Genomic DNA, 57,671 nt, shown 5'->3' with positions numbered 1-57,671 from the left:
GAGCTACATAATGTATATCATCGTAGCGGGACTTCTCCTGATAGTCAGCGTATGCCTCATACTTGTATCATTTGTAGTGCTGAGATTCACTATCAGCTTTACCGTCAACGAGGAATTCCGCGAGATAGGCGTTATGAAGGCTCTGGGACTGAAAAACAGCTCCGTCCGCGGTCTGTATCTGGTGAAGTACTTCGGTATCGCGGTAATCGGCGCATTTGCAGGACTTCTTCTCAGCATACCATTTGGTAACGCCCTTATCAGGTCCGTAAGCGACTATATGGTGCTTGGAAACGACCATACCGTACTGATAAGCATAGCTTGCAGTATCTTTGTAGTTCTCATCATCATGCTTTTCTGCTGGAGATGTACCCGCAGGATAAAGAAGCTCTCACCTATAGACGCTGTAAGAAGCGGTCAGACAGGCGAACGCTTCAAGAAAAAGGGACTCATGCACCTTGGAAAGAGCAAGCTGGGCGCTACAGGCTTCCTTGCATTCAATGACATATTCAGCAGTCCGAAGCAGTTCTGCGTGATGACAGCTATCTTCACGGTATGCCTGCTCCTGATAATGAGCCTTGCCAATACCGCCAATACCCTTTCCAGCGGAAAGCTCCTGCCCCTTATGTGTACACAGGAAAGCGACGCCTATATCACCGATACCGACCTGATAGCAAAGATAATGACAGGCGAAAAGACCTACAAGGGAATATGCGAGGATATAGAAAAGAAGCTTGCAGACAACGGTATATCAGGCAAGGTATCATCTGAAGCCATGCTGTTCCCGACTCTTGAAGCAAACGGAATAAAGGCTTCGCCCATATTCATGTACAATTCCGAGACAAAGGCTTCGGATTACACCTATTCGGAGGGCTACGCTCCCAAATATGCAAACGAGATAGCTCTCACAAAGCAAGTCGCCGAAAAGCTTGACGTAGGCGTAGGCGACAAGGTAAAGCTCACCTTCAACGGCAAGACCGATGACTACATCGTCTCAGCCCTTTTCCAGAGCATGGTGCAGATGGGCGAAACAGGACGTTTTCACGAAAGCTTTGAAGTTCCCGACGAATTTATCACTCAGGTAATGGGCTTTCAGATAGACTTTGACGATTCACCCGACAAAAAAACAATAGAAAGCCGCATAGAAAAGATGAAGGACATCTTCGGCACCAAATACATCGACGACACAGACGGCTTCGTAATGACCGTCATAGGCAAGAACGTAAAGGATACCATTAACGGCGTAAAGCTCATGGTGATAATCATCACAGCCATAATCATTATACTGATATCCGTGCTTATGGAGCGTTCCTTTATCTCAAAGGAAAAGCCCGAGATAGCACTTATGAAGGCTATGGGCTTCAAGTCGCGGTCTGTAGTGGCACAGCACACTCTGCGCTTTGCAATAGTTGCGGCAGTGGCTTCTGTGATATCAATCGCACTGTGCTCACCTGTCACAAAGCTCTGCATAAACCCCATATTCGGCATTATGGGAGCTATAAACGGCGTAGACTATAACATAAGACCTGTTGAGGTATGCATTATCTACCCTGCAATAATCATTGCAGTGGCAGTTGCAGGCGCTTACTTCACAGCGCTCTACATGAGATCAATAAAGGCTTCGGATACAGCCGATATATAAAAGGAGATATGAGTTATGAATAATACAGCTATACTTGAGGTTAAGGACCTCTGCAAAACATACATCATAAACAAGCGCCAGAACAACGTTCTCCGCAACGTGAATTTCAAGATCAACGAGGGCGAAATGGTAGCAGTCATGGGACCTTCGGGCTCAGGCAAGTCAACTCTGCTGTACACCGTTTCGGGCATGGACAAGATGACCGCAGGCGATGTGAAATTCTGCGGCAGGGAGCTCTCAAAACTCAAGGAGAACGACCTTGCGAAAATGCGCCTTGACGATATGGGCTTCATCTTCCAGCAGATGTACATGATGAAGAATCTGTCCGTACTGGACAATATCATACTCCCTGCGGTAAAGTCCGACAAGATAAAGGAGTCACGCAGTGAGACCATGAAGCGCGGACAGGACCTCATGCGCAAGCTTGGCATCATCGACATTTCCGACAACGACATCAACGAGGTATCGGGCGGACAGCTCCAGCGTGCCTGCATTTGCAGAAGCATGATAAACAAGCCCCGTATGATATTTGCCGACGAGCCCACAGGAGCTCTCAACCGCAACTCCTCGGACGAGGTAATGGAGGAGCTCACAAAGCTCAACAACGAGGGCACAACAGTCATGCTGGTAACTCACGACGCAAAGGTAGCCGCAAAATGCTCCCGTGTACTCTTTATAGTTGACGGAAACATAAATGGAGAGTATAATATTAACAGAAAGATTCCCCTCCGTGACCGTGAGCGCGGACTGAATAACTGGCTTCTGGAAATGGGTTGGTAATATGACTGATATACTTATCGTTGAGGATAACGCGGAGCTCTGCGGACTGCTCTGCGATTTCCTCCGAGCCGAGAATTATACGGTAAGCACTGCCGAAACTGCGGAAAAAGCCTTGTCCCTGTATGAAAAATACGGGGCAAGGCTTGTCCTGCTTGATATAAACTTACCGGGACTTGACGGCTTTGCGGTGTGCAAAAAGATACGCGAGCGGGATAATATCCCTATCATTATCCTCACTGCAAGAGTTGACAAGGAGGACAAGCTCAACGGCATACTCCTCGGCGCTGACGACTACATCGAAAAGCCCTATGACATTGATATCCTTATTGCCAAAATAAAGGGCATATTCAGGCGAAGGCTGGCTCTTGACGTTATAACAGAAGGCGATATCACGCTGAATATAGCTGACGGTACTGTTTTCAAAAGCGGCGAGCCTTTGGCTATGACAGCCAAGGAGTTCGAGCTGCTCCGCCTGCTCATCGAAAACAAGGGACAGACGCTGGGCAAGGACTTCATTTTCAACAGGATATGGGGCTCTGACAGTGAATCCGAGCAGCAGACTCTCACCGTGCATATCAAATGGCTGAGACAAAAAATAGAGGACGATCCCAAGGCTCCCGTAAGAATACTGACCGTATGGGGCAAGGGCTACCGCTGGGAGAGCTGATATGCAGAGATTCGACAAGCTCATCGCAGCAGCAATACTGGTCATGGCAGCTGTTATCACCGCTGTAAACTTCATAATGCTGAAAGCTCCGAAGCATACCCAGCCCCTTTATAAGGTCGAGCTGAACCGCATAGAGCAGGAACTCAAAAACGGTAAGACCGTCACTGCCGACAGCTACCCCAATATCATCGGTATCTACGAATACGACGGCAGCGGGGACTTCTACAGCAGCGATAACGAATACGTTATACGCAGCATCAACGGCAATACATACCGTATAGAATACACGGACAAGGCTGTAGTGAAGAACTCCACTCTTCCCATTGCAGTAAATTCCTGCATGGGCGGAATGTTTCTTTTTATGCTGGCAGTTCTGTTCCATATCCGCAGGAATATCGTCAAGCCCTTCGGCAAGGTCAGCGACCTGCCATACGAGCTTGCAAAGGGAACGCTTACGACTCCCGTAAAGGAGAACAAGGGCAAATATTTCGGAAAGCTCACATGGGGACTTGATATGCTTCGTCAGGAGCTTGAGCAGTCCAGACAGCGTGACCTTGACCGCGCAAAAAAGGAGAAAACTCTCCTGCTGTCCCTATCCCATGATATAAAAACTCCCCTGTCTGCTGTAAAGCTCTACTCAAAGGCACTGTCAAAGGGGCTGTATCCCGACGCCGAAAAGCAGCGTGAAGCCGCAGATAATATAAACTCCAAGGCTGACGAGATAGAGGGCTATGTGGCAGAGATGATAGAAGAGCTCAACACCGATGTTCTCACCTTTGACTTCAACAACACCGAGTTCTACCTTGCAGATGTTATCGGCAGAATAAACGACTACTACAGGGACAAGCTTTCGGTGCTGAAGATAGATTTCACTGTTGCAGAGTTCGGGAACTGCCTTATTTCGGGAGATCCCGACCGTCTTGAGGAAGTGCTCCAGAACATCATCGAGAATGCCATAAAGTACGGCGACGGCAGAAATATCTCCATTGACTTCTCCGACGAGGAAAACTGCCGCCTTATCACTGTTTCCAACAGCGGCTGCACCCTTGCGGATACTGAGCTGAACCACATCTTTGACAGCTTCTGGCGCGGCTCAAATACGGGCTCTCAGCCGGGCAGCGGTCTGGGACTTTACATATGCCGACAGCTTATGAACGGCATGGGCGGCGATATCTTCGCGCAAATCGACGGCGGTCTTATGAAGGTAACTGTTGTGTGCTCAAAGCCGCAATGACAGCCGTTTGTATATAAAAAAGGAACGCCGAAAACGGCGTTCCCTGCTTAGGTCTTAGTTCTTAGTTCTGAAAGCTGATTAGCTGCGGCTTGCGCGTTCACGCTGCATCATGCGTCTCTGGCGCTCCTGCTCGGCAAGCTGTGCCTGTCTCTCCTCTGAGCGTCTTATCTGCTCGCTGTAATAAACGTCGTCGGACTCTTTCTTCTTCTTAGTGATAACAAAAACAAGTGCTGTGATAACAATACAAACTGCGATGAGAGCGACTATGAACGTAGCTGACATAGGTATCCCTCCTTTACTGAAAATATTTTTCAAAATTAACGCTAATTTAATTTTATCACAAGTAAGCTCACGGTTCAAGCCGTAAATATACTGAATTTCGACATATTCTCTTGGCTGTTTTGCACAAAGAAAAGTTAAGATATATGCCGCTTAGACAAGGGCGGATAATATCCGCCACTACAGAAACAAAAAAGGCGCGATCTCTCGCGCCTTTTTATTATTTTCGTTTTCTCTCGGGATACAATGCGTAATAGCGTTCCTTGTCCTTGTACATCCGCTCGTCGGCAGTTCTCATTGCCTTGCGTATATCGCCCTCTCCGCCGTCGAAATAGTATCCCAGCGCAAAGCTGATATTCTTAGGATCCTCTGAATCCCTGCGGAGCTTTTCAACTCGCTTTACAAGCTCGGCTTCATCTATCTCACAGTCGATTATCATGAACTCGTCGCCGCCTGCACGGTATATCTCGCCGTCGTAGAACACATCGTTAAGTATCTCCGCGGCGCCTTTAAGAAGCCTGTCCCCTGCGCCGTGACCTTCCTTGTCGTTTTTCTGCTTCAAGCCGTTGAGGTCAGCGAAGATAACTCCGAAGGTATCGGGCTTTTTTTCATTGCTCCTGATGAACCAGTCAACACGGTTGTTCATGGCGTTACGGTTGTAAACTCCTGTGAGCATATCCACTGTGCCCATTATCCTCAGCTGATTCATGAGCTGATAGTTGGCTATCTCAGAGGCTATGAGATGTGTGGTGAGCTCCAGTACCTCCTTTATTCTCATGGCGTTATCCGTATCAAAATTGACCGCCCAGATATACCCGAGTATCTCGTCGTTATACTCCAGCGGGAACAGAACAAGACTGTCGACATCAGCCTTCATGAGAGAAGCGTGCCACAGCGGATTACGTGCTTTGAGGACCTCCATGTCGCTTTCATTCTTTATGATAAGGCAGGTGCTTCCTGCTATGGTATCAGGCCATGTTTCAACGATATCAAAGAAATCAACTGCATTCTCCCTCATGTGGACTTCCATAGGCTTGATGTCTAATCCCGGAGCTATGACCTGTGTCAGTACAGAACACTTTCTTTCCTTGAAATCCGTTAGGAAAACGCAGCATCTGTCGGCATTGCATATCTCACGTATATCGGCAAGCACCTCGTCCATAGACTTCTTGAAGTCCTTTGTGCCCTTGAGCTTAAAGCTGGTTTTAAGCACCGCTGCCGAGATATCCGCCGAAAGATTGGACATTCTTTCGCTGTTCTTTTCCATTGTGAACTCCTGAGTATAGGTGCAGTAGCCCTTATTTGGCTCAGATGAAGCAAGAGGCATCATGTACATATCTATCCAGAAGCTGTATCTCTCGGGGTGGATATAGGTATGGAAGGGCTTCTTCATTATGGCGCACTGATAACAGGCAGCCTCAAAATTCAAATCCTTCGGGATATAATTCTCATAGGGCGAATCAGGAATGAACTTATTTTTGAGCATCTGATTTGAAGAAATATTCTCAGGATTTTCTATAGAATCCACATACGCCTTATTTCCTGCAACAAGGCGGATATTGCCATAGCTGCCGTCAGAGAATTTTTCCACGGATATAACACACGTCATCGGTTCGATGTTATTAACAAATTCCTGAAAATCCATAATTTCTCCTTTCAGCCTGAAAAGGCGGTTTTATCTTCAATTAATATTATATCACATATTTTTTTATATGTCCAGTTAAATTTATGTGAATAACGTCAAGAGCTCCGACTGTGCGGAGCTCTTTTGTATATTATTTTCTCTTGCGTTCGGGGAATTTCCTGTAATATCTGTCCTTGTCGGCGTACATTCTCTCGTCGGCAGTTCGCATTGCATAGCGGATATCTCCGCCATTTGCCTCGTAATAGCCGCCTACGGCAAAGCTGATATTATTTGTATCCTCAGAGTCTTTGCGGAGCTTTTCCATGCGCTTTTCAAGCTCCTCCTCGGGAACGTTAACCGCGATTATCATGTACTCGTCGCCGCCTGCGCGGTAGATATCGCTGTCGTAGAACAGAGTCCGCAGTATCTCGGCGGCGCCCTTAAGCAGCTTATCGCCTGCGATGTGTCCGCTGCTGTCGTTTACCTGTTTAAGTCCGTTAAGGTCGGCAAAAACTATGCCGTAGTTCTCAGGGGTAGGCTCTGCTCCCGAAATATAGCGGTCAATGCGGTTATTCATGGCATTGCGGTTATATATACCCGTAAGCAGGTCTACGGAGCTCATTACCTCAAGGCGGTTAAGAAGCTGATAATTTGACAGCTCAGAGGCTATGAAATAGGTGGTAAGGGAAAGAGTCTCCTTGATACGGAGAGTGTTATCGGTATTGAAGTTCACAGCCCAGATATAGCCCAAGGTCTCGTTGTTATAATTCAGCGGAAACATCACAAGGCTCTGTATATTTGCTGCCTTCAGGGAGTCATACCACCGCGGATTGCGCTCTCTGAGCACCTCCATATCCTTTTCATTCTCCAGTATAAGGCAGTTGCTGCCTGCAATAGTCTCGTTCCATGTGCTTACAAGACCGAAATCAGGCTTAGTCTCCTCAGAAACTACAGCGATATCCTTTGATTCGTCAATTACCACCTCGGCAAGCAATGAACAGCTCTTGGCCTTGAAATCCGTTTGCAGCAGGCTGCACCTGTTTGCGCCGCAGAGCTCGCAGATATCTCCGATTATCTCATGGAGAGTCTTTTTGAAATCCGTGCTGCCGCGGAGCTTTATGCAGGTCTCAAGAACTGCCGACGAAACAGAAGCCGAAACATTGGACATCATCTCGGAATTTGCCTCCATGGTAATCTGCATGGAGTATGAGCAGTAGCCCTTATTGGGATCGTCGGACTCAATAGGCAGGATATACTGATTCAGCCAGCAGAAGAACCTCTCAGGCTTTAAATAGGTGTGTATAGGAGTCTTTAAAATAGCGCTCTTGTACACCGCCTGCTCGAAATTAAGATCCTTTGGGATATATTTTTCATAGGGTGAATCAGGTATGAATTTATTGTTGAGCATATGAGCCGAAGCTCCGTTTGCAGGGTTTTCGATAGAGTCTATGTAAGGCTTGTTTCCTGCAACTATGCGTATATTTCCGTAGCCGCCGTCAGGCAGCTTTTCAATGGACAATATACAGGTAGTAAGTACAAAACCATCAACTATTTCCTGATAATTCATATGAGCGCCTCCAATGCTGAGGATAGTATTTCTCTTATATTTCATATTATATCACATATTTTATCAAATGTCCAGTGAATAATATGTTAATAATGTAGAATCTTATCTGTCCAGCACTCCCCTGCCGATATTCTTGAAAAGCTTCATCATCTCATTGGTGAGACTATGGTCATAGGGCTGGAGAACTATCTCTTCCCTGCCCAGCCATTCCGCGTATTTCAGCTCGTTTTCGTCCATATGTATGGCGCTCTCGCCCTCTGCCTCGCAGAAAAAGCCTGCAAGGATATTTGCCGCTATGCCCCACGGCTGAGACTTGTAATAGCGGATATTCTTCACCTTTATGCCTGTCTCCTCCATTACCTCACGGGAAACAGTAGCTTCAAGGGACTCACCTATCTCCGTAAAGCCTGCCACAAGGGCATTGTGGGCAAATCCCGTCCTGTAGCTGGTTATGAGGAGCTTATCACCGCTGACCACGCCAACTATCACCGCTGGATCTATCCTCGGGTAGACCTTTTTGCCGCATTTCGGGCACAGCATGGCTCTCTCGTTTTCGTCCCGAACATTCTCACCGCCGCAGCGTCCGCAGAATCGGCTGCTCAGATACCACTCGGCAAGGTGATGAGCCGTGAAGCCTGCGAAAAGATACTTCTGCGGCACAGGATCGGTGCTGCGTATCTTTCTTATACTGCCGAAGCTGTACTTTTCGGGGAGCTCAGGGACAGTTTCCTCGCCTGTAAGCAGCAGAAAGAAGCCCTCTCCCTCCACTTCAAACAGGTATATGAGCTTGTCTGAGTATTTCTCGGGCAGCTCACAGACCTGCGGAAATGCAATGGTATTATTTTCAACTGCACAAGCCATTTCGCCTGATCTGTAGACTATAACACGGTCAGAAGCCGCAGGAGCTCTGTGCAGGGCAAATTCGTTTCTGAATATGTTTTCTCCGATATCCTGTATCATATTGTACCTCTTTTCCTGTTGTATTTTAATATTTTATCATATAACACATCAGAAATCAATGTATAAATATATAATTTTTAATATTTAGTTTCCTCAAACCGCACTTCTCGTTAAATATATGCCTCAATATATAAAGAATTTTCATTTTTTCTGTGCAAAACTTCAAAATCTTCTTGAAGTATGTAAAAAATTATGTTATAATGTATTTAATAATAGGGGTATCCATATCGTAAATGGAGAGATAGTTATGACTAATGAGAGAACTTTTGAATTCTATAAATTGTTTGAAGAGCTTATACGCTCTATGACTCGGGGAAGCACCTACGACGAGGACGAAATACTTGCAAACGTCGAAAAGCTTGCAGTTTTTTTCAGGCTCACAAAGGCTACCTCTGAGTTTTATCGCACTGTCGCTGACGAAAAAGCAGGAAAGGGCGATATAAAGGTCGGCTATGACAACGGAAAGCACGGCGAGCTGTTCATGAGCATGCGCGTTGTCACAAAGTCAATGGCTGTGGTAAAATGCAATGCCTACAGGGCTCCCGACGAGGTGCCTATGGACGATGTAGAAAAGGACAAGCTCAAAATCGCCATGGACTCTGTTCTCAGCTTTATAAGCCGTCACAGACTCGAAGGCGTAGTCGAGAAATTCGTTTTCTTCGACGATACGGGCTATCCGAATGTCCGCTCGTTCCTGCGCTATCTGGAAATACTCAAAAAGAAAAACGCTCTTGCAGGCTGTACTGCGGTATATTTCAATCTGCGCCACCTCACCCTTATCAACCGTGATATCGGCAGAGGCGCAGCAGATATCGCTATACACAACTATTTCAATATGATCAAGGATATTATCGGCGAAAAGGGTATAATTTGCAGAGTAGGCGGAGACAATTTCGTGGGAGTTTTCGACGATTCCCTCCTCAATGATGTTCTCGGCATACTCAGCGGAACTCCTGTTATCTATGAGCCCAACAGCGGCAAGCGCATAATGCTTTCAGCAAATACAGGCGTTTTCCGTATGACTCAGGACTTTACCTTTGACGCTCCAGGCGACGTTATGGACAGAATTCTTCCCGCATTGCAGGCTGCAAAAATGGGCGGCAAGGACAGCGTTGTGTTCTACGACGACTCCATGGAGGTCAGCAGAGAAAAGCGCATGGAGATACAGAAGCTGTTCCCGAAGGCGCTGGAAAACAAGGAGTTCAAGGTATTCTATCAGCCGAAAATCGACATCGCAACAGGCAAGCTTGTGGGTGCAGAGGCACTCTGCCGCTGGATAAGAGACGGCAGGATAGTTCCGCCTATGGAGTTCATACCTGTTCTGGAGCAGAATACGGACATATGTCAGCTTGACTTCTATATGCTGGACAGCGTATGCGCTGATATCCGCCGCTGGCTTGACGAGGGCGGCAATGTAGTCCGCATATCGGTAAATCTCTCCCGTAAGCACATGATGGACGTTGACCTGTTGGATCACATAATGAATATCGTGGACAAGCACAATGTCCCTCATGAATACATCGAGATAGAGCTTACCGAGACTACCACCGACGTTGAGTTCCGCGACCTCAAGCGCGTCGTAAGCGGACTTCAGCAGCAGGGTATCTATACCTCGGTCGATGACTTCGGTATGGGCTATTCGTCACTTAATCTTCTCCGCGAGATACCGTGGAACGTGCTTAAAGTGGACAGGTGCTTCCTGCCCGTAGACAGCGACGACAGCACCAGCAGCAGAACTGTCATGTTCAAGTATGTTGTGGCTATGGCAAAGGAGCTCGGTCTTGAATGTATCGCAGAGGGCGTTGAAACACAGAATCAGGTCAAGATACTCAGGGACAATAACTGTCTGTATGCTCAGGGATTCCTGTTCGACAAGCCCCTGCCACTTGCAGACTTTGAAGAGCGTCTTAAAAGCGGTAACTACGATGTAGAGGCTTGAATATAAAAAAGCGGAGCTTACTGCTCCGCTTTTATTACGCCTGCATATGCAGGCTTTTTGCTTTTTATCACGAGATACACTATGCAGACTATCATCATTACAAAGCAAAGTATCTGGTTAAGCGACACTATCTTGCCGATGTGGTCCTCTCTTGTAAAATCAAGAAGCCCCTTTGCTGCCGCAGAAGCTATGAAAACTGCATACACTGCCGACTTGCTGCCCTTTGCGAACATTATAACGCCTGCCGCAAATATCAGGAAGAATACCACTGTTTCTGAAAGCTGAACGGGAAAAACTCCCCCTGCTTCCGTTACCTTGCCTGTGTACTCAATTGAAAAAGGTCCGCTGTAAGGTCTGCCGTGACAGCAGCCTGCAAAGAGACAGCCTAACTTCGATACACTGTACATCAGAGGAAGCGCAAGAGTGCAGTTTTCAAACATTACCCTTGACTTTTCTTTGTCACCGACTATAAGCGCAAGCGTAAGCACACTGCCGTACATACCGACAAGTCCGCCGATAGAGGATAAGCCGAAGGACTTTCCGCCCGATGAGACATAAGTCAGCAAAAGTCCGAAGAAAAAGCTCATAAACGGCGATAAAAGCGCCACAAAGCCTGCTATTTTCTTATCTATGCCGCGCTTTCTGTTCATGATGTACTGCATTGCTATACCGACAGCGCAGGCAATAACTATCATCACCACATAAGGCGGTATCAGCTTATAGCTCGTATCAATGTGTATTATCATGACTTTTCAGCTCCTTATATCAGCCCGGAATATTGTGACAGCAGGATTCGCAGTCCTGTATGAACTGATTGCAGACTATGGCGATTATTATCATCGCCGCTATGGTAAGGATAATAGCTATCGCCGCAAGGACAATATAAACTATGCAGAGTACCTTGCCGAACTGATTCTGGGGATATTTTACCCTGACGATTATCATAAGCACCAGTGCGGCTATGAAGAACAGGCCGCCTACCAGTATCGTTCCCAAAATGGACATAGGGAATCCCAGTGCCATGAGTCCCACAGAGACATAACACAGGATATTGGCTGTATTGTCGTTCTGCTGACGCTGAACATATGGCATTGGCATATTGAAATTGTTGATATTCTGCGAAGCAGCGTCGTTTATATCCACATCTCCATACTGTGCCCAGTATACTATGTAGCTGTATTCCTTCATATTTACAGGACGGTACCAGCGTTCCTCCTTGCTTCTTCTGAAGCCGCGCTTCATAAGGGTATCATCGTCGATGTCATAAGGCGCAAAGAGCACGGGTTCACCTTTATAGCTTTCAAATGTACAGTTTCTCACCTCAAAAAAATGTACCAGCATTTATATCACTCTCCTGAAGGTTTATTTCCATGATATTATTATATGACATTTTCCGGCTAATTTCAAGATGACATTTATCACTTTCTCAGTGACATTTGTCACTGAAATGAAAAACAGACAGCCATAGAGCTGTCTGTCCTTCAAGGGATCTTTTATGATAAATTAGGAAAGCTTGCTGATAATGTGGAGCAGATATCTCTGTATCTCAAGAGCGTCTGCTGTTGTCATGCCGTTGCCTCTTTCGCTTACGTCTGCGTTTACAGCGCCCTGCTCGGTAAGGTGGTGCTCGTCAGAGCCGTTGATATCGAACTTGTTGGGATTTGCAAGAGCCTGCATGATGAGAACTACGTCAGACATATCAACTGCGCCGTCGCAGTTTGCGTCGCCCTCAAGAGTTACCTTTGTATCAGGCTTGACTGTTGAAGTCGTTGTGGTCTCGGCAGTAGTTGATGTTGTGGAAGAAGTTGAAGTTGTTGTTGTCTCTGAAGTAGTTGTTGTACTTGTTGTGGTGGTAGTAGTTGAAGTAGTTGTGGTCGTGGAGGTTGTTGTAGTTGTTGTAGTTGTTACATCGGGCTGTGTGCTCTCTGTCTTGTCTGTGAGAGAAAGCAGATATGTAAGAGGTGAATTCCAATAGATAGTTATCTCGTTTGTGGAATAGCTCTCGGAGTTGTCAACGTAACGCTTTGCGTTAGGCTGGTCCTGACAGTAAGCCTTAGCAGCGCTGTCCTCTAAGCTCTGGTCAACACCGCCGACCAGCATACCCTTCATAGCCTTGCCTGCCGCCATTGAGGGACGGTGGTGAGGATGTTCGGGAGATACTGTGCCGTAGCCTGTGAAGAAGCAGGTAGCAACAGGGTTTGTACCGAGGAGGTAGTCCAGCTGTGCGTTTGCAGCGTCAGTGTAGCTCTTTTCGCCTGTGAGCTGGCTTGCAAGTGCAAGGATAATACCCTTGTTAGCGATAGTCATATTGCTGCCCCAGTCGTACTTTGTAATAGCCACGCCGTATGGTGAGGACTTGGATGTGCTGAGAAGCGACTTAGCCTGTGATGTTACAGCGTCAGCAGCCTTCTGATATGCAGAGGAGCTCTTGTCTGCGTTCTTCATGGTGAGAAGAGCGATATTGCCGTAGTCGCCTACAACAGACCAGTCAAGACCTGTCTGTACAGAGCCCATAGCGCTGAGGTACTTCTCATTGCCTGTAGTGCGGTACATCTGAGCAGCAGCCCAGTAGCGCTCGTCCTTGTCGTTCTTTGTAAAGTCAGCGTAATCGCCTGTAACGATGTCCTCGGGATTTACCAGAACATAGCCCTGATTCTTTTCGAGCCATGCCCATGACTTCTCGGCAGCGTCCATGCACTTCTTTGCGAAGTCCTTGTCGAACTTCTCATAGAACTCGGCTGCAAGAGCCATTGAAGCACAGAAATCAGCTGTAGCTGTTGAGCTTACGGGAGTTACGAATAACTCGCCTGTCTCCTTTGTAGGAGCTACATATCCGGGGAATGTCTTACAGGATACCTTGTGGTATGCACCGCCGTCGGGAGCCTGCATCTTCATCATCCACTCAAGCTCGAAGCGAGCCTCGTCGAGGATATCGGGAGTTCCGTTGCCGCTCTCGGGGATACCGATGTTGTCGCCGTAGAGCTCGGGAGCTGTATCATATGCGTAGATAAGGTCTGCAACAGCCTTTGCAGCAGGAACTACATATCTGCCGTAGTCGCCTGCGTCGTGCCAGCCGCCGCTTACGTCTATCTTATTGCTTGTGCCGTAAACTGTAGCCATAGATGTATGACATGGCTCGTGACCGAAGTCCTTGTCCTCTACCTTAACGCCGCAGCGCTGTAAATAGAGCATTCTTACGCTGTCGTCTATAAGATTTGAGTAGACCTTGCCGCCTATCTCGAATGTGTATGAATTGTCAAGTCCCTCACAGGTGATATAGTACTTGCCTGCTTCCTTTACGGAGCTGAAATCGCCTGTCCAGTTTGTCTCGTCTGCGCTGGAGTTTGCAGTCTTGTTTTCAAGCTTGCCTGTGAAAACAGCTTCCTTAGTGTCGGCGTTAACTACCTTGAATTCGGTCTGGTTAGTAACGTCACGGAATACTGCGACCTTGCGGCTGTCAGGTCTGTAGCCTACCTGATTGAGGTTGATGGACGGAGCATAGGGACGGCTTGAAGCGTAGTCCACATGACTGTCATCAACAAGCTCTAAAGAAACATTGTCGATGTAGATAGTATGCTCGGGGAGCTCGCCCTCGTGCTTCTTCTGGATACCGCAGTTGAATACCAGCTTAGCCATGATATCTGTTTCGTCTTCCATGGTGAACTCGTAATCAATGGTCTGGGGCTTGGAGGTGAGCTGAAGTCCCTTCCATGTGTAGGATCTGTAGTCGCCGCCGTTCATCTGGATCATTCCCTCTACATAGCGGTCAACAGAGCTTGAGATATCGTACTTCAGACGGTAAACGCCGTTCTTGTACAGGGGTACGATGTCGTAGAACACCTGTACAGCGTAGTTTACCTCGCCCACATTTGATACTGTAAGAGCAAGCTGTCCGTCCTTTGTGCCGAGAGAGCACTTTCCGCCGCTCTCCTTGTAGGTTCCCCAGCCTGAAACGCCCGACTCAAATGTGGAATTGCTGATAAGATTCTTCGCAGCCATTACAGGTGCGCTGACAGCAGGTGCTGATGCTGCCATTAGGGTGCAGGCTGCAAGTACAGCTGCACAGCGCTTGATAGAATTTTTCTTCATGATATGATTCCCTCTCATTTTGTGTTGGTGCCGAATAACATAATGTGCTCAGAATAAATACCCTCACAGTGCAGATACGGCATTGACTTGCCGTGTTAAGATATTTATATAGCCCTATATTATGCTTTTCCGACATTACGGTTTGTTTTTTACAACTATATTTTAGCAGAACATATCAAAGTATGCAATAACATTTTGCGCTTGTTATATAACATTTCATGCAAATATGGGCGGCAGTCCCGGGGGGCTGTATCTCATATTATGCAAAAAGCCGAAAGCGGACTGCTCCGCTTTCGGCTGATGTAACATTTTATCTGTATTTTAGCTCGGGATTCGTATCATAATACTGCTTCTTATTGCTGTACATTTCCTCGTCGGCAAGCCTCATGGCTTTCAGTATATCCTCGCCTGTACTGCCGAAGCTGACGCCTATGGCAAAGTGCAGGTCACGCACCGACGCCGACTGCTGACGTAGCTTTTCGATACGGCTGTTTATCTCCTCCTCGGTGGTACCCGATACTATCACCATGAACTCGTCGCCGCCTGCGCGGTAGACTTCGCTGTCGAAGAAAACTCCCTGTAACATGGCTGCCGCCGCTCTCAGGAGATTATCTCCCTCGCTGTGTCCCTGTTCGTCGTTCACGCGCTTCAGACCGTTAAGGTCGGCAAATACCACGGCAAAGGGAGCTTTCAGCGTTTCCTTGCCTGCGACTATACGGTCAATACGGTTATTCATGGTATTGCGGTTCTTTATGCCCGTGAGCATATCTATGGAGCTGAGGACTTCAAGCTTATTGACAAGCTGGAAGTTGGATATCTCAGCCGCTACAAAAAACGTGGTAAGCTCAAGAGTTTCCTTTATCTTGACGGTGTCCTCAACGTTGAAGTTTATCGCCCACATATAGCCCAGCAGCTCACCGCCGTGACTCAACGGGAACAGCACGACGCTTTTGGCGCCTGCTCCTTTGAGGGAATCATGCCAGACGGGGTTCACTCCTTTAAGCCATTCCATGTCGTGCTCGTCCTTTATGATAATGCAGGTGCTTCCGCTGAGAGTTTTCTGCCATGTTTCGGTTATGTCATAAAAGCTGTTGTCAAGATAGTGCTCCATTGGCAGCAGTCCGCTGCCCTCTCTTATATTCTCGCAGAGTACGGAACAGCTTCGCTTTTTGCTGTCAGTCAGCAGGATACAGCAATGGTCAGAGCCGCATATCTCGCCGATATCCTTGATGACGTCCTTAAATGTATCCTTTATATTCGCGGAGCTTCTGAGCTTTACGCAGGTCTTAAGCACGTTTGCGGCGTTTTCTGCCGAAACATCTGACATTTTGTCTGCGTTTACAATAGGAGCGGCTTCGTATGTGTATATGCAGTAGCCCACGTTCTCCTTGTCGGAGCTTAGCGGCAGAAGAAACATATTAAGCCACAAGCCCATCTGATAAAGGCTTACATAAGTGTGCAGCGGCTCGCCCTTGACAGCGCATCTGTAGCAGAAATCCTCGAAGTTCATATCCTTCGGGAACCACATCTCATAGGGAGTATCAGGCACAAATTCATGATGAGTTATAAGCCTTACCTCGTCACAGTGCGCCTTGTTTCCTGCCGCTATGCGGATATTGCCATAGGTCGAATCCGATAGCTTTTCAACAGAAATAATACAGCTCTTAGCCTTATAGTCCTTCAATAATGCTTCAAAATCCAAAACAATATCCCCCTTCGCCAAATCTTCTGTTATATTATAACATATTTATCAAGTTTCTGTCAACATAATTTATACATTATACACTCTTGAGTATTCTCTGAAAAATCGGTAAATTTTTCGGTCAAATCAGCTATATCGGCACATTTATCAGCTTTACAGGCTATTATATTAACAGAATTTTTACATTTACGGTCAGAACTGTCAGCTACGCAGTCAAAACAGCTTCTCAATAAATTATGGGATAATGTCGAAAAATTAATATATATTGACGATTGACGGACATATTATAATTTGATATAATGATATTTGAAATTTCGGATGTTCTATCCGTGTTATGGAGGTATGAGAAATGAAGACAAATTTTCTGAAAGCACTGACTGTTCTTCCCCTTGCCGCTGTTCTTGTAAGCTGCGGAAGAGCCGCTATCGATCCTAACGACTATCTCGAAGTCAAGTACGACGGTCTTGACACAGTCGCAAGAGCAAACGCAACTGTTGACTATAAGCAGATGGTCATGGACAATCTCAAGGCATTCGGCATCAAGGACGAGGACGACGACCACGATATCGACAGGGCTGTTACAAAGCTCAAAAAGTATCTCGGCGGCGAGCTCGACAAGACCTCTCAGCTCTCAAACGGCGATACTATCACCTTTGAATGGAACGATGACAAGGTGGAGAAGCTTGAAAAGAAGTACAAGATAAAGCTCAAGGTCGAAGACAAGGAAATAAAGGTGACCGACCTTGAAGAAGCCAAGGAATTCAACCCGTTCGACTACATAACCCTTGAATATAACGGTGTCGGTCCCGACGCATACGCTAAGGTAAAGGTTGACAGCAGCCTGCCTGTAAGCTATGATTACTTCAAGGTAACTCCTTCATCAGGTCTCAGCAACGGCGATAAGGTAACTGTTACCTTCGGAAGCAGCAAGAGCGACGAGGAATACATCAAGGAGGACTGCTTCAGACAGGGCTATCTGCCGACTTTATTTGAAAAGGAATTCAAGGTAGAGGGAGTTCAGTCCTATATCAAGAAGATAGACGATGTCGAAAAAGCTTCTTACGACAGAATGGATAAGTACGCACGCAAGGAGTTCGACAAGCTTGCTGATTCATGGGAGAAGAAGGAACTCAAGGATATCGAGCTTATCGGCGTTAACCTCTACACTCCAAAGGACGAAACCGCTTACTGGGGCAAGAATGCTCTGTGCTTCGTATATAAGGTAACTACCAACAAGCCCGAGGGCTTCAAGGACGACAAGGAAGGGGAAAAGGCAACTGAAGCTCCTACCGAGGCAGCAACCGAGGCTAAGACCGAGGCTGAAACAACTACTGCAAAGGCTGAGGACGAAAAGACAACAACTACTACCGCAAAGGACGACAAAAAGTCCGAAACTACTACAACTACAGCCAAGGCTGACGATAAAAAGGACGATAAGAAGGCTGACAAGGACAGCTACACATATTACTACTTCACATCGTTTGTAAACGTTCTCACTCCTGACAACAACAAGGATAAGGAGTACCCTGCAAGCAACGTTCAGAAGCCCGAATACATAAACTTCTTCGGCGTTTCAGGCGACGCATTCGTAAAGGGCAACGTTCTCTTCGAGGGATTCGAGACTCTCGACGACCTCAACAAGGCTATGGAGACAAAGTACCCCAAGAGCAAGTGCGAGACAAACATCAAAAAATAACCTTTAAAAGCTCTATTTAGACATAATGTCTATATAAGAATTTTACACCTATTACCGAAAGAGCCCTTTTGAAAAAGGGCTCTTCTCGTGTCTTTTTCAAGACCGTTATTTTATTTTTTCTATAATAGAGCCCATATAAAAACTCGCCCCTCTGTAGTTCTTACAGAGGGGCTCTGTTATAGAAAAAATCAGCTAAAAGTCTTTGGAAAGGGGTTCGGGGAAGAACCTTTCCTCAGAAAGGTTTTCCCCGATAAGGAGTTATAAACTTCTATACGGGCATTGTGACTATACGGAGCTTTTTTTGTTCAAAACGCAGAACTTAGCTTTTTCGCGGCATTATTATTGACAGTCCATTCAAGGATATGATAAAATTAATTTGGATAAACTAACATCATGGATAAAGGTGAGATAATGTCAACGTTAAAAGATGCTAAGATAGGTCAGACCGTCAAGGTCGTAAAGCTGGGAGGCGACGGCGCTCTCCGTCAGCACTTTCTGGATATGGGTATTATCCCCGAAACAGAGATAACCCTTGTGAAATACGCTCCTATGGGCGATCCTGTGGAGCTGAGATTACACGGCTACGAGCTTACCCTGCGCCTTGCCGACGCAGAGCAGATAGAGGTAACTCCCGTGGACAACAAAAACGACGTCAGCTCCAAGAAAAGCGAAAAAAAGAAGATAGCCCACCCAGGACTGGGTGAGGGCGGAAAGTTCCATGCCAAGGGCGACGGTGATCCCCTGCCCGAGGGCACGAAGCTGAAATTCGCTCTGGTAGGCAATCAGAACTGCGGAAAGACCACCCTGTTCAACAGGCTCACAGGCTCAAAACAGCACGTCGGAAACTTCCCCGGCGTTACCGTGGACAGAAAGGACGGTGCCATAAAGGAACACCCCGACACCGTAATAACCGACCTGCCTGGTATCTACTCCATGTCGCCCTACACCAGCGAGGAGATAGTTTCGAGAAATTTCGTCCTCGAAGAAAAGCCTCACGCCATAATCAATATAGTTGACGTTACAAATATCGAGCGAAACCTCTACCTCACCATGCAGCTCATAGAAATGAATATCCCTATGGTAGTTGCACTTAACATGATGGACGAGCTCTCCTCAAACGGCGGAGGTATCGACGTAAACCGCATGGAGCACCTCCTCGGTGTGCCTGTTGTTCCTATATCAGCCGCTAAAAACGAGGGTATCGAGGAGCTTGTGGAACACGCTGTTCATGTTGCAAAATATCAGGAGCGCCCCGTGGAGACTGACTTCTGCGGAAAAAGCAAAAGCGGCGGCGCAGTTCACCGCTGTATCCACGGCATATGTCACCTTATTGAGGACCACGTTGAGACCGCAGGACTGCCTATACGCTTTGCAGCCTGCAAGGTCATCGAGAATGACAATCTTATCATTTCTCAGCTCGCTCTGGACAAAAACGAGGAGGAAATGATAGATCACATCGTTATGCAGCTCGAAAAGGAGCGCGGACTGGACAGAAGCGCGGCTATTGCCGATATGAGGTTCTCGTTCATACAGAAGCTTGTTGAAGAAGCCGTCACAAAGCCTACGGAGAGCAAAGAGCATATCCGCAGCCGGAGGATAGACAGCGTTCTCACGGGAAAATACACGGCTATACCTGCTTTTGTAGGTATCATGGCTCTGGTTTTCTGGCTGACCTTCAACGTCATCGGAGCATGGATGCAGGGGCTCATGGAAACGGGCATAGACAAGCTCACCGAGATAACGGACAAGGCTCTGATACACGCTCATGTAAACGACACTATCCACAGCCTTATCATAGACGGCATATTCGCAGGCGTGGGAAGCGTTCTCAGCTTCCTGCCCATAATCGTTACCCTGTTCTTCTTCCTGTCAATGCTGGAGGACAGCGGCTACATCGCAAGAGTGGCGTTCTTCATGGACAAGCTCCTGCGTAAGATTGGTCTTTCGGGACGAAGCATAGTGCCTATGCTAATAGGCTTCGGCTGTTCTGTTCCTGCGGTAATGGCTACAAGAACTCTCCCCAGTGAGAGAGACAGAAAGATGACCATACTTCTCACCCCGTTCATGAGCTGTACTGCAAAGCTGCCTATATATGCATTCTTCGTAAACGCATTCTTCCCGAAAAAAGGCGGTCTCATCATGGTTGGACTGTACCTCCTCGGTATAATCATCGGCATACTTGCCGCATATTTCTACAAGACGTTCCTCTTCCGCGGCGAGGCTGTGCCATTTGTTATGGAGCTCCCCAATTACCGTCTCCCGGGAGCAAGAAACGTAGCACAGCTCCTGTGGGAAAAGGCTAAGGACTTCTTGCAGAGAGCCTTTACAGTGATACTTATCGCAACTATCTGCGTATGGTTCCTGCAAAACTTCGACCTGAAGCTGAACATCGTCAGCGACGCCGAGAACAGCATACTCGCTAAGATAGCAAGCCTGTTTGCTCCTGTTATGAAGCCTGTAGGTCTTGGCGACTGGCGCGTGATAGTTTCGCTGGTAAGCGGCTTCATGGCTAAGGAAAGCGTTGTGTCAACACTTGAGATACTCTACAGCAACGGCGTTGCAGCTTCAATGTCGTCACTGTCGGCGGCTTCACTGCTGGTATTCTCGCTGCTGTATACTCCCTGTGTTGCGACAATTGCAGCAGTCAAGAGAGAGCTCGGCAAGAAATGGGCAGTAACAGTAGTTGTATGGCAGTGCGTTGTGGCATGGGCTGCCGCACTGATAGTCAGACTTATCTGCATGGCGTTAGGAGTGGTTTGATGAATACTATCGATATTATCCTTATTGCAGCTATAGCAGCCGCTTTTATCGCTGCTGTGGCTGTGTGCATACGAAACAAGAAGCAGGGCAAGGGCTGCGGAGGCTGCTGCGGTGACTGCTCTGCCTGCTTTAAGAACAGCAAATGAAAACAGGCATATTATTTACGGCAGCGCTTCTTGCGGCTGTAATTTCGGGCTGCTCGGACAATAACAGCTCCGAGGTCATACCTGCCGAGACGACAACAATTGTGACAACTGTTGTTACAACAACTGCCGAAACCACAGCAGCTCCCACAACAGAAGCGGTCACAGAGCCTACTACCGTATCTAAGTCTCTGCTGAAAGCTCCCGAGGATATAGCTCTCCGCGATATTGACGGCAATGGACAGAATTATGAGTTCACCTATGACGGCAGGAGCTTCTCGGCGCTCTATGAGCCTGATAACTGGCATATCACAGATTCGTACCTTATTGATGACGAAGCCGACCTTGTCATCATATGTCAGGCACTTATCGCAGTGAACCCCGTTCACAGCGCAGATATGACAGGCTGGCGGACTGCCGAGGATATGGCGTATGAGTGGAAAAATCACAATCAGGCATATTACCTGCTGCCTGACAGCTCCGACTGGAAAAGCAGTGCCAAGGACGTTGACCTTGACTCAAAGGACGAGGGCAAAAGCGCATACGACCTGTTTATGGACAAGATAAGAGAATAAGCTGCGCAATAACGCAATTTGAGAGCTGGGAATTGAGAGTTAAGAGTTATAATGCTTCCTGTAGCGGCATTATTTTGAAATCATGAGCGAAGCGAACATATAAACTCTCCACTCTAAACTCTAAACTAAAAAAGGAATACAGAAGCAAAGCTTCTGTATTCCTTTTTTTCATCTCTGTTCCATGAGCTGTTCAAAGGTAATGCCGTATTTATAGGCTATCTCATGAGCATAGCTCTTGCCGTCGGGAGCCTTATAGCTTATCTTGTAGGAACGCTTGCCGCCCTCGTTTTCCATGACTACGCTGACCGCCTTGCACATCGCGCCATCAGCCTTGTTGAATTTATCCGTATCCTCAGCAAGCTCATGCATATGGGTGTTGAAAAATGTCCTCGCTCCTATGCAGCAAAGATACCGCAGAACGTCCTCGGCGATATACACCGACTCGGTATGACTGGTAGTGGCAAAGGACTCGTTGAACAGCAGCAGGCTGCTGCCTGTTGCCTTTTTGCATATCTCGTTGAAACGCTCCGCCTCCTCGCCGAGACGACCAAGAGACACAGTGCGCTCCTCCTCAACGGGGAAATGAGTGTATATGCCGTCGCAGAGCCGAACCCGCGCAGAAGAAGCAGGCACGAAAACTCCGCTCTGATACAGCAGGAACGCCAGTCCAACACCCTGAGTGAATATGGTCTTTCCGCCGCGGTTTGGACCTGTAAGTATATTCACCGTCTTTTCACGGGTAAATTCAAGGTCGTTGCAGACTATCTCCTCTTCAACAGTTCCCTTTCCGCGGCATATAGCCAGCTTTACGTTGTAAAAATCCCTGAACACCGTGTCCCCGTCGGAGGGTTCGCCAATACAGCAGGGCACTCCAGAGGCTGTAAGCTGCTTTTCAAGCTCGATAAAGCGGAGATAGAACAACAGCTCGTCCGCAAGGTCTGCAAGGACGTATCCGCTTACGTCCACATACTTGTGAAGAACACGCCTTAGCTTTGCGGTAGTCGAGGGCAGCATACGCTCGATGATACTGTTCAGGTTGTTCATGAGAGGATTGGCGGAGGGCTGCCTTGCGGCGCCGCGGTATTTTCTCTCATACTTATTGAGACTTTCAGCCATGTTGTCATCGGGAATTTCCATTGAAAAAGCCATAAGGTCCTCGTCACTGAGCTGGTCTTTCCTGTGATACTTCAAAAAACGCTTCAGCATACTCTGCTCCTCGAACCAGAATCTGTTAAGAGCGATAATGCCTGTCTCCATAGGGTAGAAGTTCTCATCGAGATTTACGCCGATAGTTATGCTCCTGACGTGCCGAATGTCCTCGCTGACTAGTTCTATATCCTTTAAAAGCTCTCCGAAGCCGCTGTTGCCGTAGATATCCCTTATCAGTGCCGCAAACTGCTTCATGCCCTCCGATGTGAATTCCAGTCCGTCTATAGCCTTGTTGAGCTCGATAACGGAGCTTATGTAGTTTTCGAGATATTTCAGCTTTGAGAGCAGCTCCCAGATAGTAGCTCCTTTTTCTAAGTGCTTCTGACCGTCCTTGGTGAAGAAACGCATACCCTCAAATATATCGTAGAGCTTCTCGCAGAGCTCGGGAGACTGCCGCAGTTCCGTGTAAACTGCTCTGCGGTAACTGATTATCCTCTCGTCTGCGGGCATTTTCAGCAGTATATCCTTTATTACCTTCCGCTCGTTTGAATTGCGTGAAATGCTCTCAACAAGGAAATCCACGGACAGGTCATTTTCCGTATCACTGCTGAGCAGTGAATAGCTGCCGCCTTTATCGGGAGCAAGCAGACTGAACGCTCTCAGCTCGTTTGTATTATGCTCGGACATTGGTCTCTCCTTTCTTTTTTTGCACACAGCATGATATCATTAACATTGATTATAGCACAGTTTTCAGAAAATAGCAATAAGCACAGGAAAACTCGCCGTCTTATGTTTATATCCGTTTTTAATAAAAAAGCCCTTGAAAATACGATATTAATTTGATATAATTATATAAAGCATATGATTCTTTCACAAGTAATTTAAATTTATTACACAGTACTGCCTTCTGCGGCGAAAATTTCAAATCACACACCGAAAAGAGGTGGTCAGCACTATGACTATTTCAGGTTATTTGTCAGAACACTGGGGACTTATAATTATTCTCATCGGAATTGCCATAGCTATCCATTCGGACGTTCATCTGGAGCGCAGGATAATCTACAAAATAGCCTTTACCAATGTTCTGCTTTTCCTGTATTCGGTTGCCTGCTATGTGGAAACATACCTTGGAAATCAAACCGAATATTCCATATTAAGACCGATACTGTGCGCTGTAAATTACAGTCTTATCGTATTTATACTTGTAAGCGCCATAATGATAATGTATCCCACGCAGAAGAGGTATCTCCTTTTTCCTGCGCTGCTGAACGCCGTGCTGTGCTTCATATCTGTCCCTACGGGTATAGTTTTCACCATATCAGAGGATAACCACTTCGGGCGCGGAACTCTGGGATATCTTACGTATTTCATAGCGGCTCTGTATATGCTGTACCTGATATACAGCCTTTTCAGAAGCACAAGAGCAGAAAAAGAGGATTACAACCTGATGATATTCCTCTCGGTAACGTCGTTGCTGTGTCTGGTAATGCCGTTATTCATTGAGAATTCCAGTCACTGGTTCAACATCACCATTGCGACTGATATCCTTATATATTATATTTTCCTGCTTCAGCAGTTCACAAAGCGCGATCCGCTGACAAAGCTGCTGAACCGACAGAGCTATTATTCGGATATCGAAAAGTATATGCACGAAATATCCGCAATTGTGGCTATGGATATGGACGGTCTAAAAGAGGTCAACGACACCCACGGTCACGTTGCAGGCGATACAGCTCTGAAAACTCTTGCGGACTGTTTCCACAAAGCCTCAAAGCAGGAACAGCGCGTTTACCGTATCGGCGGCGACGAGTACGTTATCCTCTGCATGAGCACTCCCGAAAAAGAGGTAAATGAGCTTATCACACGCATGAGGGAAAATGTGGCAAAAACCGAGTACTCCTGCTCCATAGGCTACGCAATGAAAACTGATAAATGCTCCATAGACGAGCTCTATCAGAAAGCCGACAAAATGCTCTATGTTGAAAAGGAGCAGTACTACATAAGGTCAGGCAAAAAAAGATGAATCAAGGCGTGACAGTTCCTGACTGTCACGCCATTTTTCATAAAAAATACACATATTTCAGCAATTATATACTTGTGACGGCTCTATATTTATGATATAATTATAACGACATCAAATCGTTTCTTAATAATTCTATTAACTAATTATCTATCAGGGAGGTAAACAATGGACAACTTTAACTTTTACAGTCCTACCGAGTTCGTTTTCGGCAAGGACAGAGAATCAGAATGCGGTGAATACGTTAAGAAATACGGCGGAAGCAAGGTGCTTATCCACTACGGCGGCGGTTCTGCCGAAAGGTCGGGACTTCTCGGCAGAGTAAGAGAGTCACTTAACAAAAGCGGCATCAGCTTCGTTGAACTGGGCGGTGTTAAGCCTAATCCAAGGGATACTCTGGTATATAAGGGCATTGACCTCTGCCGCAGCGAGGGCGTGGACTTCATACTTGCTGTAGGCGGCGGCTCATCTATCGACTCCGCAAAGGCTATCGCCGCAGGCGTCCCCTACGACGGTGATTTCTGGGACTTCTACAGCGGCAAAAGCATAGAAAAGGCTCTGCCTATCGGCGTTGTTCTCACTATCGCAGCCGCAGGCAGCGAGGGCTCGGGCGACTCCGTTATCACAAAGGAGGACGGTATGCTGAAAAGAGGGGCAGGCTCCGACGTGCTCAGGTCAAAATTCTCTATACTGAACCCTGCTCTCACACAGACTCTGCCTGCATATCAGACAGCCTGCGGAGCTACCGATATCATGGCTCACGTTTTTGAAAGATACTTCACAAATACTACAGAGGTCGAGATAACAGACCGTCTCTGCGAGGCTGTACTCATTACAATGGTCAAGGAAACTCCCCGTGTTATCGCAGATCCTGACAATTACGACGCAAGAGCCAATATCATGTGGGCAGGAATGGTGGCTCACAACGGCTTGGTAGGCGTGGGACGCTCTCAGGACTGGAACAGCCACGGCATAGAGCATGAGCTTTCGGCGCTCTACGACTGCGCTCACGGTGCTGGACTTGCAGTTATCATGCCCTCATGGATGGAATTCGTTTACAAGCACAACGTTATGCGCTTCTGTCAGATGGCAACAAGAGTTTTCGGCTGTCAGATGAATTTCGAGAACCCCGAGGCAACTGCTTTAGAGGGTATCCGCCGTTTCAGGAGCTTCCTCCACAGTATAGGTATGCCTATAAACTTCGCAGAGCTGGGCGCTAAGGAAGAGGATATCCCTGCACTCGTTGAGAAGTTCGGTATCGGCAGCGGCAGAACAGGCGGATTTGTAGCACTTTCCGCCGAGGACATCACCGAGATATACAAGATAGCCGCAAAGGCAAGTCTCTGAGGTGAATACTATGAAGATACTGTTCATAGGCGGCACAGGCACTATCAGCATGGCGATAACAAGGCTTCTCGCAAAACAGGGGCATGAACTGTATCTGCTTAACCGCGGAAACAGGAACGAACACCTGCCCGAGAATGTAAGAACTATCATAGCGGATATCTCCGACGAAGAGGAGACCGCAAAAAAGCTAAAAGGTATGTCATTCGACTGCGTTGGCGAGTTCATCGGCTTCGTGCCCTCACAGCTGGAGGGCGACTATCGGCTTTTCAAGGATAAGACAAAGCAGTTCATATATATCAGCTCCGCTTCTGCCTATCAGAAGCCGCCGACAAGCTATGTTATCACCGAGGAAACTCCCCTTGAGAATCCCTACTGGGAATACTCACGGAACAAAAAAGCCTGCGAGGAATACCTCATGGAGCGATATCGCAAGGACGGTTTCCCTGTGACTATCGTCCGTCCAAGCCATACCTACGACGAGCGCAGTGTGCCTCTGGGAGTTCACGGCAATGGCGGAAGCTGGCAAGTGGTAAAACGCATCAAGGAGGGAAAGCCCGTCATTATCCACGGCGACGGAAGCTCCCTGTGGACTATCACCCACAACAGCGACTTCGCAAAGGCTTACGTGGGACTTATCGGCAATCCCAAGGCTATCGGCGAGGCTTTCCACATAACCTCCGACGAAAGCGTCAGCTGGAACGAGATATACAAGGCTATCGCAAACGCTCTCGGCGTTGAGCTGAAGCCGTATTATGTTTCGTCACAGACTCTTGCGGATATGAGCGATTACGACTTCCTCGGAAGTCTCATAGGCGACAAGGCTAATTCTGTGGTCTTCGACAACTCCAAGGTCAAGGCTCTTGTGCCTGATTTCAAGGCGGAGGTCTCCGCAAAAGAGGGCATACGCCGCACGGTGGAGCATATTCTCGCCCACCCCGAATACCAGAATGACGACGAGGAGTTCGACCAGTGGTGCGACAAGGTCATAGCCGCTGTGGAAAAGATGAAAAAGCTCTGAGTTTAATCATGATACTTGTACAGATGTTTTATGCTTATTATTGAGAGAACCCCTTTTGAAAAAGGGACCCTCTGACGGAGGACGTCCCCTCTGTCACTGCGTGACATCTCCCCGCACTGCGGGGAGTCACTCTCAAACTCTCTCCCTAAAACTTTCGTTTTGTTTTTTCTCAGATAGGGCGCTCCTGTATTTTGCAGGATTTTTTTTATTTATAAAGCGCCCTATCTGTGAAAAAACCAGATAAAAGTCTTTGGAAAGGGGTATGGGGGAAACGCTTTCCTCAGAAAGGTTTCCCCCATAATTAACTATAAGCTTCTATACAAGTGTTTTGGTTAAAACTCAGAGCTTTTTCATTCCCAATCCTCATTTTTATGCTTTGGCTTGCGCTTATAGCGCTTCTTATCGCTTTCCGCCACCTTTGTGGCAGGATCGACGCCGTTCCAGCTGCCGCGCTTTGCGTAGTCTATCTTCTTCTGCTCCTTTTTGCTCATTTTATCATAAGGCACGAATTTATCCATAATATCCCTCCGTTCATACCGATATCACGAACAGCTGCTCACTGCCGCCGTATACGGACTCAAAATCGCCCATGCAGACAAAGCCGTACTTCTCGTACAGTCCCCTTTCGCCGCTCATGATATATACCTTGTCATATCCGATACTTTTTGCGTATTCAAGGGCTTTTCCTATCATTTTCTCCGAAATTCTCTTTCCTCTGTGAGCTTCGTCCACAAAAACAAAGCCTATCAGCGGAGTATAAGGATATTTCTGGTGCAGCCCGTCCTTTTCCGTAAGTGTGCAGAAGCCCACAGGCTCGCCGCCCTCAAAGGCTGCGAAAACACGCTCCCAGTCCCTGAACTCGTTTTCACCCATGAGCCTTGCAAGCTCCTTTCCTGCTCTCCATGAGCAGTTTTCGGCAAATGCCGCAACTGTATCCCATTTTTCGTATGTACTTGTAAGTGTTATTATTTCCATTTTTCTCCTTTTGGAACGCCGTTCCATGTACGTTTTACAGTCCGAATGCCGTTTTTACCCATTGGTAAAGCTCCTCTACCATTTTTGTTCCGTCGTTTACCATACAGGGTATACCCATTTTTTCACATTCGGCTTTGACCTGCTGCGCAAAGAGTATATCCCTTTGCATCCAGTTATCAAAGGCTTTCTCCTTGGCGGAGCATTCCGCCAGCACATATTTTACCCATTCCCTCTGCCTGTAATGTGATATCTGAAACTCAGGCGAAGGTACAATGGCGATATAGTTTTCTGCTCCGTATGCTTTCATGACCTGCGGAGTATATGCAGCTCCCTCAGTAATGATAAGCTCTGCGGATATCTGATCTATTTTGTCAAAGACAAAGGGCGCTGTCTCGCCGTATATCCTGAACTCCTCCTCGCACTGGATATGGGGCTCTCTCAGCCAGTTGCCGTCTGCCGATAAGCCGCTGATACCTGCACAGGCAGCCTTTCCCTGCGCTGCCGCCGCTGCGATAAGCTCCCCAAGATGATCGTCGACCTTGAAGTAATATGCGCCGTATTCTTTTGAGATAAGCTCCGCAGCAGTACTCTTTCCGCTGCACGGTGAACCGCCTATAAATAAGATTTTTTTGCTCATGTTATCCCTTTCCGACAGATAATATCCGTCTAAAGCCTGCAACAAAAAAGCGCTCCCGCAGAACGCAGGAGCGCAGAATATCTACCGTTAATATATGCTCAGAAAGCTGTTATACGGCTGTGCAGGCAAACTCCATGCTTAGTGTTATCTTGTTTTGATTTGATGTAAATACTGTGTTTTTCATTGAGTTCACCTTCCTTTCAGTTGATATGAGCATATTATACATGGTATTTTACGATTTGTCAAGCACTTTTTTCAGCACCCTCGGGGATAGTGTATGCAGGATTTTCAAGTGTGAGCCATTCGCCGCTCTTTGCAGTCGCAAGAGCTACCTCGTCGTATTTCTCACCGTCCAGTTCGTACTGCATGGTCATCTTCATGGTGACGTCGCTGCCGCTCTCCTGCATTACCTTAGCCTTGAAGCTGTAAGCCTCTCCTGCCTTGTAGGTATCGCTGCTGAGCATTATCGCCGCCCCGTTCCAGTTGTCAGTTCTGCCGCTGACGAAAAGGCTCTGCGAACCGTCGGAAGCCTTATCCTTGTCAACAGTTACAAGTGAGCCGCCTCTGGGTATCCAGCCCTGTGCGCCCTCCTCGAAGCTGATATCGAAGAAGCCCACTGCCTCGGGAGTTCCTGTTTCAACAGCTCCCTCAAGCTTTTTTATAGCGTCATGGTCAACAGTTACCTCAATGTCTGTAGCCTCGGCATAAGTGCCGCCTACGTTGAGGTCATTCTTGTAGACTGTCGCCTTGCCGCTGGACTGATAGCCCTCGATAGTAAGAGCTACTTCATACATATTTCCGAGCTCAAGACCGCACTTTTTCCATGCGTCGAAGTGCTTGGACACGGATATAGTACCTTCTATCTTCTTGCCCTCGCCCTGTGGCTTGGACTGTCTTACGCTCCAGTACTGGTCGAATGTCTGTGTGCCGTCGATAGAGGGCTGTTCGTATCTGGTGGTCTTGTAGATATCGTATGTGCCGCCGTCAACTGTTACAGTTCCCAGTGATACGGGAGCTCCCGGCGGTCTCCATGAGCCCCATGACTCAACGATGTAGAACTCGATAAGAGGATCTCTTGTCCAGCCGTAAACGCACATATAGGAATTGCCTACAGGCTCGTATTCCACGCCGTAATCAACGGAGATATTTCCAAGCTGGTCGTAGGTCTGTGTGCAGTCGTACTTCTTTCCGCGGCGGAAAAGGGCATTGTTGATGTTGCTCCACTCGCAGGAGAATGTGCCGCCCTTTGCGTCAACAGTAAATGAAGTGTCTCCCTCGTCCTTCCACAGCTCGTAATCGTAGCCGTCAGCGGTACCCGTTATATTCTCGGTAAATACCTGCGGCTCGGCGCTCGGTGCGGCGGAACTGTCAGCTTCGGGCTTGTTGCTGTCGCTGCAAGCCGCTGTAATGCTCATCATGCATACCATAGCCGTAACTGCTGAAAGCTTTTTCAGAATGTTTTTGAACATATGATTTTCCTCTCTTTTAATAAAATCAAGTCGCCTTGTGTGTTCATTATACCACTCAGATGACATATTGTCTATTCTATTATTGCTCATATTTTTACATTTTATCTGAAAAGGCATTATTGTTCTCCACATTATGTGTATAACAAGCAACACATTAACGAACTGGATTTTTTTCCTTGACAAATCAAAAATTGTAATGTATAATGTATTCATATTAACTGAAAGGAAGGTGAACTTCATGAGAACAACATATACACGACCTTATAACAAACCAATGTACAACAAAATATCACAAAGCAAGGAGTTTGCCTGCACAGCCGTATAATCAGCTTTATTAAGCATTATATACCGGTATACGTTTTGCGCTCCTGCATTCTGTGGGAGCGCTTTTTTATTGCAGGCAGAAAGAAAAGAGAGGTAAATATGTCAGCTATAATCGAAATCAAAAATGTAAGCAAGGAATTCAAGGTGCTAAACAGGCATGAAGGACTCAAGGGCAGTCTCAAAGACCTGTTTTCAAGGGACTACAAGACCGTAAGAGCCGTGGACAACATCTCAATGACCATTCAGCAGGGCGAGATCGTGGGTTATCTCGGACCAAACGGTGCAGGTAAGTCCACTACTATCAAGATGATGACAGGCGTTCTCGAACCGACATCGGGCGAGATACTTGTGGGCGGTAATGTCCCTTATAACAACCGCTCAAAAAACGCTCAGGAAATAGGCGTCGTATTCGGTCAGCGCTCTCAGCTCTGGTGGGCTCTGCCCCTTGTGGAGTCATTCAAGCTCCTGAAGGACATCTATCAGATACCCGACGAGAAATACGACAGCATACTAAAACTATACCGCTCCCTTGTGGATATAGAGCCCCTGCTCCACAAGCCCGTACGTCAGATGTCTCTGGGACAGCGTACCCTCAGCGATATACTTGCGGCTTTTCTCCACGATCCTAAGATAGTTTTTCTCGACGAGCCGACTATCGGTCTCGACGTTTCAATGAAAGCAAAGATACGTACTCTTATCCATGCGCTGAACAAGGAAAAGAACACTACCGTTATCCTGACAACTCACGATATGGGCGACGTTGACGCGCTGTGCAGGAGGATAGTCATCATCGACAAGGGCAAAATGCTCTACGATAACGATATCGAGCACCTCAAGGGCTTCTTCGGCTCATACCGCACATTAAAAATACGTATTGACGGCGACCTGAAGGAACAGTCTGAGCTCATACAGAAGGAGCTCCCCGAGTTTTCCGTATCTGCCGACGACGAGTGGATATCGGTCCTTGTTGACGAGGAAAAAGCCAAGGTCATCGATGTTCTCGGAAAGCTCCAGCACTCCTACAATATCAGGGATATGCAGCTCGAGGAGATATCCACAGAGGAGGTCATCAAGAAAATATACGAGGAGGGAGTACAATGAAGCTGAAAAAGTACCTCGTCCTCACCCGTGCAGGAATTATGGAGACCTTGCAGTTCCGACTGTCATTCGTGGTAATGGTCATCGGAAATCTGCTGTATCTCATAGTAGTGTATTTTCTCTGGGACGCAATATACGAATCCGCAGGCACAGACGTGGTAAACGGCATGACATTTTCGGATACGCTCATATACCTTGTCCTTGCAACAGCGCTCTTCAACTTCATGGAGATGTACGCAGTCTGGGAGATAGGACGCAGTATCCAGTCGGGAAAGATAGTTCTTGACCTTTTAAAGCCTATGGAATACCGAAAGTATCTGTTCTGGTCGTTTTCGGGCTCATTTATTGCAAAGTTCCTGCTCACATTCCTGCCTACATTCATTGCTGTAGCCATAGTTACAAACGGAGCTATACCAATGGGGATAAATCTGCTCTACTTCGTACTCTCTGTAGTCATGGCAGTTTCTATCAACTACAGCATTGACTTCATAGTAGGTACCATATGTCTCTACACCGAGTCCATATGGGGCATAAACATCATGAAGCAGGTAATAGTTCTTCTGCTTTCGGGCGCGACCATTCCCCTTGCATTCTTCCCCGACACACTCAGAACCGTAGTGAACTACCTGCCATTCCAGTCAATATACAATGCACCGCTGACTATCCTGCTGGACGGTGCTCCCACCGCAGAAACAGTGCTCACCACTCTGGGAACTCAGCTTATCTGGTGCATCGTTATGATGGTGATAAGCAAGCTTTTCTGGAAGGTCTCACTGAGACAGATAACTGTGAACGGAGGCTGATGTATCATGAAAAGAAAAGGTTTACGCTTCTACGCTAAGATATACTGCAAGATACTGGCTCAGGACCTGAAAAGCAAAATGAGCTACCGCGCAGACTTCATCATCTCAACTATAGGAATGATATTCACAAATGTGGCAGGCTTTATCAGCTTCTGGATATTATTCCGAAACTTCCCGTCCATAAAGGGCTGGAGCTATCACGAAATGCTGTTCCTTTACGGCTTTTCGCTGATATCACTGACTCCAGTGCAGTGCTTCTTCGACAACAACTGGAGCCTGAGACAGAATGTCTACACAGGCGACTTCATCAAGTACTGTTTCCGTCCTATCAATATGTTCTTCTACTATCAGTCGGAGGTATTCGACATAAAAGGTCTGGGACAGCTTGCATTCGGACTGGTAACTCTTATCTATTCATGGATAAAGCTGGGACTGGGCTTCACGCCGCTTATGCTTCTGAAACTGATAGTGTTCCTCATAACGGCTTCACTTATCATGATAGCTCTGCAAAATGCTGCGGCAGCAACCTGCTTCTGGATACAGAACTCATTCTACGTCCTCGATTTAGCGTACAGATTCAGAGACTACGCTAAATACCCTATCACAATATTCAGCTCGGTATTCAGATTCATCTTCACATTCCTTATGCCGATAGCCTTTATCGCATACTACCCCAGCCTTGTGATACTGCGTCCCGAAAAAGTACCTGTATTGTCGTGGCTGTCGCCTGTTATAGGCATTGCGTTCTTCTGGCTCAGCTATAAGATATGGATGCACGGCGCTAAAAACTACAGTGGAACAGGTTCATAAACAGCGAGGGCGTGACTTTTGTCACGCCCTCTAAAAATAATAAATGAAAAATATGGTGTCCGCTCTGCGGACATTTTTATTATCTGCTCAACGCACGTAAGTATGCTGTTTTCCTTGACATTTCATATCAGCAGTGATATAATGAATTGTCATGTTATTCAGACATAAAGGAGATTTTTAATATGAAGGATCAAAGTGTTAAGAAGAAAAAGAAATGGCCGAAAGTGCTTCTGGTCATTGTTGTGCTTATCGGAGCTCTCGCAGGCTTTATAGCGTTCAATGCTTCAAAGAACATGAAGGTGATGAACAGGACTCTCGACTCGGGTATGAAAACTCTCTCGGAGCACGCCGAAGTCACACCTGTTGACGCAGGCGAGTTTTCGCAGATAAAGATGTACGGGCTCATGAAGTTCGACGTTTCTCAGTACAACGTCAAGGATATCGGAAATCTTTCCGTAATGACCGTAAATATGGGCTTTATGCAGATGGTTTCCTACGTTATCACGCCTTATGACAAGAATATGCCGCTGATGTCCATGGACTTCATGTATATACTCGGAAACCGCAAGTCTTACGTGGAATTCTACGACCTCGTCCCCGACAAGACCGCTGACGATTACATCGAAACACTTGCTTCAATAAAGGAATTCGAGAACAAGTACAGCAGCTTTGAAGACATTGCCACCGATCCTGCATGGTACGACGACCTGATGACAGTTGCGCTCCATAAGGCAGGCAAGCGTGCTGACGACGAGAAGATAGAGGAAATGTTCTGCGACGCTATCAGCTGCTACATGGAAAAGGCTAACGAGCTTGAGGAGCTCTCTGACGAGGAAAAGGCTGTAAAGCTTGAGCTCACCAAGAAATACTCCGATAACCTTGTTGAAAAGGGCGGAGTTTCCACCAACGTGTTCAAAAAACAGCTCGGCGAGGAAAAGACTAAGGAATTCTTTGACAAAGTATTCTTCGGAACAGAAAAATACAAATAAAAAATCAGGCGCGATAAGAATTTATCGCGCCCTTTTTGTTTCATCTTACCTCAAAGCTGTAGTCTCCGTGAACGGGTACTCGCTCCGATTCTATGCGCTCAACGCTGCCCCATGAGTGGTTTTCCATAGCCTCAACAAGGTCGGAGATATCTCTCTCCGTACCCTCTGCCTCCATTTCCACAGAGCCGTCGTCAAGATTGCGCACCCAGCCGCTTAGTCCTAATCGTCTTGCGGTATTCTTAGCCTTCCAGCGGAAGCCCACGCCCTGCACATAGCCGTAAAATATTATATGTCTGCGAACCTTGTCCATATTTGTCTCCTGTTATTCTTTTTTCTTTCTCACCAGCAGAGCCGCTCCAACAACTGCAAGAAATGCAATTGCCGCAATGATACCGCCAATAGCTATCCTGCCCTCTGACGAGAGCTGTCTGTCGCCGTAAACTGTAGTAGTATACGTGAAGCCCGTTGCGCGGAAAGCCGCGTCCACGTCCTCGGCTATGACCTCGTGTCCCTTTGCATTGGGGTGGATATCAAGGTCGGCAATGTTGGTAAGGCTGCCTGCCTTGCCCTCAAAGTCTGCGGCAATGTCTATGACCTTGTAGCCGCAGGCGGAATTTTCCGTGATTATCTCGTTGAGCCTGCCTATCTTTTCATTTGAGAAATCCGTAACGCGCTTGAATTTGCTGTAGTATTCCAGCGGATCATAGAGCGTCTGTATGTAGACCGTGCCCTCGGTACGCCTGTCAAGCTCCTCGGCTATGGTCTTGATATTCAGCTCAAATTGGTCAAGAGCCTTGTCAACGTCGCTGTTAATACTGAGAAACATGGACGCCGCACTGAAAAAGTCGAAATTATCCTTATTGAAAGAACCGCTTTCACTTATGCCCATGCTGTTGAACAGGTCAAGCATTATCCCCAGCAGGTCGTTGCCGCCGATAGATATGACCACGGCGTCGCAGTCTGCAAGGTCGCTGTCAAGCTGACCGCTCTGTATCTGCCCGATAAGGTCTGAGGAAGTCGCTCCCGAAACCGCCTTATTCACCATTGTATGACCGCATTTGCCGCGGAGCTCCTCATTGTACTTTTCCCTGAGGATATTTGAATAGGAGCGGCAGTGGTAATTATCATCGGCAGTATAGCCCTCCAGTCCGTAGCCTGCCGCTATGGAGTCCCCGAGAAACAGCATTTTCGGCGGAACTTCCGTATTATTCACCACTTCTGTGACGGATTTTTCCGTCATTGAACAGGAAGCGAGGCTGACTGACAGTATGGCGGCAGAGACCGCCGCAGCAATTTTTCTGAACATAGGCGCTCCTTTCGGTCAGGTTTTTCTTAATTATACCACAGTAACAGCTGATTTTCAAGAATTATCCGACACATAAATTGACTCTCATTTCATAATATGCTAAAATAGTGATTGATAATGATACAGGCAGGTGATGATATGCTATACTATATGTTCAACAAGCCACAGGGCTGCGTTACTGCACGGTCTGACACGGTACACAGGACAGTCATGGACTACTTTCCTGCCAAACTTGCGGAAAAGCTCCACCCTGTAGGCAGGCTTGACAAGGACACCTGCGGACTGCTGATACTCACCGACGACGGCGACCTTGACTTCAAAATAATGCAGCCTGACCGCCATATCAGCAAGACCTACTTTTTCTACGCTATCGGCACTATGACCGAGGAGAAGCGTCAGCTTCTCGAAAACGGCATTGCTATGGCAGGATTCACTGCTAAAGAAGCAGTTTTTCAGCTCCACAGGGAGTACCGTATCGGCGAGCTTGAAAGCTTCATGCCTGCTGAGCGCCGCGAGCGCTACATGAAAAATCCCGACGGTGCGGCATTTTCAGCTACTATCACCATTTGCGAGGGCAAAAAACATCAGGTAAAGCGTATGCTTGAAGCGGTAGGCTGTCGGATATTCTACCTTCGCCGCGATAAGATAGGAGAGCTGCCCCTCGACAGCTCTCTCGGACAGGGCGAATACCGACAGCTTACCGAAAACGAAGTTATTTTGCTGAAACAACGGCTCTGAAATGGGATTCGGTACAGTAATAGTCGCTCTCGCCGTTGATGAACTTCCTGTAGTCTATCCTCTTGGGAATAGTGGGAGAATCCGATGAAAAGGATCTGCACCACACATAAAGCGAAAGGTGTCCCATAGTGCCGTCGCTGTGAGCTCCTATGACATAGCCTGTCTGCCACTTTTCTTTCGGCAGGTCACCGAATCTGAGGTCGGTTTCCTCATAAAACTGCCTGCAAAGCTCCTCGGTGTCGAAATACAGCCAAACTCTTTCCTCTTCTGATAAAATGTCTCTGATAGTATGCATAGATATGCACTCCTTTGAAAATATTCCATAAGAGCACAAAAGCGACCCCATCGTCACGACGGGATCGCTGTTTCGCTTTATTATCCCATCGTTCAAGCTTTAGCACCTTACATATACGCAGGTTGCTGTGCGGTCTCAGGGCTTGTCCCTCACGCACTCTTTATGGTACTTTTATAATAACACCTTTTTCAGCCTATGTCAATAGCCGACTGAAAAAAACTTTTTATCCGCCGAGCACCCGAGTTGACAGCTCAGAGAGAATATGATAAGATTATACTGTTAATCTGAATAACAAGGAGAAGTCTCAGTGATACTATTAACTGCTCAGAATATATCAAAGACATATATGGAACGCAAGGTTCTGGACGACGTTTCGTTCTTTCTCAACGAGGGAGACAAGGTCGGTATCATCGGCATTAACGGCACGGGAAAGTCCACCCTGCTGAAAATACTTGCAGGCGCTGAAGAAGCCGACGGCGGCGATATCATCAGAACTAACGGCATAAGGATATCCTATCTGCCCCAGATACCCGAATTCGGCGACAGCGGCAGCGTTCTCGAACAGGTTCTCTTACATCTGCCGAAAGACCTGCGGCAGGCTAAGGAATACGAAGCAAAATCCATACTGGAAAAGCTTGGTATCTCCGACCAGCAGCGCGATATCAGCACCCTTTCGGGCGGCGAGAAGCGCCGCGCAGGCATAGCTGCCGCCCTGATACAGCCCAGCGATGTTCTTCTCCTTGACGAGCCCACCAACCATATCGACAACGAGACAGCTCAGCTCCTTGAAGACCTGCTGATGAAATACCGCGGAGCTATCGTCATGGTAACTCATGACCGTTACTTCCTCAATAAGATTTGCAGCAAGATTGTTGAGATAGACCGCGGAAAGCTCTACGTCTGCGAGGGCAGCTACAGCGACTACCTCATGCAGAAGGCTCAGCGCGAAGCTGACGCAGAGGCTGCCGAACGCAAGAACCGCTCTCTCTACCGCAGAGAGCTTGAATGGATAAGCCGAGGCGCAAGAGCACGCGGCACCAAGTCCAAAGACAGGATAGAGCGCTTCGAGGCGCTTAAAAACCGCGAAGTCCCTGTGGCGGTGGAAAAGGTGCAGCTACAGTCCGTATCGTCAAGACTTGGCAGAAAGACCATAGAAATTGAGAATATCAGCAAAACTATAGACGGAAAGCCCCTTATCACGGACTTCTCCTACATAGTCTCCCGTGACGCAAGGATAGGCATTGTCGGACGCAACGGCGAAGGCAAGAGCACTTTTCTGAAAATGCTTCACGGTGATATATCTCCCGATTCGGGCAGGATAATCCTCGGCGATACCGTCAATATCGGCTATTTCTCTCAGGAGTGCGAGTCCATGGATCCGTCCGTGCGCGTAATCGAGTACATAAGGGAGACTGCCGACATCGTCCGCACTCCCGACGGAACAGTTACAGCGTCGCAGATGCTGGAGCGATTCCTGTTCAATTCCGAGCTCCAGTGGAACCGTATCGAAAAGCTGTCGGGCGGCGAGAGAAAAAGGCTGTATCTGCTGAAAATTCTTATGACCGCGCCGAATATCCTCCTGCTTGACGAGCCTACCAACGACCTTGACATTACAACTCTCACAATACTGGAAGACTACCTTGAAAGCTTCAGCGGAGCTGTTATAGTCGTGTCTCACGACAGGTACTTCCTCGATAAAACGGCAAATGAGATATTTGAGTTCAGAAACGGCATCTGTACCAGATTCAACGGCAATTACTCCGATTATGCCGAAAAAGCCAAGGAAATGTACGCTGATGAAGCTCCCAAGCCCAAAAAGGAAAACACAAAGAAAGAGCGTGTTTTCGTCGGCAAAAAGAAGCTCCGCTTTTCATTCAAGGAGCAGCGTGAATTTGAGACTATCGACGACGATATCGCTTCTCTTGAAGAGCAGATTGCCGCCGCCGAAAAGGATATCGCAGCAAATTTCTCGGATTATGTTAAATTACAGGAGCTGTCCGACAAAAAGGAAGCCCTTGAAACCGAGCTTGCCGAAAAAATGGAACGCTGGGTGTACCTCAACGACCTCGCCGAGCGCATAGAGCGCGGAGAAACGGAATAAAGCGCTGGCGTGATATAATATCACGCCAGCGCTTTATTTATTCCGCTTTGCTGTTGTCAGTGCAGATCATCTCATTGAACTCAGCAAAGCCCTTGGTATCATGTGCAACAAATGAACATTTAACCGAATATGGCTTGAAATCCTCCTCGCCGAAGTATTTCAGTATCTCAGTGAAATCTATCTCGCCGTCAAAGGTACACAGCTCATCGGTTTTGATACTGTTTTCCTTCGGATAAATCCATATATATCTATTGGGCTCTATAACGTCAGGCAGCTCATCATTTTTATCGATGTAATACTCATTGCCGCCTATTTCTATCAGCTTCATATCGTCAGGCGAGTCAAGCCACCTTAATCTATCGGCTTCATCGGCGCCGTCGGTGATAAGGACAGTCAAAGTATCGCTGTCGTTTTTGAATTCTGCCAAAATGCAAATTTTCGCACTGCTCTCATTTCCGACTACAGCACACGAATCAGTCTTGACAGTTCCCGAATATTTCAGATTGAGCTTATCAAGGTCTTCAAACCTCTGTAAGCTTGATATCACATAATACGTCTTGTCGCTCCACTGAGCAATGAACGAACCGTCGCTGCAAACTGCCGTCTTTTCCTCGCCCAGAGTGTCTTCTATGCTGTGTACATTGAAAACTGTACTGCCTGCTGTCTCAGTAAAATCGTCATTAAAATATAAGTACTCTTTCTCGGGCTCGGGTATCTGCTTTGTTTTTCCGATAACAAATCGGGTAAGCGCTGCAAGGTCGCCGATATTCAGCTTGCAGTCACCGTTTACGTCCTGATAGAAGCTGACATTATGCTCCTCGGTCATAAGAAGCAGTCTTCTGAGCGTGACCACATCGTAAATATCGACCGAACCGTCTCTGTTCAAATCGCCGCGTACAGCGTTTTTCTTCTTTGTAAGCTTATCATTTACATCAATGCTGTCGGCTAAGCTGAAATCATCAACACAGAAGTCAACAGGATCTTCGGGTATCACACGAATGACCTCATTGGCAAATCTGTCGTTGGAAAGCAGGAACTTCAAGTCCTCCATATCTATCCAGAGTCCCGAGGGGATAGTTCTGGAATACAAGTCTCTTGTAAAGCCTGTTTTGGAGTTAAGATCTGCTATCTGAAATTTAAACCTGACGTTTCTGCCGCTGTTATGATACAGCTTCAGATCTGCAACAAGCTCTTTGCTGCTGAAATCATAGGGATCGATTCTGTACTCAAAGGCGCGTACTGCTTTATCGTTTCCCGATATCAGCATGGAATGCTCTCCGCTGAATGAATGGTCGGTATCATATGAAGCCTTGGTTCCTGTAAAAGGAGCTCCTGCTTTCTCATTCTCGGTCTCAAAATCTATGAATACTTTCCTGCCCTCTTCGTCTGTCGTGAGAGGCTCATGCCTTGTATATGCAAAATCAGGTCCGTAGTTGTTTTGCTGGGTTATCTCCTTGGTTATCTCAAGAGAGTTTACCTTGGCTGTGCCTGTGCTTCTGTACGCCTGAACGCTGAAGCCCACATCGTACATGAATCCCAGATCAAAGCCTGTTTTATTCCATTCCTTGAAATGATCCACCACATTGATAGTATTCTTTATATTGCAGGTGCCGTCCGTCTTTTCAGCAAGATTTTCACGTGCAATGCTGTAATAGGAATACGTAACGGGAGTCTCCGTAAAACAGCCCATCTGCGACCTGATGTTCATGTAGATATCGTAGGTGATACCGTTGGATTCAAACGAACCGAGAACATCGCCAGTGGCAGGACGCCAGCTGCCCCAGCTGTCTACAATGTAAAACTCATAGTAGGCGTTGGTATCCTCCATCCAGCCGTAAACGCCTGAAAAGCCCGAACCGTCCATATAGTCCACATCTTCGTCATATGTAATGTTATACTCTTTTATCTGCGAAGCATAGACCGTGTTCCTCTCAAACGATTCGCCTTTCAGTGCAAAAGAGTCCACGATATTGCGCCAGCTCACAGTAAAGCCGTTATTTTCAGTGTTTTCGTAATCGAATTCTCCTTCGTAGTTCTGATTCCATAATTCATAGTAAAATCCGTCTACAGTGTCCTTCTCGGTAAAATCAGCCGCATATACCTGAGCTGACGGTATTACCGACGGCAGACTTACTGCACTAAGCATACAGATTCCTGCTGTCAGAGCCGATAATGTCTTTGTGAACCATGTGGGCATATTATTTCCTCCTCACTGAAACCTCGTGTCGGCAAACTTGATGCCGCAAATAAAACAAAACAATTTACGGATATAACATATCCTTCTTTTATACTATCATTTACTTCATCATAAGTCAAAGCATTTTTTGCGGTATTTCAGGCTTCGCCCAGTTTTTCAAGGGTATCGCGGAGTATTTCCTTTCTCAGCTCGGTGAGCCACTTTGAAAACGCCGCTGTATCAAATGCATAGACCTTATTCAGCTCCCGCTCGTTTTCAGACCATGTATCAAGGGGCGACTCATTGTGCTGGATAAGAGCTTCAAGCTTGTCGATAGCCTTGAAGAGCTTCGCCTCCTGAGTCTTCTGCTGATTCATCTCATCAAACAGTGCCGTGAAGCTTTCCGAGATATCCGCAGGCAGAGACCTGAGCCATTTTTCCAGAAGTTCGTCCTCCCTTGCACGGTCAGAGTCTGTCTTTGCAAATGTGGGGATATCTCCCGTGAAGCACTCTCCGAGGTCATGTATCACGCACATAGCCATGACCTTGTCGATATCCGTATCGGGAAATTCATTTCTCAGCAGCATAGCCATAAGAGCCATTCGCCAGCTATGCTCCGCAACGCTCTCCGTTCTTCTGTTTGATGTGGTGCAGTGCCGCGGCGTGTCCTTTAACCGCTCCGCAGTGTGAAGTATTTCAAGGTATTCTCTTGCGTTCATATCCGACCTCCTGTTTTTGATATTAATAGCATAAAAACGAAACATTATGCTATGAATGCCTGCATTCATTATAGCATGAGCAGCACCAAAAAGCAATAATTATGCGGAAACGCCGTAAACTCCATGTATACGAGACTAATAAAAAGCTCCGAGAGCAATTTACAAATAGTATATAAAAGCAAAAACCGACAAAATTGTATAACATCATAGCAAGAAAATACTTGTTAATGCCAACTATAATGTTATAATAAAAGCATAAAGATATATATTGGGGGACTACTAAATTACGTTCTTAAACAAACTGCATTAGAGGGTTTTTGCAGACAAAAACAAAGGAGTGATTTTAGTGAAAATGTCCAAAATCAAAAAGGTCATCAGCGGCACCGTTTCTGCGCTGATGATCGTATCAAGCGTCCCGACAGTCGTATCTGCTGCCGACCAGCAAACAAGAGGCAATATCGGCGGATTCGACTACGAGATGTGGAATCAGAACGGACAGGGACAGGTTTCCATGAATCCCGGCGCAGGTTCCTTCTCCTGCTCATGGAGCAACATCGAAAACTTCCTTGCTCGTATGGGTAAAAACTACGACAGCCAGAAGAAGAATTACAAGGCTTTCGGAGACATCACCCTCTCATACGATGTTGAATACACACCAAGAGGAAACTCGTATATGTGCGTTTACGGCTGGACGAGGAATCCCCTTATGGAGTACTACATCGTTGAAGGCTGGGGCGACTGGCGTCCACCCGGAAACGACGGTGAAAGAAAGGGTACCGTAACTCTCGACGGTCATACCTACGACATCGCCAAGACAATGCGTTACAACCAGCCCTCTCTGGACGGTACAGCTACCTTCCCGCAGTACTGGAGCATTCGTCAGCAGAGCGGCTCAGCAAACAACCAGACCAACTACATGAAGGGCACTATCAGCGTTTCCAAGCACTTTGACGCATGGTCGCAGGCAGGTCTCGATATGAGCGGTACTCTTTATGAGGTATCCCTTAACATCGAGGGCTATCGTTCAAACGGTTCTGCCAATGTAAAGAGCATTTCATTCGACGGATCACCGAATCCACAGCCAAGCACCAACACCGATACCAACACCAATGTTGGCGACAACGGCGGTCAGCAGCAGGGCGGCTTCGATTTCAGCCAGTTCGGCGGCGGACAGCAGGGCGGCTTCGACTTTAGCCAGTTCGGCGGCGGTCAGCAGGGCGGCTTTGATATGAGCCAGTTCGGCGGCGGTCAGCAGGGCGGCTTTGACTTCAGCCAGTTTGGCGGCGGTCAGCAGGGCGGCTTTGACATGAGCCAGTTCGGCGGCGGTCAGCAGCATGGCGGCAACAATACTAATACTCAGCAGCCCAACACTAATACTAATACAAATACCAACACTACTACACAGAGTACAGGTACTATAAAAATCATGCCTATAGGTGACTCCATAACATTTGGTATGGGCGATACAGGCGGATACAGAAAGTTCCTCTACAACAGCCTTAAAAAGAAGGGCTACAGCGTAGATATGGTAGGTCCCGAGGGCACTAACAGCACCACCACAAACGGTCTGACCTACGATGACAACCACGCAGGCTACAGCGGATTCCAGATAAAGCAGCGTGCAAGCTGGGGCAACGACAGCAGCTTATACGAAAAGCTCAAGGAAAAGAATGCGGTCAAGCAGGCTCAGCCTGATATAGTTCTCCTTATCATCGGCACAAACGATATGAACGCTAACCGCTCCACAAGCGACTGTGAAAAGGATCTCCGCGATCTTCTGGATTATATCCTCGCTGATATGCCGTCAGGCGGTATGCTCTTCCTCGGCACTATCCCTGAGCTCAGCGGCGGTATGTTTGGCGGCGGTGACAAGTCCTCTCAGATAGCAAGCTACAACGCAGCTATCAAGAAGGTAGCTGAAGAATACAAGAGCAGCGGCAAGCACGTTACCTTTGCAGACGTTCACGGCTGCCTCAACGGTACAGCTGACCTCGGCGACGGAATCCACCCTAACGCTGAGGGCTATGAAAAGATAGGCAATCTCTTCTCAGGTCTTATCGACGAGTACGAAAAGGCTTCTGCACCAGCAGTAACAACCACCACAACAACTACTAAAGCAACAACTACAACTACCAAAGCAACAACTACTACAACAGCAGCAACTACTACAGTTCCAGCACTTAAAGCAACAAAGGCAGGCGACGCAAACTGCGACGGCAAGGTAGATATGTCCGATGTGGTTCTCGTAATGCAGGCTCTTGCCAACCCAAATAAATTCGCTTTAGGCGGCTCAGACGAGAAGGCTATCACTCAACAGGGCGAGGTCAACGCAGACGTTGACAAGGCTTCCGAGGGACTTACACCAAGCGACGCATTAACTATCCAGAAATTTCTTCTCGGCATGATAAAAAGCTTATAAGACATAATTTACCATTTACCGAAGCAGAGCCATGACGACTTGTCATGGCTCTGCTTCTTTTTTATTCTGTTTTCTCCAGCAATTCACTGAGCGCTCTCTCAAAATCCGAATCCTGCTGAGATGTACGCTTGGAAAGTCCCTTGGTGCGTCCGCCGCTGCGGCGTATCTTTGCGGAAACTGCGCGAAATTCCAGCAGTCCCGAGATATTCTCCTCGGTGTAGCGTTTGCCGTCCTGATTGAGAACAACGGCTCTTTTGCTGAGACACATCGCAGCCAGACCGTAGTCCTGAGTTACGGCGATATCCCCTGCTCCGATAAGATTTACAAGGCGGAAATCAGCGCTGTCCGCACCCTTGTCAACTATAATTGTCTCAGAGCCCTCACGCTGTATGGAATGGGCTGTATCGCAGATTATGGTACATTCAGCACCGTGCTTTTTTGCTGTGCGGACTGCAATATCCACTACGGGACAGCCGTCGGCGTCTATAAATATCCTCATACCTGTCTCCTGTTCAGAATAAACTGTCAGCGATGAACTGAGCTGCGAAAACAGCCGCAACGCCCAATACAACGCTGAATATTACGTATGCAGCAGCGGTGGGATACGCTCCCTTGTTAATAAGTCCGCCTGTTTCCAGTGCAAAGGAAGAAAAGGTAGTAAATCCGCCGCAAATACCAACTTTCAGGAACAGCACAGCCCTCGGACTGTCCGCCAGCTGCTTTGCAGCAAGAGCCGCCGCAAGTCCGATAATAAAACAGCCTATAATATTTACCAGAAACGTTTTTACGGGAAATCCGTTCCCGTCTCCTATGGGCAGCTTGCCCACAAGATACCGCATAACAGCGCCCATCGCGCCTCCTGCGGCTACAACCAGACAATCCCTCATACTATCGCCCCTTTCAGTTATACGAATTATACCACAAAAATACTTAAATGGCAACCTATACAGCAAAAAGCTCCTTACAGATGTAAGGAGCTCGTTTTTATGAAGCAGTATTCTGCTGAAGGAATATGATACCGTTACGGTTGACAGCCTCGCCCTCTGCAAGCACTGCAACCCTTGCAGCAACTGTGCCGCCTGCCTTTTCAACAAGGAGCTCCATAGCCTTCACGGTCTCACCTGTTGTGACTACAGCGTCAACAATAAGCACTTTCTTTCCATTCATTGTTTTAAGGTCAGACTCATTTAAGAAGAGCTTCTGACCGTTTGCAGTCTCTGCGCATATTTCCTTTTTATCGCCTGCATGAAGCTTTGCGTTTCTGCGTGCTACAACGTAGCGTCTGCCGCTCTGCTTTGACATTTCGTAAGCAACAGGTATACCTCTTGACTCGACGGTAAGAATTATATCGAAAGCAGGCGATCTGTGAAGAAGTCTCCTTGCGTTTTCCTCGGTGGACTCAACATCGCCGAATCTTACGAAAGCCGCAGTGCTCTGTTTCTCATTTCCAATATAGCTTTCCGTGTTCCTTTGCAGTCCTTCAAGTCTGATGTTGTACTGCTCGGACTTATCGGCAGTCTTGATAGCAAGGTTATTCCTGCGTATTTCTTTTGTCTCTCTCATGGGCTTGGGCTCCTGCACCATGAACTTATAGCCGTTCTCTTCCACGATACTCTTGATATCGTATTCCATTTTAAGCGGAATGCCAAGCTCTAAGCACTTGTCTATGATATCCTTTATCCACTCGAACTTCATAGGCTGAGCGTCTATACCTATCTCGCTGCCGAGAACTACCCATGTATTGTCTCTGCCAAAGGTTTCTACGAGCTCATCAAGGTGAACAGGCTCTATGTATTCCAGCACGGGCTGATATACAACGCAGGCTGTTATACGATGATTCTTTGTTTTATCGATCAGCTCCAAGATACGGCTCGTGCATTCGTTCTTATCAACAGTGCATGAAAAAACGACGTTCTGCATATCTGTATCCGTCGGAACAGAGCTCAGGTCAATACCGTTAGGACGCTTGCTTACAAGCTGGAAGGTATCACAGCATCTGCCCTTTCTGCGCTTTAGCTCGTTTGCAGCGATGATCTGCTCGAGGACATTAGCCTGCCACTCAGGCTTCCAGCAGCCAAAGTCAGACATATATGTAAGGAACCAGTCGATAGGATTATCGCTCTCAATATTGAACAGCTCGGGAACAGCATTGCCCTCGGCGTCCTTTGTTATCTTATAGGGACCGCGGAAAACAGGCTTTCTGTAGCTGTCAGTTATCGCAAAGTGCTCTACTACCCTTCTGCTGAAGCAGTAAGGGCAGTTTATAGGGCAGCCCACAACAGGGCTGTATACCTTTGTATTAAGATGCGTATCATGGTTGATATCCCTGAGAACGCGCTTCAGAGCTATCTGATGACCTTCATAATAAACACGCACCTTCTGTATCTGGTCAAGTATACTTGAAGCAAGATCCTTGTATTCTTCAAGCTCCTCTCTTACAGGATACATCTCAACACGCATTTTGTTATAGTCATAACCTGCGAAGTTTATGTAAAAGATATTCATAAGCCTGTTTATGATCTCAGGCTTTTCGATCATTGTAATGATACCCGCCGACAGCGCATCAGTATAGTAGTCTTCAATTCTCAGCATAAAACATCTTCCCTCTCATTTTCCTTTATTTATAGCTTGAAGACGGCTTTGAAAAAAACAGTGCTTTTTTTGATGCTGAGTCATAGAGTGTAAATAATGAAAGATCCATATTAAGCCCCCTGTTCAATGTGCTCCATTTTAAGCTCTCTCTTATACTTATAGTAAGTATTATTGGAAAGCCCTATCATTTTCATGCACTCCTTATCGGAGAGCCCCCCCTCAAAATCCTTGCTTAGCTTGATTATAAGGGGTTTAACAGCCTTACTTTTCTTAGTTTCATGAACAGCGCCCTTAACAGTACCGATCTGCTTGCCGTTGCTGCGTGCAGTTTCGATCCCCTCGCTGGTACGTCTGATCAGTTCCTTGATCTGATTTTCAGACTGAGCAAAGGCTTTATAGATATCCAGTTCGATCTTATTCGCAATGAAGTGATCGACAGCTGACATAACGCCCTTTAAAAGGTTATTTGCAGCTTGCTCCTCGGCTGAAAAGGAAAGGGAGATAACTCCTTTCAATGCCTCCTTGTAGGACTCGGTATCCAGATAGCGTTCCCTGATAAAGACAAGCTGAATATTCTTACAGACCAGCTCTTTATACAGGACAAACGCCTCGGCAGCATTGCTTCCCATTTTACTTACGCTGTCAAATACGATGACATCGTTATTTTCAAGCTTTCGGAAAAGCTTTTCCCATTCCGGGCGATTCACAGACGTTCCCGAAAAAGTCTCTTTTATAATGTCTGCTTCGGGGAAAGCCTTTTTGATATTCCTTATCTGTCTCTCTATCGACTGTTTCTTTGTGGTGATACAACAGTAGCCATATACCATATTTTTACCCTTCCATATCAGTAGTGCAGCAGGAAATATTTTGGATCTTTCAATTATAATGTATTTAAGTTATTATTCAGATGATAGAATAAGAACAATTTCGAAGCTTTTCAGCCTCTGCTATATATCAAATATTAATAATCCGACAATAGATACAGATATTATACCACATTTTTCAAAAGAAGTCAACTTTTTTGATAGAAACTACAAAAACGTCATTTTTAATATAAAAAATCCCCCGTAAGCCCTATTATCATATAACATCAATAAATGACAAAAAATTGCTCTAAACAGACTTTTCTATAAATCGAGCTAAAAAAGCTCCTCTGTTTAACCGCAATGCTCATATAGAAGCTTATAGTTAATTATGGGGGAAACCTTTCTGAAGAAAGGCTTTCCCCCATACCCCTTTCCAAAGACTTTTTTAGCTGATTTTTTCTCATATAGGGCTCGTTTAAAATAAAAAAGGCCTTTTATTATAACAGAGCGAGCCCTATATGAGAAAAAATAAAACTGAAAGTTTTAGGGAGAGAGTTTGAGAGAAGCCCCTTTTTCAAAAGGGGTTCTCTCAATAATAAGCATAAAACTTCTGTATAAGCACTATGGTTAAGCAAAGGAGCTTTTTATCACGTAAAGATAAGTGCGCCGCTGTCCTCCATCATGCCGAGGAGAAAATACCGTGCTTCCTCGCGGAGCTCGGGCTTAGCCATGTAGTACATATAAGTCTCGACCTTATTCAGTGTGCTTGCAGTCCTGCCCTCTATCTTGAACTGCTCAAAGCCCATGGGGACGTACTTCTCCCATATAGCTTCTGGAGAGATATGCGTTTTCAGCTCCTTGATATCGAAGATGCTGCGCTTTGAGTAGGGACAGGCGCTGAAATGATTGGGATCGTACTTTTCAAGGTCAAAGGGCACGTTGGGATACTTTTTGATATGGTTGCAGAAGGCTATCTGCTGCTGACTGATGTCCTTGTAGTGCTGAAGTCTGCCCTGACATTCGGGCTGACAGCAAGCATTCACCAGAAGCTCTATGTCCTTTTTCCGCGGCATATCTTCAAGGATATCGAATTTATTGTTCAGGTCGTAATCCGCAACGACAACGTGATAATCCTTTTCAAGCTCCGCCATAAGAGCTTCCTTTGAGTTAAGGCGCTTGCAGGTAGAGCTTGTAAGCTTGTACTGCGGAAACTCCTTACGGATATAATCTTCAAGTATGGGCGAAGCAACGATGACTTCGTTCATGCCGTTGTTTGCAAGGTGTAGCATCATGTTGCAGCGCTCATCGCTGAGGTGCTTCTTTTCAAGCATTATATTCGTGAATGTAAAGCGAAGCGGTATGCCGCGGTTATTGAACTCCCTGATGACTGTTTTCATGTAGTTCTTATCGGTATTGCCGCCCTGAGACCTGCCGCCGTTCCAGAGACACGGCGGAAAAACTCCGTATACAGAGGCTATCTCCACGCCCTCGCGGAAGAAGTCGGGACGGTTTTTAAGCATTTCCGCAAAGAGCAGATTAAGCTTGAAGCTGCCCGAAAAATCGGGAAGATGAAAACGTACTCTCATAATTATTCTCCTGTTTTGATATTCCGAACTTATCTGTATTCTAATTATATCATCAAATACCAAAAATAGCAATACGCGCGGCAAAAAAGCTGCGCTCCCTGCCATTGACAAAGGGAAAGATATGATATATGATAAAGAAAATGTGACACTCATGCACACTCTCTTGAATGTTATTATTGAAAGCACGTTTTCCATGGAGCACTTTCAGAAAGGAGGAGATCTATGACGGGCAAAGAATACTCCAGACTATACCATAAATCCCGTGACAAGGCATACGACGCACTGTTTGAAGAATACTGCAATTACGTTTACGCTATAGTTTACAACAGACTGAGAGGTATTGCTTCACGGGAGGACATTGAAGAATGCGTCAGCGACGTTTTCGCAGATGTTTTCTTCGGATATTCCGCCGAATCCGCCGTAAAGGAGGACATGAGGGGCTATATCGGCACTGTTGCAAAGCGCCGCGCTATAAACGCTTTTCACAGTCTTACCGCAAGGCAGAAGCATTTATCAGGCAATGCCGACGAGGAGCTTGTCACTATAAGCTCCGATAAGGATATCGAAGCCGATTCCGACAGCGCCGAGACGAGAAGCATACTGCTGAGCAAGATAAACGAGCTGGGCGAGCCCGATTCAACGATCATACTCCAGAAATACTATTACGAGCGCTCCTCGGCTGAGATAGCGGAAATGCTGTCAATGAAATCCTCGGCTGTACGTATGAGAGCCGCAAGAGCTCTGGAAAAGCTGAGAAAAAAACTGGCAAACGTCGGTATCACACTGTAAAGGAGCTGAGTAATATGAAAGAAATGCGTGGTTTTGATATGCTGGATAATGCAGACGATAAGACAGTTGACCTTCTTTCGGAGGTACCTGTTCTTACAAAAGAAGAAAAAGAGAGGATGCTGGCTATGAGTAAGAAAAAGCTGGACACTATGAACAGAGAAAGCAATATAAACATAAGCAATGACGAAGTCGAAGTAAGCGGCGTTGAGCGCTACAAGCGCCCGAAATGGCAGATGTTCACATCTGCGGCAGCCTGCCTGCTCCTTTTGGGAGGTATCGCAGGCGGCACATATGCCATGAGCAGAAAGGGCGGAGCTCCCTCGCAGCAGCTTACCGAGGCAGAAGCTACCACCGCAGAGTCCCAGACAGAGCATGATATACTGCCTACAGATGCTGTGGAAATGAGCAATGAGGAGCTTCAAAGCATTGCAAAACAGCTTCTTGAAAACGCAGAAACACTGGACACTCTTGCAGGCGGTATCCCTGTGGGATTTGAGTTCAAAAGTTCCGATCCAAAAGCTGTATTGATAGACGATATAAAGGGAGTCAGCTATAAGCAGATCGAAGGGATAGATTCACTTGACGAGATACGTGAACTAATGAATGACACCTTTGCAGAGCCAATTATACTTGAGTTTGAATACAAACTGTTCGATGGTGAAACTCCTGCCTTTATCGAAAGAGACGGAAATATACTTTTCACCGATAAGGTAACAGGTCACCGCTTCTATTTCGAGGGAGAACCCGAGATAACAAGAAACGACGACGGCAGCGGATTTTCTATGGTTATCAACAATAAGAGCAATTCGGGCAGCGGTCAGGTAAACTTCAAGGTAGCCAAGATCGACGGCAAGTACAGGATAAACAATTATTCCGCATCTATGGGCTATGCAGCTTCAGAGGATAATCTTAATGAAAATGCTGATCCTATGGCTATTGCATATCAGGCAAAGATAGCTCTTAATGATGTGTTTAAGGCTTGCAATCGCATTGACATCGAAGTTGACAAAAACGACTGTATGGTCGATGATGAAAGCGCTCAGGAGTTCACTGATGAGTGGAAAACATACTTCGTTGATTATTACAGAGTTACAGACTCACGTTTCAATTCAATAGACGATGTAGTTGACTATGTCTCAGACCGTGTATGCGGAGACTTCAGAGAGGCTCTAATCAATGACATAAAGGGCGGATTCATGCAGAAAGCAGATAAGCTCTACTGCCTGAAACGTTACGGCACCTCCAACACTGCCCCCTTTGACTTCACTACAAAGACTGAAATAGCCGACAAAACAGACTCATCAATGACAGTTGAGACCTCCTTTATTTTAAACGGCGAAGAAACTCCATTGTATATAGAGCTTTATCTTATAGACGGAAAATGGAAGATAGCAGATTACAAATTCTGACATTATAACGCAAAAGCTTCCGAAAGTATCAGCTTTCGGGAGCTTTTTGTCTTATTCAGTTATAATCAACAAAATATTATTGACTTGCGTGAAATAATATGATATAATACATACAATGAGAAGTGTTCGGATTTTATTTTGAAACGAAAGAAGGTGGAGCAAAATGTATGTGCAGGGCAAATGCTACAAATGCGGAGGATTTATGGCTGTGGACGGTTCAGAGGACGCTTCTGTATGCCCGTTCTGCGGCAAGCCCTTTATCGTGGAAAAGGCTATCCAAAACTTCAATGAAACTGCACCGCATGACATAGGCGTAGAAAAGGCATCTTATGATTACGACAGCGATTTCGTTGTAGAGAGAAGCGTGCTTATCCGCTACAACGGCTACACCAAAAAGGACGTAAGGATACCCGACGGTATCACAGTTATCGGAGAATCTGCCTTTCAGGGCATGAACAACATCGAATCCGTTTATATCCCCGACGGCGCCGAGCTTATCAGCGAGGGAGCATTTTCGGGCTGTAAGAATTTGCAGGCTATCCACATTCCAGATAGTCTCATAACTATAGACAGAGAAGCCTTCAACGGCTGCATGAGACTGAAAAACATAAACTTCCCCGATAATCTAAAAAATATCGAGGCAGGCGCTTTTATAGGCTGCATAAGTCTTGAAGCCGTAACTCTTCCAAAAGAGCTTGAAATACTTTCGTGGAGAATCTTCGAGGACTGTACAGGTCTGAAATATGTTTTTATCCCGAAAAAAATCAAAACTATAGAGGACTATGCCTTTGCCGAGTGTACAAGTCTCGAAGAAGTAAAATTTGAAAGTCTCCACTTTGACGACGGCACTGCTGAGGGCATTTTCAGAATAGGAATGAACGCATTCAAAAACTGCAAAAATCTCAGCAGCATAAATATCCCCGAAACAGTAAGATTCATCGGCAATCAGGCTTTCAGGGGCTGTTCAAGTCTGAAAAAGCTGCTTATTCCCAAGAGTATCAAGGCTGTCTATCCCCTCGCCTTTGCGGACTGCACCGCTCTTGAACAGGTGACATTCGAGGGCGATACTGAGCTTTACAAGGGCAGCAACCCTTATAAATACGAGAAAAATGCCGCTACCTTTTATAACTGCCCGAAGCTCCTGAATGTAAGCTACAGCAAGATCCAGCCGAATTACTGGGCATTTCCTGCGTATACCAAGGCTCAGGAGCCTGCAAATATTGAAAACGGCAGGTGCAGGTACTGCGGCGGAGAGTTCAAAGGTCTTTTCGACAAAGTCTGCTCTGTATGCAAGAATCCGAAGGACTACTAAACACATAAGCGCTGGCGTGATGAATATCACGCCAGCTAAAATAAGAAAAAATAAAGAAAAACCAAGAAATAATAATTAAAGTGTCCGCTTTCGCGGACATATACTTATCTTTCGCCGCAAGGCGGCACTTTTATTATTATTTATTATTTCTTCACTGTTCTTTATTCTTTAAAAACAGGCATAAAGCTAAGCTTTATGCCTGTTTGCTTTGATATTGTACTTTTACTTAGTATCTTCCGTCGGCTTTCTTCTGCCGTGGAATATCTCCTTCTGGATATACAGCTTTTCATCTGCCTGTGCTATCAGCTGTGCGGCGGTAATAGCTCCCGAGCGGCAGGTAGCACAGCCCGTACAGACCGATATAGTCGGGATAAGGTCGGCGCATTTTTCGCGGAGAGCGTTCACCTCGCTCTGTATAGCCTCCTGAACCTCTGCCTCCTCGCTGACTATAAGCACAAATTCATCGCCGCCGTATCTGGCACAGAATCCGTGAAGCTTATCCGAAACATTATGCAGAGCGTCCGCAACGAGCTGGAGCGTTCTGTCTCCCACTATATGACCGAATTTATCATTGACCTGCTTGAAGTCGTTGACATCTATCATATGTATCCAGAAAGGCTTTTCCTCCGTAGCACCGTGTATCATGTCCTGCAAAAAGATCTCCATACGCCTGCGGTTATTGAGTCCTGTTAAGGCGTCGGAGTATATCTCGCTGTTCTGTATCTCAAGGAACGCAAAATGTATTGGCAGGAAAATTCCAAGGGAAACGATAGGAGAAAGGGGCAGGATACCCTCCAATATCGCAGTTGCCGAGGGTATTATTATAAACAACAGCGGCAGACGGTATTCTTTTTTCAGCTTTACCTGCTTGTTTGAAAAGCTCTGCGCAAAGGAGTATATTCCGCTGCCGAAAAGCTGTATAAAAATAAAGATAATATGTACGATATAGCCGTCTGCAAACTGGAATATATCATTTTCGTCGATATAGAAATAAAATCCATTAAAAACAGAAGCTATGGTGATCATGCAGTCTACGGCTGCAATAGCGTAGTGCATTCCCATAAGGAGCTTCATATTCTTCGATTTATTCTGGTCGATACGGTAGATAACGAATATGCACCAGCCTAAGGTCAGAAGCGTTACTGCAATAAGTCCAACAGTATTGGTCAGCTTGTTCAGCGTAGTATTGAACGGCACAAGTCCGCCCTGTCCCAGCGCCCAGAAAATGTCGCTCATAAGGTAGATTATGAAAAACAGTGCCATTCCTCTGAAATGCCGCATTTGCAGGTCTGTACCAACGTTTTTGTTAGCCTTGACGATGATGCCGATAGAAAAGAATATGCAGAACATCTCCGTTATCACGTAAGAAATATAAATAGCAGAGCCATTCATCTGAATCCCCCCTATAATTCAGAAATTTATTATTACAGAAATTTTGCAAACAGTTCTTCTTATATTATATAATATCATATTAATGTATTGAAGATATTGTTTATTTTGTAAACAGTTGCATTTTTTTGATATTTGTAGCATTTTACAACAAAGTCTGCTTCTGATTGGTAAAAGTGTCCCATTAGCGAACGGATTTAAACATCAGCAAGCCAACTCAAAATTTTCACTTCTTAATCCATGACTGTTTGCCTTGACATTAGCACCGATACAGTGTATAATAATCCTTGTTTGCAAAAATCGTCTTTTTTCGGGAGGAATAGATATAATCAAGAAAATACTGCTCATTTTGCTGAGGCTTCTGTCGATACCCTATGTGTACGGCATCCTGCTCATAACGCTGATATGGAGAACCCCCACATACACCCATAACTTCAAGCCGCCTTTCTGGGAAATATCCCAGCTTATAGGCGGAAACAGGCATATGCTTTTCGATATAATCGGGAATATACTCCTGCTTTTTCCGCTGGGATTCTTTCTGCCAATATGGTTCAGAAAGGCTGACAAGCCGAAAAAAGTCGTCCTTATATGCTTTTTTGTCTCGGTCGCTATCGAGATAACACAGCTTCTCACCACACGGGGATATTTCGAGACTGACGACCTGCTCCACAACACTATCGGAGCTCTTATAGGAGCGCTTATAGGCTGTTCCCTTGCAAAACGGCTGTATTCGGACGATAAAAAAGCTCAGCAAAAATAAAAACAGCCTCCTTATGCGGAAAAGCGCAAAGGAAGCTGTATTTTTTTAGCCGTAAATGCTCATATATTCAAGATCATAGGTAACGCTTTCAATTTCGGATCTGGATCTTTCAGATTCTTCCATATCCTTGAGAATAGCGTTTATTTCATCTTCGAGGCTGTCATAATATGGCTTCAGGAAGAAGTTCATAAGGTTCTCAGGATCTTCAAGAGCGTTGCTCTTTATAAACTCCTGAACCTCTGCATCATTTTCAAAACACGGCACATTTACATTTTCTTCTTTATCAAAAATATCCTCGGGAAGAGAGGAAAGAGCTACGTAAATAGTCTTTTCAGGCAGGAATTTGCGAAGCTCAGCCAGAAAAGTCCTTACCTTGATATTAGTGTTCATAAATATCACCTCATCATAAAAATTTGATAATTTCTACTTGTATCCATCATAAAAATATATAATGCGATATAAAATAGAATAAAGTGTAAAAACTGTGATAAAAATTACTGTCAGGAAAATTCCTCACATAATACCGTGCTTTAACTTTATATCGATATTATACCACTGCACCTCTAAAAAATCAACAAAAACTATACCAAATAAATAAAAAACCGCTTTTTTTACAAGAAAAACGTACGCTGATTGTATAATGTGAATAATGCGGCGAAGCTATTTTTATTACATTACGTATAATAAAAACGACACATAATCTTTTGTATTATTTTTGCCTATTCTCCGAGCAAAATCTCCTGATAACAGATGTGCATAAAAAATCATATAAAAATAATATATGCCATACAAAGAAAAATAATTAAAACAAGTTACACAGCGTCGACTAATTGTTAAAAATACATGGCGGATAATATTAAATTCACATTTGTTGCAACGCTGTCACAATTATTGGTGACGTTTTGAAAGAAAGAAGCAATATTTGGTCATCTGGGAACAGCTTGTTTCGATAATTTGAATACTGTCAGCTATACCTCGAGTGTTATTTTTATGTAATATTACGAATAGACAAATTTTGGGTTGACATCCCCATATAAATATGATATAATAACTCGAAAAATACGAATCGTAACTAATTGTTTGGATTATACTAATAGTTAACGGATTTTGATTTGGGATTAGATCAAGCAAGTGACTGTATCTTTTATTTTTTTGGAGGGAATTATTATGAAAGTTTCATTTTCACCACCGGATATTTCGGTCCTCGAAATTCACGAGGTATGTGAAGCACTGAAATCAGGCTGGATAACCACAGGACCAATGACTAAGCGCTTTGAAAAGAACATCGCCGAAATGATCGGCGTTAACAAAGCCTGCTGCCTTAATTCACAGACTGCCTGTGCTGAAATGGCATTAAGACTTCTCGGCGTAGGCGAGGGTGACGAGGTCATCACAACTGCTTATACATACACTGCAACTGCTGCTGTTGTATGCCATGTAGGTGCTAAGCTGGTGCTCGTAGATACTATGCCAAACAGCTTCGAGATCAATTACGATCAGGTCGAAAAGGCTATCACAGAAAAGACCAAGGTAATCATTCCTGTTGACCTCGGCGGCGTACCATGCAACTATGCAAGACTTTTTCAGATAGTAGAAAGCAAAAAGTCTCTGTTCAAACCTAAGAACAAGATACAGGAGGCTATCGGACGTATTGTTATCAGCGCTGATACTGCTCATGCTTTCGGCGCAAAATGGCGCAATATGAATGTCGGCAATATCGCTGATTTCTCAAGCTTCAGCTTCCACGCTGTAAAGAACCTCACTACCGCAGAGGGCGGTGCTCTTACATGGCGTCCTATCGACGGTATCTCAGATGAGGAGATATATCATCAGCTCCAGCTCTTCAGCCTCCACGGTCAGAGCAAGGATGCACTTGCAAAGACTCAGCTGGGCGCTTGGGAGTATGATGTTGTCGGAACATGGTACAAGTGCAATATGACTGATGTGGCTGCTGCTATCGGACTCAAGCAGCTTGAGAGATATCCCCGTATGCTTGACCTCAGACATCAGATAATCAACTACTACGATGAGGCTCTCCACGAGATCGGTATCGAGACTCTCCCCCACTACACCAACGAGTACTCATCTTCGGGACACCTCTATATCACAAGAGTTCCGGGTATATCCTTAGAGGAGAGAAACGAGATAATCACACGCATGGCCGAGCAGGGCATTGCGACAAACGTACACTACAAGCCCCTTCCTATGCATACAGCATACAAGAACCTGGGCTTCGATATTGCTGATTATCCTAACGCTTACGAGCACTTCAAGAACGAGATAACACTTCCGCTTCACACCTGTCTTACCGGTGAAATGGAAAACTATGTAGTAAGCAATTACGTAAATATAGTAAAGGATTACCTTTGATACTGCGCCGCTGGGAAGATCTCCCTTCATTCATGAAAACGGAAGAGGTAAGACCGTATTGGGAGATATTATGGAAAAAGCGCGGACATCTGGCAGTAAAGCGTGCATTTGATATCGTCACCGCACTTTTTCTGCTGATGATAGCAGCGATACCGATGATGATTATCGCTGTAATGATAAAGCTGGATTCAAAGGGACCTGTGCTTTATCGTCAGGAAAGAGTAACTACATACGGAAAGCGTTTCCGTATACATAAATTCCGTACTATGGTACAGAATGCCGACAGAGTGGGTTCAGCTGTTACCGTAAGCAATGACAACAGAATAACCCGTGTCGGCTCTATGCTCCGCGGACTCCGTCTTGACGAGCTTCCGCAGCTCATCGATGTGCTTCAGGGCACTATGAGCTTTGTGGGTACCCGTCCCGAAGCTTCAAAATATGTGAAAATGTATCGTCCCGAATTCAACGCTACACTTCTTATGCCCGCAGGCATAACAAGCGAGGCTTCTATCAGATACAAGGACGAATATAAGCTTTTAAGCGCTTCAGAGGACGTTGATAAAACTTATATAGAACAGGTGCTCCCCGGAAAAATGGTGTGGAACCTTAAT

Annotated in this window: 50 protein-coding genes and 1 riboswitch (2 of these 51 cut by a window edge); of the genes, 25 read left to right on the top strand and 25 right to left on the bottom strand. The window is 46.3% G+C overall.

The genetic code is table 11. The features are described 5' to 3' along the window. The 4 genes in view from BT105_RS04840 to BT105_RS04825 are tightly spaced (at most 15 nt apart) and all read left to right on the top strand, a layout consistent with a single transcriptional unit that may run on beyond the window. Window positions 1-1,639 carry the 3' portion of an ABC transporter permease gene (locus BT105_RS04840; RefSeq protein WP_072299687.1) on the top strand. Its footprint begins 728 nt before the window's first position, so only the last 1,639 of its 2,367 coding nucleotides appear in the window; the start codon falls outside the window, past its left edge; the stop codon is at window positions 1,637-1,639. A gap of 15 nt (window positions 1,640-1,654) precedes the next feature. Continuing rightward, the gene (locus BT105_RS04835) at window positions 1,655-2,419 is read left to right on the top strand and encodes an ABC transporter ATP-binding protein (RefSeq protein ID WP_072299686.1); all 765 of its coding nucleotides are present in this window, start codon (window positions 1,655-1,657) and stop codon (window positions 2,417-2,419) included. Window position 2,420: 1 nt separating this feature from the next. Further along, window positions 2,421-3,086 carry a response regulator transcription factor gene (locus BT105_RS04830; protein WP_072299685.1) on the top strand — a complete coding sequence of 222 codons (666 nt, stop codon included), beginning with the start codon at window positions 2,421-2,423 and terminating at the stop codon, window positions 3,084-3,086. A gap of 1 nt (window position 3,087) precedes the next feature. After that, window positions 3,088-4,320: a sensor histidine kinase gene (locus BT105_RS04825; protein ID WP_072299684.1), complete on the top strand. Its 1,233-nt coding sequence runs from the start codon at window positions 3,088-3,090 to the stop codon at window positions 4,318-4,320. Window positions 4,321-4,398: 78 nt separating this feature from the next. Here BT105_RS04825 and BT105_RS04820 read toward each other — a convergent pair whose 3' ends face one another. The 4 genes from BT105_RS04820 to nudC all read right to left on the bottom strand — a co-directional run bounded on the left by BT105_RS04820 (window position 4,399) and on the right by nudC (window position 8,750). After that, entirely contained in the window at window positions 4,399-4,602 is a 204-nt protein-coding gene (locus tag BT105_RS04820) for a hypothetical protein (protein ID WP_072299683.1), read from the bottom strand. A 217-nt stretch (window positions 4,603-4,819) separates the two neighbouring features. Continuing rightward, window positions 4,820-6,244, bottom strand: a complete 1,425-nt coding sequence (locus BT105_RS04815; protein ID WP_072299682.1) for a sensor domain-containing diguanylate cyclase — start codon at window positions 6,242-6,244, stop codon at window positions 4,820-4,822. 130 nt (window positions 6,245-6,374) lie between these two features. After that, window positions 6,375-7,790: a sensor domain-containing diguanylate cyclase gene (locus BT105_RS04810; protein WP_072299681.1), complete on the bottom strand. Its 1,416-nt coding sequence runs from the start codon at window positions 7,788-7,790 to the stop codon at window positions 6,375-6,377. Window positions 7,791-7,892: 102 nt separating this feature from the next. Then, window positions 7,893-8,750 (bottom strand): NAD(+) diphosphatase, encoded by an 858-nt coding sequence (gene nudC, locus BT105_RS04805; RefSeq protein ID WP_072299680.1) that lies wholly within the window; start codon window positions 8,748-8,750, stop codon window positions 7,893-7,895. A gap of 247 nt (window positions 8,751-8,997) precedes the next feature. Between nudC and BT105_RS04800 the strand changes: the two genes are divergently transcribed. Continuing rightward, window positions 8,998-10,689: a putative bifunctional diguanylate cyclase/phosphodiesterase gene (locus BT105_RS04800; RefSeq protein ID WP_072299679.1), complete on the top strand. Its 1,692-nt coding sequence runs from the start codon at window positions 8,998-9,000 to the stop codon at window positions 10,687-10,689. 17 nt (window positions 10,690-10,706) lie between these two features. Here BT105_RS04800 and BT105_RS04795 read toward each other — a convergent pair whose 3' ends face one another. From BT105_RS04795 to BT105_RS04780, 4 genes are all read right to left on the bottom strand, one after another. Beyond that, window positions 10,707-11,435 carry a prolipoprotein diacylglyceryl transferase family protein gene (locus BT105_RS04795; protein WP_072299678.1) on the bottom strand — a complete coding sequence of 243 codons (729 nt, stop codon included), beginning with the start codon at window positions 11,433-11,435 and terminating at the stop codon, window positions 10,707-10,709. 19 nt (window positions 11,436-11,454) lie between these two features. Next, window positions 11,455-12,030 carry a hypothetical protein gene (locus tag BT105_RS04790; protein ID WP_028515770.1) on the bottom strand — a complete coding sequence of 192 codons (576 nt, stop codon included), beginning with the start codon at window positions 12,028-12,030 and terminating at the stop codon, window positions 11,455-11,457. 162 nt (window positions 12,031-12,192) lie between these two features. Continuing rightward, window positions 12,193-14,778, bottom strand: a complete 2,586-nt coding sequence (locus tag BT105_RS04785) for a glycoside hydrolase family 9 protein (protein ID WP_072299677.1) — start codon at window positions 14,776-14,778, stop codon at window positions 12,193-12,195. Between the two features lie 310 nt (window positions 14,779-15,088). Continuing rightward, complete coding sequence (locus BT105_RS04780) at window positions 15,089-16,480, bottom strand: sensor domain-containing diguanylate cyclase (RefSeq protein ID WP_072299676.1); 1,392 nt, start codon at window positions 16,478-16,480, stop codon at window positions 15,089-15,091. A 349-nt stretch (window positions 16,481-16,829) separates the two neighbouring features. Here BT105_RS04780 and BT105_RS04775 point away from each other — a divergent pair, with 349 nt between their 5' ends. The 4 genes from BT105_RS04775 (at window position 16,830) to BT105_RS04765 (ending at window position 21,654) form a co-directional block, all read left to right on the top strand. Next, a complete protein-coding gene (locus BT105_RS04775) occupies window positions 16,830-18,176 on the top strand; it encodes a hypothetical protein (RefSeq protein WP_072299675.1) in 1,347 nt (448 codons plus the stop codon). Between the two features lie 393 nt (window positions 18,177-18,569). Beyond that, complete coding sequence (gene feoB / locus BT105_RS04770) at window positions 18,570-20,936, top strand: ferrous iron transport protein B (protein ID WP_242940083.1); 2,367 nt, start codon at window positions 18,570-18,572, stop codon at window positions 20,934-20,936. Then, window positions 20,936-21,082: a FeoB-associated Cys-rich membrane protein gene (locus BT105_RS14785; RefSeq protein ID WP_143186548.1), complete on the top strand. Its 147-nt coding sequence runs from the start codon at window positions 20,936-20,938 to the stop codon at window positions 21,080-21,082. Before feoB ends, BT105_RS14785 begins: the two co-directional genes overlap by 1 nt. Beyond that, window positions 21,079-21,654: a hypothetical protein gene (locus BT105_RS04765; RefSeq protein WP_072299673.1), complete on the top strand. Its 576-nt coding sequence runs from the start codon at window positions 21,079-21,081 to the stop codon at window positions 21,652-21,654. Before BT105_RS14785 ends, BT105_RS04765 begins: the two co-directional genes overlap by 4 nt. A 168-nt stretch (window positions 21,655-21,822) precedes the next feature. Here BT105_RS04765 and BT105_RS04760 read toward each other — a convergent pair whose 3' ends face one another. Then, a complete protein-coding gene (locus tag BT105_RS04760; RefSeq protein WP_072299672.1) occupies window positions 21,823-23,490 on the bottom strand; it encodes a MutS-related protein in 1,668 nt (555 codons plus the stop codon). Window positions 23,491-23,758: 268 nt separating this feature from the next. On the opposite strand from BT105_RS04760, the gene BT105_RS04755 reads away from it, so the two are divergent. The 3 genes from BT105_RS04755 to BT105_RS04745 all read left to right on the top strand — a co-directional run bounded on the left by BT105_RS04755 (window position 23,759) and on the right by BT105_RS04745 (window position 27,188). Next, window positions 23,759-24,826 (top strand): GGDEF domain-containing protein, encoded by a 1,068-nt coding sequence (locus BT105_RS04755; RefSeq protein WP_072299671.1) that lies wholly within the window; start codon window positions 23,759-23,761, stop codon window positions 24,824-24,826. 165 nt (window positions 24,827-24,991) lie between these two features. After that, window positions 24,992-26,170, top strand: coding sequence for an iron-containing alcohol dehydrogenase (locus BT105_RS04750; RefSeq protein WP_072299670.1), 1,179 nt, complete (start codon window positions 24,992-24,994; stop codon window positions 26,168-26,170). A 10-nt stretch (window positions 26,171-26,180) separates the two neighbouring features. After that, window positions 26,181-27,188, top strand: coding sequence for an SDR family oxidoreductase (locus tag BT105_RS04745; protein ID WP_072299669.1), 1,008 nt, complete (start codon window positions 26,181-26,183; stop codon window positions 27,186-27,188). A 350-nt stretch (window positions 27,189-27,538) separates the two neighbouring features. Here BT105_RS04745 and BT105_RS14965 read toward each other — a convergent pair whose 3' ends face one another. The 4 genes from BT105_RS14965 to BT105_RS04730 form a co-directional block, all read right to left on the bottom strand. After that, on the bottom strand, window positions 27,539-27,706 hold the full coding sequence (locus tag BT105_RS14965; protein ID WP_177243929.1) for a hypothetical protein: 168 nt from the start codon (window positions 27,704-27,706) through the stop codon (window positions 27,539-27,541). 13 nt (window positions 27,707-27,719) lie between these two features. Beyond that, a complete protein-coding gene (locus BT105_RS04740) occupies window positions 27,720-28,163 on the bottom strand; it encodes a GNAT family N-acetyltransferase (protein WP_072299668.1) in 444 nt (147 codons plus the stop codon). Window positions 28,164-28,197: 34 nt separating this feature from the next. Further along, the gene (locus tag BT105_RS04735; RefSeq protein ID WP_072299667.1) at window positions 28,198-28,800 is read right to left on the bottom strand and encodes a hypothetical protein; all 603 of its coding nucleotides are present in this window, start codon (window positions 28,798-28,800) and stop codon (window positions 28,198-28,200) included. Window positions 28,801-29,042: 242 nt separating this feature from the next. Continuing rightward, window positions 29,043-30,269 (bottom strand): glycoside hydrolase family 11 protein, encoded by a 1,227-nt coding sequence (locus BT105_RS04730; protein ID WP_081367804.1) that lies wholly within the window; start codon window positions 30,267-30,269, stop codon window positions 29,043-29,045. 423 nt (window positions 30,270-30,692) lie between these two features. Between BT105_RS04730 and BT105_RS04725 the strand changes: the two genes are divergently transcribed. From BT105_RS04725 to BT105_RS04710, 4 genes are all read left to right on the top strand, one after another. Further along, the gene (locus BT105_RS04725) at window positions 30,693-31,694 is read left to right on the top strand and encodes an ABC transporter ATP-binding protein (RefSeq protein WP_081367794.1); all 1,002 of its coding nucleotides are present in this window, start codon (window positions 30,693-30,695) and stop codon (window positions 31,692-31,694) included. Further along, window positions 31,691-32,494, top strand: a complete 804-nt coding sequence (locus BT105_RS04720; protein ID WP_072299665.1) for an ABC transporter permease — start codon at window positions 31,691-31,693, stop codon at window positions 32,492-32,494. The genes BT105_RS04725 and BT105_RS04720 overlap by 4 nt, the downstream gene beginning before the upstream one ends. Before the next feature lie 6 nt (window positions 32,495-32,500). Then, window positions 32,501-33,304 carry an ABC transporter permease gene (locus BT105_RS04715; protein ID WP_072299664.1) on the top strand — a complete coding sequence of 268 codons (804 nt, stop codon included), beginning with the start codon at window positions 32,501-32,503 and terminating at the stop codon, window positions 33,302-33,304. 182 nt (window positions 33,305-33,486) lie between these two features. After that, entirely contained in the window at window positions 33,487-34,293 is an 807-nt protein-coding gene (locus BT105_RS04710) for a hypothetical protein (RefSeq protein ID WP_072299663.1), read from the top strand. A 40-nt stretch (window positions 34,294-34,333) separates the two neighbouring features. On the opposite strand, the gene BT105_RS04705 is transcribed toward BT105_RS04710, so the two are convergent. After that, complete coding sequence (locus BT105_RS04705) at window positions 34,334-34,603, bottom strand: acylphosphatase (RefSeq protein WP_028516310.1); 270 nt, start codon at window positions 34,601-34,603, stop codon at window positions 34,334-34,336. A gap of 12 nt (window positions 34,604-34,615) precedes the next feature. Continuing rightward, window positions 34,616-35,599 (bottom strand): SGNH/GDSL hydrolase family protein, encoded by a 984-nt coding sequence (locus tag BT105_RS04700; RefSeq protein ID WP_072299662.1) that lies wholly within the window; start codon window positions 35,597-35,599, stop codon window positions 34,616-34,618. A 138-nt stretch (window positions 35,600-35,737) separates the two neighbouring features. On the opposite strand from BT105_RS04700, the gene BT105_RS04695 reads away from it, so the two are divergent. Beyond that, the gene (locus BT105_RS04695; protein WP_072299661.1) at window positions 35,738-36,337 is read left to right on the top strand and encodes a pseudouridine synthase; all 600 of its coding nucleotides are present in this window, start codon (window positions 35,738-35,740) and stop codon (window positions 36,335-36,337) included. On the opposite strand, the gene BT105_RS04690 is transcribed toward BT105_RS04695, so the two are convergent. Next, entirely contained in the window at window positions 36,312-36,632 is a 321-nt protein-coding gene (locus BT105_RS04690; RefSeq protein ID WP_072299660.1) for a hypothetical protein, read from the bottom strand. The genes BT105_RS04695 and BT105_RS04690 overlap by 26 nt on opposite strands. An 82-nt stretch (window positions 36,633-36,714) precedes the next feature. Continuing rightward, window positions 36,715-36,801: riboswitch (SAM riboswitch) on the bottom strand. A 138-nt stretch (window positions 36,802-36,939) separates the two neighbouring features. Here BT105_RS04690 and BT105_RS04685 point away from each other — a divergent pair. Further along, entirely contained in the window at window positions 36,940-38,733 is a 1,794-nt protein-coding gene (locus BT105_RS04685; protein ID WP_072299659.1) for an ABC-F family ATP-binding cassette domain-containing protein, read from the top strand. 37 nt (window positions 38,734-38,770) lie between these two features. On the opposite strand, the gene BT105_RS04680 is transcribed toward BT105_RS04685, so the two are convergent. Together BT105_RS04680 and BT105_RS04675 are read right to left on the bottom strand one after the other, a co-directional pair. Further along, complete coding sequence (locus tag BT105_RS04680; protein WP_072299658.1) at window positions 38,771-40,930, bottom strand: glycoside hydrolase family 11 protein; 2,160 nt, start codon at window positions 40,928-40,930, stop codon at window positions 38,771-38,773. Window positions 40,931-41,067: 137 nt separating this feature from the next. Further along, window positions 41,068-41,628, bottom strand: a complete 561-nt coding sequence (locus tag BT105_RS04675) for an HD domain-containing protein (protein WP_072299657.1) — start codon at window positions 41,626-41,628, stop codon at window positions 41,068-41,070. Window positions 41,629-41,980: 352 nt separating this feature from the next. Between BT105_RS04675 and BT105_RS04670 the strand changes: the two genes are divergently transcribed. Beyond that, window positions 41,981-44,047, top strand: a complete 2,067-nt coding sequence (locus BT105_RS04670) for a glycoside hydrolase family 11 protein (protein WP_143186547.1) — start codon at window positions 41,981-41,983, stop codon at window positions 44,045-44,047. A gap of 61 nt (window positions 44,048-44,108) precedes the next feature. On the opposite strand, the gene BT105_RS04665 is transcribed toward BT105_RS04670, so the two are convergent. From BT105_RS04665 to BT105_RS04640, 5 genes are all read right to left on the bottom strand, one after another. Beyond that, window positions 44,109-44,546: a YaiI/YqxD family protein gene (locus BT105_RS04665; RefSeq protein ID WP_072299655.1), complete on the bottom strand. Its 438-nt coding sequence runs from the start codon at window positions 44,544-44,546 to the stop codon at window positions 44,109-44,111. 13 nt (window positions 44,547-44,559) lie between these two features. Continuing rightward, window positions 44,560-44,934 carry a fluoride efflux transporter CrcB gene (crcB, locus tag BT105_RS04660; protein WP_072299654.1) on the bottom strand — a complete coding sequence of 125 codons (375 nt, stop codon included), beginning with the start codon at window positions 44,932-44,934 and terminating at the stop codon, window positions 44,560-44,562. A 97-nt stretch (window positions 44,935-45,031) separates the two neighbouring features. Then, window positions 45,032-46,639, bottom strand: a complete 1,608-nt coding sequence (locus BT105_RS14645; RefSeq protein ID WP_081367792.1) for a DUF5131 family protein — start codon at window positions 46,637-46,639, stop codon at window positions 45,032-45,034. Window positions 46,640-46,749: 110 nt separating this feature from the next. Further along, window positions 46,750-47,466 carry a recombinase family protein gene (locus BT105_RS04645; RefSeq protein WP_072299653.1) on the bottom strand — a complete coding sequence of 239 codons (717 nt, stop codon included), beginning with the start codon at window positions 47,464-47,466 and terminating at the stop codon, window positions 46,750-46,752. Window positions 47,467-48,092: 626 nt separating this feature from the next. Continuing rightward, entirely contained in the window at window positions 48,093-49,031 is a 939-nt protein-coding gene (locus BT105_RS04640; RefSeq protein ID WP_072299652.1) for a hypothetical protein, read from the bottom strand. A 222-nt stretch (window positions 49,032-49,253) separates the two neighbouring features. On the opposite strand from BT105_RS04640, the gene BT105_RS04635 reads away from it, so the two are divergent. From BT105_RS04635 to BT105_RS04625, 3 genes are all read left to right on the top strand, one after another. Further along, the gene (locus BT105_RS04635) at window positions 49,254-49,820 is read left to right on the top strand and encodes an RNA polymerase sigma factor (protein ID WP_072299651.1); all 567 of its coding nucleotides are present in this window, start codon (window positions 49,254-49,256) and stop codon (window positions 49,818-49,820) included. Between the two features lie 14 nt (window positions 49,821-49,834). After that, window positions 49,835-51,229: a hypothetical protein gene (locus BT105_RS04630; protein WP_072299650.1), complete on the top strand. Its 1,395-nt coding sequence runs from the start codon at window positions 49,835-49,837 to the stop codon at window positions 51,227-51,229. Between the two features lie 163 nt (window positions 51,230-51,392). Continuing rightward, entirely contained in the window at window positions 51,393-52,541 is a 1,149-nt protein-coding gene (locus tag BT105_RS04625; protein WP_072299649.1) for a leucine-rich repeat domain-containing protein, read from the top strand. A 222-nt stretch (window positions 52,542-52,763) separates the two neighbouring features. Here the strand turns inward: BT105_RS04625 and BT105_RS04620 are convergent, their stop codons facing one another. Further along, complete coding sequence (locus BT105_RS04620; protein ID WP_072299648.1) at window positions 52,764-53,933, bottom strand: GGDEF domain-containing protein; 1,170 nt, start codon at window positions 53,931-53,933, stop codon at window positions 52,764-52,766. A 346-nt stretch (window positions 53,934-54,279) separates the two neighbouring features. Between BT105_RS04620 and BT105_RS04615 the strand changes: the two genes are divergently transcribed. Then, on the top strand, window positions 54,280-54,690 hold the full coding sequence (locus tag BT105_RS04615) for a VanZ family protein (protein ID WP_072299647.1): 411 nt from the start codon (window positions 54,280-54,282) through the stop codon (window positions 54,688-54,690). Between the two features lie 45 nt (window positions 54,691-54,735). On the opposite strand, the gene BT105_RS04610 is transcribed toward BT105_RS04615, so the two are convergent. Continuing rightward, window positions 54,736-55,080 (bottom strand): hypothetical protein, encoded by a 345-nt coding sequence (locus BT105_RS04610; protein ID WP_072299646.1) that lies wholly within the window; start codon window positions 55,078-55,080, stop codon window positions 54,736-54,738. A 777-nt stretch (window positions 55,081-55,857) separates the two neighbouring features. Here BT105_RS04610 and BT105_RS04605 point away from each other — a divergent pair. Further along, on the top strand, window positions 55,858-57,060 hold the full coding sequence (locus BT105_RS04605; protein WP_072299645.1) for a DegT/DnrJ/EryC1/StrS family aminotransferase: 1,203 nt from the start codon (window positions 55,858-55,860) through the stop codon (window positions 57,058-57,060). 32 nt (window positions 57,061-57,092) lie between these two features. Further along, window positions 57,093-57,671: the 5' portion of a sugar transferase gene (locus tag BT105_RS04600; RefSeq protein WP_177243927.1), read on the top strand. The gene runs 84 nt beyond the window's last position; 579 of the gene's 663 nt are visible here — the first part of the coding sequence; the start codon lies at window positions 57,093-57,095; its stop codon lies off the right edge, out of view.

The sequence above is a fragment of the Ruminococcus flavefaciens genome (assembly GCF_900119075.1).
GTDB classification, from domain to species: Bacteria; Bacillota; Clostridia; order Oscillospirales; family Ruminococcaceae; genus Ruminococcus; species Ruminococcus flavefaciens_Q.
This window is presented reverse-complemented; position numbering and strand designations above follow the sequence as displayed.

What these genes read in the sequence shown, in the direction of transcription:
- BT105_RS04835 (WP_072299686.1), top strand. Translation starts at nt 1,655, where the DNA reads ATGAATAATACAGCTATACTTGAGGTTAAGGACCTCTGCAAAACATAC.
- BT105_RS04830 (WP_072299685.1), top strand. Translation starts at nt 2,421, where the DNA reads ATGACTGATATACTTATCGTTGAGGATAACGCGGAGCTCTGCGGACTG.
- BT105_RS04825 (WP_072299684.1), top strand. Translation starts at nt 3,088, where the DNA reads ATGCAGAGATTCGACAAGCTCATCGCAGCAGCAATACTGGTCATGGCA.
- BT105_RS04820 (WP_072299683.1), bottom strand. Translation starts at nt 4,602, where the DNA reads ATGTCAGCTACGTTCATAGTCGCTCTCATCGCAGTTTGTATTGTTATC.
- BT105_RS04815 (WP_072299682.1), bottom strand. Translation starts at nt 6,244, where the DNA reads ATGGATTTTCAGGAATTTGTTAATAACATCGAACCGATGACGTGTGTT.
- BT105_RS04810 (WP_072299681.1), bottom strand. Translation starts at nt 7,790, where the DNA reads ATGAATTATCAGGAAATAGTTGATGGTTTTGTACTTACTACCTGTATA.
- nudC (WP_072299680.1), bottom strand. Translation starts at nt 8,750, where the DNA reads ATGATACAGGATATCGGAGAAAACATATTCAGAAACGAATTTGCCCTG.
- BT105_RS04800 (WP_072299679.1), top strand. Translation starts at nt 8,998, where the DNA reads ATGACTAATGAGAGAACTTTTGAATTCTATAAATTGTTTGAAGAGCTT.
- BT105_RS04795 (WP_072299678.1), bottom strand. Translation starts at nt 11,435, where the DNA reads ATGATAATACACATTGATACGAGCTATAAGCTGATACCGCCTTATGTG.
- BT105_RS04790 (WP_028515770.1), bottom strand. Translation starts at nt 12,030, where the DNA reads ATGCTGGTACATTTTTTTGAGGTGAGAAACTGTACATTTGAAAGCTAT.
- BT105_RS04785 (WP_072299677.1), bottom strand. Translation starts at nt 14,778, where the DNA reads ATGAAGAAAAATTCTATCAAGCGCTGTGCAGCTGTACTTGCAGCCTGC.
- BT105_RS04775 (WP_072299675.1), top strand. Translation starts at nt 16,830, where the DNA reads ATGAAGACAAATTTTCTGAAAGCACTGACTGTTCTTCCCCTTGCCGCT.
- feoB (WP_242940083.1), top strand. Translation starts at nt 18,570, where the DNA reads ATGGATAAAGGTGAGATAATGTCAACGTTAAAAGATGCTAAGATAGGT.
- BT105_RS14785 (WP_143186548.1), top strand. Translation starts at nt 20,936, where the DNA reads ATGAATACTATCGATATTATCCTTATTGCAGCTATAGCAGCCGCTTTT.
- BT105_RS04765 (WP_072299673.1), top strand. Translation starts at nt 21,079, where the DNA reads ATGAAAACAGGCATATTATTTACGGCAGCGCTTCTTGCGGCTGTAATT.
- BT105_RS04760 (WP_072299672.1), bottom strand. Translation starts at nt 23,490, where the DNA reads ATGTCCGAGCATAATACAAACGAGCTGAGAGCGTTCAGTCTGCTTGCT.
- BT105_RS04755 (WP_072299671.1), top strand. Translation starts at nt 23,759, where the DNA reads ATGACTATTTCAGGTTATTTGTCAGAACACTGGGGACTTATAATTATT.
- BT105_RS04750 (WP_072299670.1), top strand. Translation starts at nt 24,992, where the DNA reads ATGGACAACTTTAACTTTTACAGTCCTACCGAGTTCGTTTTCGGCAAG.
- BT105_RS04745 (WP_072299669.1), top strand. Translation starts at nt 26,181, where the DNA reads ATGAAGATACTGTTCATAGGCGGCACAGGCACTATCAGCATGGCGATA.
- BT105_RS14965 (WP_177243929.1), bottom strand. Translation starts at nt 27,706, where the DNA reads ATGGATAAATTCGTGCCTTATGATAAAATGAGCAAAAAGGAGCAGAAG.
- BT105_RS04740 (WP_072299668.1), bottom strand. Translation starts at nt 28,163, where the DNA reads ATGGAAATAATAACACTTACAAGTACATACGAAAAATGGGATACAGTT.
- BT105_RS04735 (WP_072299667.1), bottom strand. Translation starts at nt 28,800, where the DNA reads ATGAGCAAAAAAATCTTATTTATAGGCGGTTCACCGTGCAGCGGAAAG.
- BT105_RS04730 (WP_081367804.1), bottom strand. Translation starts at nt 30,269, where the DNA reads ATGTTCAAAAACATTCTGAAAAAGCTTTCAGCAGTTACGGCTATGGTA.
- BT105_RS04725 (WP_081367794.1), top strand. Translation starts at nt 30,693, where the DNA reads ATGTCAGCTATAATCGAAATCAAAAATGTAAGCAAGGAATTCAAGGTG.
- BT105_RS04720 (WP_072299665.1), top strand. Translation starts at nt 31,691, where the DNA reads ATGAAGCTGAAAAAGTACCTCGTCCTCACCCGTGCAGGAATTATGGAG.
- BT105_RS04715 (WP_072299664.1), top strand. Translation starts at nt 32,501, where the DNA reads ATGAAAAGAAAAGGTTTACGCTTCTACGCTAAGATATACTGCAAGATA.
- BT105_RS04710 (WP_072299663.1), top strand. Translation starts at nt 33,487, where the DNA reads ATGAAGGATCAAAGTGTTAAGAAGAAAAAGAAATGGCCGAAAGTGCTT.
- BT105_RS04705 (WP_028516310.1), bottom strand. Translation starts at nt 34,603, where the DNA reads ATGGACAAGGTTCGCAGACATATAATATTTTACGGCTATGTGCAGGGC.
- BT105_RS04700 (WP_072299662.1), bottom strand. Translation starts at nt 35,599, where the DNA reads ATGTTCAGAAAAATTGCTGCGGCGGTCTCTGCCGCCATACTGTCAGTC.
- BT105_RS04695 (WP_072299661.1), top strand. Translation starts at nt 35,738, where the DNA reads ATGCTATACTATATGTTCAACAAGCCACAGGGCTGCGTTACTGCACGG.
- BT105_RS04690 (WP_072299660.1), bottom strand. Translation starts at nt 36,632, where the DNA reads ATGCATACTATCAGAGACATTTTATCAGAAGAGGAAAGAGTTTGGCTG.
- BT105_RS04680 (WP_072299658.1), bottom strand. Translation starts at nt 40,930, where the DNA reads ATGCCCACATGGTTCACAAAGACATTATCGGCTCTGACAGCAGGAATC.
- BT105_RS04675 (WP_072299657.1), bottom strand. Translation starts at nt 41,628, where the DNA reads ATGAACGCAAGAGAATACCTTGAAATACTTCACACTGCGGAGCGGTTA.
- BT105_RS04670 (WP_143186547.1), top strand. Translation starts at nt 41,981, where the DNA reads ATGTCCAAAATCAAAAAGGTCATCAGCGGCACCGTTTCTGCGCTGATG.
- BT105_RS04665 (WP_072299655.1), bottom strand. Translation starts at nt 44,546, where the DNA reads ATGAGGATATTTATAGACGCCGACGGCTGTCCCGTAGTGGATATTGCA.
- crcB (WP_072299654.1), bottom strand. Translation starts at nt 44,934, where the DNA reads ATGAGGGATTGTCTGGTTGTAGCCGCAGGAGGCGCGATGGGCGCTGTT.
- BT105_RS14645 (WP_081367792.1), bottom strand. Translation starts at nt 46,639, where the DNA reads ATGCTGAGAATTGAAGACTACTATACTGATGCGCTGTCGGCGGGTATC.
- BT105_RS04645 (WP_072299653.1), bottom strand. Translation starts at nt 47,466, where the DNA reads ATGGTATATGGCTACTGTTGTATCACCACAAAGAAACAGTCGATAGAG.
- BT105_RS04640 (WP_072299652.1), bottom strand. Translation starts at nt 49,031, where the DNA reads ATGAGAGTACGTTTTCATCTTCCCGATTTTTCGGGCAGCTTCAAGCTT.
- BT105_RS04635 (WP_072299651.1), top strand. Translation starts at nt 49,254, where the DNA reads ATGACGGGCAAAGAATACTCCAGACTATACCATAAATCCCGTGACAAG.
- BT105_RS04630 (WP_072299650.1), top strand. Translation starts at nt 49,835, where the DNA reads ATGAAAGAAATGCGTGGTTTTGATATGCTGGATAATGCAGACGATAAG.
- BT105_RS04625 (WP_072299649.1), top strand. Translation starts at nt 51,393, where the DNA reads ATGTATGTGCAGGGCAAATGCTACAAATGCGGAGGATTTATGGCTGTG.
- BT105_RS04620 (WP_072299648.1), bottom strand. Translation starts at nt 53,933, where the DNA reads ATGAATGGCTCTGCTATTTATATTTCTTACGTGATAACGGAGATGTTC.
- BT105_RS04610 (WP_072299646.1), bottom strand. Translation starts at nt 55,080, where the DNA reads ATGAACACTAATATCAAGGTAAGGACTTTTCTGGCTGAGCTTCGCAAA.
- BT105_RS04605 (WP_072299645.1), top strand. Translation starts at nt 55,858, where the DNA reads ATGAAAGTTTCATTTTCACCACCGGATATTTCGGTCCTCGAAATTCAC.